At 69.0% G+C, this 56958-nt stretch carries 54 protein-coding genes, 1 tRNA gene and 1 pseudogene (1 of these 56 only partly in view); 38 read left to right on the top strand and 18 right to left on the bottom strand.

Going from position 1 to position 56958, the window contains the following annotated elements:
• Together A5730_RS24920 and A5730_RS07400 are read left to right on the top strand one after the other, a co-directional pair.
• On the top strand, positions 1–52 hold the final stretch of the coding sequence (locus tag A5730_RS24920; protein ID WP_197281000.1) for a hypothetical protein. The gene continues 107 nt to the left of window position 1, outside the view; only the last 52 of its 159 coding nucleotides appear in the window; the start codon falls outside the window, past its left edge; it ends in the stop codon at positions 50–52.
• Between the two features lie 140 nt (positions 53–192).
• Positions 193–456, top strand: a complete 264-nt coding sequence (locus tag A5730_RS07400; protein ID WP_067897667.1) for a WhiB family transcriptional regulator — start codon at positions 193–195, stop codon at positions 454–456.
• On the opposite strand, the gene A5730_RS07395 is transcribed toward A5730_RS07400, so the two are convergent.
• The 3 genes from A5730_RS07395 to A5730_RS07385 form a co-directional block, all read right to left on the bottom strand.
• Positions 453–1796: an AarF/ABC1/UbiB kinase family protein gene (locus A5730_RS07395; RefSeq protein ID WP_067897664.1), complete on the bottom strand. Its 1344-nt coding sequence runs from the start codon at positions 1794–1796 to the stop codon at positions 453–455. The two genes, A5730_RS07400 and A5730_RS07395, sit on opposite strands and share 4 nt — an antisense overlap.
• Positions 1797–1864: 68 nt before the next feature.
• Positions 1865–2710 (bottom strand): cyclodehydratase, encoded by an 846-nt coding sequence (locus A5730_RS07390; protein ID WP_067897661.1) that lies wholly within the window; start codon positions 2708–2710, stop codon positions 1865–1867.
• A gap of 471 nt (positions 2711–3181) precedes the next feature.
• Positions 3182–4555 (bottom strand): zinc-dependent metalloprotease, encoded by a 1374-nt coding sequence (locus A5730_RS07385; RefSeq protein ID WP_197506195.1) that lies wholly within the window; start codon positions 4553–4555, stop codon positions 3182–3184.
• A 77-nt stretch (positions 4556–4632) separates the two neighbouring features.
• Between A5730_RS07385 and A5730_RS07380 the strand changes: the two genes are divergently transcribed.
• Positions 4633–5655 carry a PDZ domain-containing protein gene (locus A5730_RS07380; protein WP_067897655.1) on the top strand — a complete coding sequence of 341 codons (1023 nt, stop codon included), beginning with the start codon at positions 4633–4635 and terminating at the stop codon, positions 5653–5655.
• 74 nt (positions 5656–5729) lie between these two features.
• Positions 5730–8711, top strand: a complete 2982-nt coding sequence (locus tag A5730_RS07375; protein WP_067897652.1) for a UPF0182 family protein — start codon at positions 5730–5732, stop codon at positions 8709–8711.
• A gap of 3 nt (positions 8712–8714) precedes the next feature.
• Here A5730_RS07375 and A5730_RS07370 read toward each other — a convergent pair whose 3' ends face one another.
• Complete coding sequence (locus A5730_RS07370) at positions 8715–9659, bottom strand: GlxA family transcriptional regulator (protein ID WP_067897775.1); 945 nt, start codon at positions 9657–9659, stop codon at positions 8715–8717.
• A gap of 124 nt (positions 9660–9783) precedes the next feature.
• Here A5730_RS07370 and A5730_RS07365 point away from each other — a divergent pair, with 124 nt between their 5' ends.
• The 5 genes from A5730_RS07365 to A5730_RS07345 all read left to right on the top strand — a co-directional run bounded on the left by A5730_RS07365 (position 9784) and on the right by A5730_RS07345 (position 12310).
• Entirely contained in the window at positions 9784–10434 is a 651-nt protein-coding gene (locus A5730_RS07365) for an HD domain-containing protein (protein ID WP_067897649.1), read from the top strand.
• A 19-nt stretch (positions 10435–10453) separates the two neighbouring features.
• Positions 10454–11152 (top strand): nitroreductase family protein, encoded by a 699-nt coding sequence (locus A5730_RS07360; RefSeq protein WP_067897646.1) that lies wholly within the window; start codon positions 10454–10456, stop codon positions 11150–11152.
• 20 nt (positions 11153–11172) lie between these two features.
• Positions 11173–11709, top strand: coding sequence for a cupin domain-containing protein (locus A5730_RS07355; protein ID WP_067897643.1), 537 nt, complete (start codon positions 11173–11175; stop codon positions 11707–11709).
• Positions 11710–11849: 140 nt separating this feature from the next.
• Positions 11850–11926, top strand: a tRNA-Met gene (locus A5730_RS07350).
• A 204-nt stretch (positions 11927–12130) separates the two neighbouring features.
• Positions 12131–12310 carry an ANTAR domain-containing protein gene (locus A5730_RS07345; RefSeq protein ID WP_067897640.1) on the top strand — a complete coding sequence of 60 codons (180 nt, stop codon included), beginning with the start codon at positions 12131–12133 and terminating at the stop codon, positions 12308–12310.
• Between the two features lie 19 nt (positions 12311–12329).
• Here A5730_RS07345 and A5730_RS07340 read toward each other — a convergent pair whose 3' ends face one another.
• Entirely contained in the window at positions 12330–12818 is a 489-nt protein-coding gene (locus A5730_RS07340; protein WP_067897772.1) for a glutathione peroxidase, read from the bottom strand.
• A gap of 189 nt (positions 12819–13007) precedes the next feature.
• On the opposite strand from A5730_RS07340, the gene A5730_RS07335 reads away from it, so the two are divergent.
• From A5730_RS07335 to A5730_RS07295, 9 genes are all read left to right on the top strand, one after another.
• The gene (locus tag A5730_RS07335; protein ID WP_067897637.1) at positions 13008–14300 is read left to right on the top strand and encodes an MCE family protein; all 1293 of its coding nucleotides are present in this window, start codon (positions 13008–13010) and stop codon (positions 14298–14300) included.
• A 56-nt stretch (positions 14301–14356) separates the two neighbouring features.
• The gene (locus A5730_RS07330; RefSeq protein ID WP_231994647.1) at positions 14357–15541 is read left to right on the top strand and encodes a cation:proton antiporter; all 1185 of its coding nucleotides are present in this window, start codon (positions 14357–14359) and stop codon (positions 15539–15541) included.
• 117 nt (positions 15542–15658) lie between these two features.
• Positions 15659–16657, top strand: coding sequence for an NAD(P)H nitroreductase (locus tag A5730_RS07325; RefSeq protein ID WP_067897768.1), 999 nt, complete (start codon positions 15659–15661; stop codon positions 16655–16657).
• 44 nt (positions 16658–16701) lie between these two features.
• Positions 16702–17262: a hypothetical protein gene (locus A5730_RS07320; protein ID WP_067897631.1), complete on the top strand. Its 561-nt coding sequence runs from the start codon at positions 16702–16704 to the stop codon at positions 17260–17262.
• Between the two features lie 3 nt (positions 17263–17265).
• Entirely contained in the window at positions 17266–18390 is a 1125-nt protein-coding gene (locus A5730_RS07315) for a 4Fe-4S dicluster domain-containing protein (protein WP_067897628.1), read from the top strand.
• 19 nt (positions 18391–18409) lie between these two features.
• Entirely contained in the window at positions 18410–19225 is an 816-nt protein-coding gene (locus tag A5730_RS07310) for an FAD/NAD(P)-binding protein (RefSeq protein WP_082946743.1), read from the top strand.
• Positions 19225–19983, top strand: a complete 759-nt coding sequence (locus tag A5730_RS07305; RefSeq protein WP_055402122.1) for an oxidoreductase — start codon at positions 19225–19227, stop codon at positions 19981–19983. Before A5730_RS07310 ends, A5730_RS07305 begins: the two co-directional genes overlap by 1 nt.
• Positions 19980–21272, top strand: a complete 1293-nt coding sequence (locus A5730_RS07300) for a Ni/Fe hydrogenase subunit alpha (protein ID WP_067897622.1) — start codon at positions 19980–19982, stop codon at positions 21270–21272. The genes A5730_RS07305 and A5730_RS07300 overlap by 4 nt, the downstream gene beginning before the upstream one ends.
• The gene (locus tag A5730_RS07295) at positions 21269–21769 is read left to right on the top strand and encodes a hydrogenase maturation protease (RefSeq protein ID WP_067897620.1); all 501 of its coding nucleotides are present in this window, start codon (positions 21269–21271) and stop codon (positions 21767–21769) included. The genes A5730_RS07300 and A5730_RS07295 overlap by 4 nt, the downstream gene beginning before the upstream one ends.
• Here A5730_RS07295 and A5730_RS07290 read toward each other — a convergent pair.
• The gene (locus tag A5730_RS07290; RefSeq protein ID WP_067897617.1) at positions 21720–22124 is read right to left on the bottom strand and encodes a DUF302 domain-containing protein; all 405 of its coding nucleotides are present in this window, start codon (positions 22122–22124) and stop codon (positions 21720–21722) included. The two genes, A5730_RS07295 and A5730_RS07290, sit on opposite strands and share 50 nt — an antisense overlap.
• 16 nt (positions 22125–22140) lie before the next feature.
• Positions 22141–23538, bottom strand: coding sequence for a trypsin-like peptidase domain-containing protein (locus tag A5730_RS07285; RefSeq protein WP_067897614.1), 1398 nt, complete (start codon positions 23536–23538; stop codon positions 22141–22143).
• 318 nt (positions 23539–23856) lie between these two features.
• Between A5730_RS07285 and A5730_RS07280 the strand changes: the two genes are divergently transcribed.
• From A5730_RS07280 to A5730_RS07270, 3 genes are all read left to right on the top strand, one after another.
• Positions 23857–24660, top strand: a complete 804-nt coding sequence (locus A5730_RS07280) for a sigma 54 modulation/S30EA ribosomal C-terminal domain-containing protein (RefSeq protein ID WP_067897611.1) — start codon at positions 23857–23859, stop codon at positions 24658–24660.
• 77 nt (positions 24661–24737) lie between these two features.
• Positions 24738–25382: a hypothetical protein gene (locus tag A5730_RS07275; protein ID WP_067897609.1), complete on the top strand. Its 645-nt coding sequence runs from the start codon at positions 24738–24740 to the stop codon at positions 25380–25382.
• A 67-nt stretch (positions 25383–25449) separates the two neighbouring features.
• Positions 25450–26241 (top strand): universal stress protein, encoded by a 792-nt coding sequence (locus A5730_RS07270; RefSeq protein ID WP_067897606.1) that lies wholly within the window; start codon positions 25450–25452, stop codon positions 26239–26241.
• A gap of 7 nt (positions 26242–26248) precedes the next feature.
• Here the strand turns inward: A5730_RS07270 and A5730_RS07265 are convergent, their stop codons facing one another.
• The 7 genes from A5730_RS07265 to acsA all read right to left on the bottom strand — a co-directional run bounded on the left by A5730_RS07265 (position 26249) and on the right by acsA (position 32977).
• Positions 26249–26665 carry a pyridoxamine 5'-phosphate oxidase family protein gene (locus tag A5730_RS07265; RefSeq protein ID WP_067897603.1) on the bottom strand — a complete coding sequence of 139 codons (417 nt, stop codon included), beginning with the start codon at positions 26663–26665 and terminating at the stop codon, positions 26249–26251.
• A gap of 101 nt (positions 26666–26766) precedes the next feature.
• A complete protein-coding gene (locus A5730_RS07260; RefSeq protein ID WP_082946737.1) occupies positions 26767–27747 on the bottom strand; it encodes an NAD(P)H nitroreductase in 981 nt (326 codons plus the stop codon).
• Between the two features lie 25 nt (positions 27748–27772).
• Positions 27773–28024: an acyl carrier protein gene (locus A5730_RS07255; protein WP_055402065.1), complete on the bottom strand. Its 252-nt coding sequence runs from the start codon at positions 28022–28024 to the stop codon at positions 27773–27775.
• A gap of 6 nt (positions 28025–28030) precedes the next feature.
• Positions 28031–29239, bottom strand: coding sequence for a dihydrolipoamide acetyltransferase family protein (locus A5730_RS07250; RefSeq protein WP_067897599.1), 1209 nt, complete (start codon positions 29237–29239; stop codon positions 28031–28033).
• Entirely contained in the window at positions 29236–30213 is a 978-nt protein-coding gene (locus tag A5730_RS07245; protein ID WP_067897596.1) for an alpha-ketoacid dehydrogenase subunit beta, read from the bottom strand. The genes A5730_RS07250 and A5730_RS07245 overlap by 4 nt, the downstream gene beginning before the upstream one ends.
• A complete protein-coding gene (pdhA, locus tag A5730_RS07240) occupies positions 30210–31181 on the bottom strand; it encodes a pyruvate dehydrogenase (acetyl-transferring) E1 component subunit alpha (protein WP_067897593.1) in 972 nt (323 codons plus the stop codon). Before pdhA ends, A5730_RS07245 begins: the two co-directional genes overlap by 4 nt.
• Positions 31178–32977: an acetate--CoA ligase gene (gene acsA / locus A5730_RS07235; protein WP_067897591.1), complete on the bottom strand. Its 1800-nt coding sequence runs from the start codon at positions 32975–32977 to the stop codon at positions 31178–31180. The genes pdhA and acsA overlap by 4 nt, the downstream gene beginning before the upstream one ends.
• A gap of 177 nt (positions 32978–33154) precedes the next feature.
• Between acsA and A5730_RS07230 the strand changes: the two genes are divergently transcribed.
• The 11 genes and pseudogenes from A5730_RS07230 to A5730_RS07180 all read left to right on the top strand — a co-directional run bounded on the left by A5730_RS07230 (position 33155) and on the right by A5730_RS07180 (position 41958).
• Positions 33155–34141 carry an NAD(P)H nitroreductase gene (locus A5730_RS07230; protein WP_067897588.1) on the top strand — a complete coding sequence of 329 codons (987 nt, stop codon included), beginning with the start codon at positions 33155–33157 and terminating at the stop codon, positions 34139–34141.
• A gap of 43 nt (positions 34142–34184) precedes the next feature.
• Positions 34185–34454, top strand: coding sequence for a DUF1918 domain-containing protein (locus A5730_RS07225; protein WP_067897585.1), 270 nt, complete (start codon positions 34185–34187; stop codon positions 34452–34454).
• Between the two features lie 8 nt (positions 34455–34462).
• Positions 34463–34702: a hypothetical protein gene (locus tag A5730_RS07220; RefSeq protein ID WP_055402079.1), complete on the top strand. Its 240-nt coding sequence runs from the start codon at positions 34463–34465 to the stop codon at positions 34700–34702.
• A 139-nt stretch (positions 34703–34841) separates the two neighbouring features.
• Positions 34842–35846, top strand: a complete 1005-nt coding sequence (locus A5730_RS07215) for a 1-phosphofructokinase family hexose kinase (RefSeq protein ID WP_067897582.1) — start codon at positions 34842–34844, stop codon at positions 35844–35846.
• A gap of 70 nt (positions 35847–35916) precedes the next feature.
• Positions 35917–36690 carry a universal stress protein gene (locus A5730_RS07210; RefSeq protein ID WP_067897579.1) on the top strand — a complete coding sequence of 258 codons (774 nt, stop codon included), beginning with the start codon at positions 35917–35919 and terminating at the stop codon, positions 36688–36690.
• 5 nt (positions 36691–36695) lie between these two features.
• The gene (locus tag A5730_RS07205) at positions 36696–37517 is read left to right on the top strand and encodes a universal stress protein (protein WP_067897575.1); all 822 of its coding nucleotides are present in this window, start codon (positions 36696–36698) and stop codon (positions 37515–37517) included.
• A gap of 53 nt (positions 37518–37570) precedes the next feature.
• Positions 37571–38229: pseudogene (locus A5730_RS07200) on the top strand (response regulator); the annotation flags it as partial.
• Positions 38230–38414: 185 nt separating this feature from the next.
• The gene (locus tag A5730_RS07195) at positions 38415–40064 is read left to right on the top strand and encodes a GAF domain-containing protein (RefSeq protein WP_197506203.1); all 1650 of its coding nucleotides are present in this window, start codon (positions 38415–38417) and stop codon (positions 40062–40064) included.
• 88 nt (positions 40065–40152) lie between these two features.
• On the top strand, positions 40153–40686 hold the full coding sequence (locus A5730_RS07190) for a GNAT family N-acetyltransferase (protein ID WP_197506193.1): 534 nt from the start codon (positions 40153–40155) through the stop codon (positions 40684–40686).
• A gap of 11 nt (positions 40687–40697) precedes the next feature.
• Complete coding sequence (locus A5730_RS07185; RefSeq protein ID WP_067897564.1) at positions 40698–41570, top strand: universal stress protein; 873 nt, start codon at positions 40698–40700, stop codon at positions 41568–41570.
• Positions 41571–41589: 19 nt separating this feature from the next.
• Complete coding sequence (locus A5730_RS07180) at positions 41590–41958, top strand: STAS/SEC14 domain-containing protein (RefSeq protein ID WP_067897762.1); 369 nt, start codon at positions 41590–41592, stop codon at positions 41956–41958.
• A gap of 7 nt (positions 41959–41965) precedes the next feature.
• Here A5730_RS07180 and A5730_RS07175 read toward each other — a convergent pair whose 3' ends face one another.
• Positions 41966–42772 carry a universal stress protein gene (locus A5730_RS07175; RefSeq protein ID WP_067897759.1) on the bottom strand — a complete coding sequence of 269 codons (807 nt, stop codon included), beginning with the start codon at positions 42770–42772 and terminating at the stop codon, positions 41966–41968.
• 119 nt (positions 42773–42891) lie between these two features.
• On the bottom strand, positions 42892–46566 hold the full coding sequence (gene otsB, locus A5730_RS07170) for a trehalose-phosphatase (protein ID WP_067897561.1): 3675 nt from the start codon (positions 46564–46566) through the stop codon (positions 42892–42894).
• A gap of 143 nt (positions 46567–46709) precedes the next feature.
• Here otsB and A5730_RS07165 point away from each other — a divergent pair, with 143 nt between their 5' ends.
• The 5 genes from A5730_RS07165 to A5730_RS07145 all read left to right on the top strand — a co-directional run bounded on the left by A5730_RS07165 (position 46710) and on the right by A5730_RS07145 (position 52166).
• The gene (locus A5730_RS07165; protein WP_067897558.1) at positions 46710–47597 is read left to right on the top strand and encodes a universal stress protein; all 888 of its coding nucleotides are present in this window, start codon (positions 46710–46712) and stop codon (positions 47595–47597) included.
• A 15-nt stretch (positions 47598–47612) separates the two neighbouring features.
• Positions 47613–49073 carry a bifunctional aminoglycoside phosphotransferase/ATP-binding protein gene (locus A5730_RS07160; protein ID WP_067897555.1) on the top strand — a complete coding sequence of 487 codons (1461 nt, stop codon included), beginning with the start codon at positions 47613–47615 and terminating at the stop codon, positions 49071–49073.
• A gap of 94 nt (positions 49074–49167) precedes the next feature.
• Positions 49168–50166, top strand: coding sequence for an NAD(P)H nitroreductase (locus A5730_RS07155; RefSeq protein WP_082946735.1), 999 nt, complete (start codon positions 49168–49170; stop codon positions 50164–50166).
• A 25-nt stretch (positions 50167–50191) separates the two neighbouring features.
• Complete coding sequence (locus tag A5730_RS07150; RefSeq protein ID WP_067897552.1) at positions 50192–51295, top strand: 3-oxoacyl-ACP synthase III family protein; 1104 nt, start codon at positions 50192–50194, stop codon at positions 51293–51295.
• A complete protein-coding gene (locus A5730_RS07145) occupies positions 51279–52166 on the top strand; it encodes a 3-oxoacyl-ACP synthase (protein ID WP_067897549.1) in 888 nt (295 codons plus the stop codon). The genes A5730_RS07150 and A5730_RS07145 overlap by 17 nt, the downstream gene beginning before the upstream one ends.
• 41 nt (positions 52167–52207) lie before the next feature.
• Here A5730_RS07145 and ppsA read toward each other — a convergent pair whose 3' ends face one another.
• A complete protein-coding gene (gene ppsA / locus A5730_RS07140) occupies positions 52208–54628 on the bottom strand; it encodes a phosphoenolpyruvate synthase (RefSeq protein ID WP_067897546.1) in 2421 nt (806 codons plus the stop codon).
• A gap of 244 nt (positions 54629–54872) precedes the next feature.
• Between ppsA and A5730_RS07135 the strand changes: the two genes are divergently transcribed.
• Entirely contained in the window at positions 54873–56252 is a 1380-nt protein-coding gene (locus A5730_RS07135) for a wax ester/triacylglycerol synthase family O-acyltransferase (protein ID WP_067897543.1), read from the top strand.
• Here A5730_RS07135 and A5730_RS07130 read toward each other — a convergent pair.
• Positions 56247–56870 carry a PAS and ANTAR domain-containing protein gene (locus A5730_RS07130; RefSeq protein ID WP_067897540.1) on the bottom strand — a complete coding sequence of 208 codons (624 nt, stop codon included), beginning with the start codon at positions 56868–56870 and terminating at the stop codon, positions 56247–56249. The two genes, A5730_RS07135 and A5730_RS07130, sit on opposite strands and share 6 nt — an antisense overlap.
• Positions 56871–56958 lie beyond the last annotated feature (88 nt).

Raw genomic sequence — 56958 nt, 5'->3', positions numbered from 1 at the left:
CGCCGCGACGAACGCGTCCGTGGGACTCGAGGTCCACCGAATGGCCACCTGACAGCCCGGTTTTCACCGAACGGCCACGGACCCGAAGTCAAGGATCCGTGGCCACAGTTTTTTCGGGCTCCAGCACAAGCCCGCTACCTGGTCCGGATCACCGAAAGAGGAAGCCCCGACCAGGAAGCAGGTGAGCAGGACATGTCGGCACTGACAGTCCCCAGACAACCGGTGTTGCCGTGCCACGCCGGCGATCCCGACCTCTGGTTTGCCGAGACCCCGGCCGACCTCGAGCGCGCCAAGGCGCTCTGCGCGGGCTGCCCGATCCGGCGCCAGTGCCTGGCGTCGGCGCTGGAGCGGGCCGAGCCCTGGGGGGTGTGGGGCGGCGAGATCCTCGATCGCGGCGCGATCCTGGACTTCAAGCGACCGCGCGGACGCCCCCGCAAAGACGGAGTCGCCGCCTAGATGACGGCGCTGTCGGGCTCGGCGAAGCCCGGGATCAACTCCTCGGACAGCGCCTTGATCGGCACCCGCGCGTCCAGCTGACACAGGATCGCGGCCACGGACGCGATGACGCGCATCGGGATGGCCAGCTTGGGCGGCAGGTCCATCTGCCGGGCCGTCTTGATCTGGGACACCGAACGATCGATCTGGCCGACGGTCATGCGCTGCAACCACTTACGCGTGTAGTGGAAGACGTCGACCTCGATGGGCTCGACGTACTGGCGCAGCATTTCGTCGATGTCGCGCACCGACACCTGCTGACCCTTCTGGATGAAGCCCACCTTCTCCATCGTGGGCAGCAGCAGGTCGTAATTCTTGTCGCGGGCCAGCCGGATCGTCATCCCGAGCTCGACGGGGTAGCCGCCGGGCAGCGGTGCGACGGCGCCGAAGTCGATGACGCCCATCCGGCCGTCGGGGAGCAGCATGAAGTTCCCCGGGTGGGCGTCGCCGTGCAGCATCCCCAACCGCCGGGGCGCGTCGAAGGTCAGCTCGAGCAGCCGGGTGCCGATCAGGTCGCGCTGCTCGCGGGTGCCGTCGCGGATGATCTGCGCCAGCGGCAGCCCGTCGATCCACTCCTGGACCACGACCTTGGGCGCGCTGGCGACGACGTGCGGTATCGCGAAGTGCGGGTGGCCCTCGTAGGCCTTGGCGAAGGCGCGCTGGTTGTCGGCCTCCAGCCGGTAGTCGAGCTCCATCTCGGTGCGCTCGACCAGCTCGTCGACGATGCCCTGGACGTCGGCGCCGGGCGCGAGCTGTTTGACCACGCCGACCATCCGCTGCATGGTCTTCAGGTCGGCGCGCAGCGCCTCGTCGGCGCCCGGGTATTGGATCTTGACCGCCACCGGGCGCCCGTCGGCCCAGACCGCCTTGTGCACCTGGCCGATGCTGGCCGAGGCGATGGGCTTGTCGTCGAACGAGCTGAACCGCTCCCGCCACTTGGTGCCCAGCTGGGCGTCGAGCACCCGGTGCACCTTGTTGGCGGGCAGCGGCGGGGCGTCCTTTTGCAGCTTGGTCAGCGCCTCGCGGTAGGGCTCGCCGTACTCGTCCGGGATGGCGGCCTCCATCACCGACAGGGCCTGGCCCACCTTCATCGCTCCGCCCTTGAGCTCGCCCAGGACGGTGAACAGCTGGTTGGCGGCTTTCTCCATCAGCTCGGCCTGGACTTCGTCCCGCGATTTGCCGGTCAGCCGTTTCCCGAACCCCAGCGCCGCCCGGCCGGCGAAGCCGACGGGGATGCTGGCCAGCTTCGCGTTCCGCGCCGCACGGCCGCGTTTGATGTCTGCCACGTATCCATCATCCATGACGCTCAGGCCGACTCGTGCTTGATCTTCGCAACACCGGCCTCGGGCATACAGCGCGGCGGCCCGCGTTAGCACGAGCACAGCGGGTGCCGGGTCCACTGCCGCGCCACGATGGCACCGGCGTTGAGGTCGAATTCCAGCGTGGCGTTGAGGGTTTGGGGCGGCACCGCGTCCTGCTTGCGGACGGCGGCGATCACCCGGTTCACCTGGCTGAGCGCCAGCGCGGCCGTCCCCAGCAGCGTGGCCCGGTCGGCGACGCCGACGGTTTCCCGCAGCTGCGCCGAGATGGCCGGCCACGCCGCGTCCCGGTCGCGACGATGCAGGTCGGCGCAGCCCAGGCAGCTGGTCGTGCCGGGGATGACGAGTGGGCCGACCAGCCCGACGCCGTCGCGGACGCGCACCGGCAGGTGGGGGACACCCTGGGTGTGCAGGTCGCGGACCATGCGGGGGTCGGCGATCAGGTAGTCCGACAGCACCACCAGGTCGACTGCGGCGCCGGACACGGCGGCGTGCGGTTGGCTGCTGTGGGCGATGCGGGCGCCCGAGCGGCGCAACGCCTCGACCAGCAGCTCCGACAGCGGGCCGCGGCCGTGGATCCGGATGGACGGCGCCCGCCCGCGCGGCGTCGCGCATTCCGTCGCGACCCCCGCGCCGACCAGCTGGGTGATCAGGCCCGTCAGCCCCTCGGCGTCCCGCAAGCCGCGGTCGGCGGCCCGCCGCTGCAACTCGGGCAGCGGCGTCGGGGACCGCATGGACCGCAGCAGCGCGGCCAGTTCCGCCGGGGCCAGGCCGCCCGGCGGGCGCACCAGCACGGCCCGGCGCGGATCCCAGCCGACCTGCACGGCCCCGTCGGGCCGCAGCAGCACCGGCATGGCCGGGTCCAGCGCATAGGTGGAAAGGGTGGCCGCGGGCACGGGTGCACTGTGGCACGCGGACGGTGACCGCCCAATCAGTTATCCACAGGGCCGGGGACGGCGGGCCGTCAGGGTTGTCCGGCAGATGCGGGCGGTGGCGGCGGGCACGGCTTGCCGCCGCGAATACCGATGATCGTTCCCGTGGTCGTGGTTACCGGTCCGATCGTCACGCCGCAGGGCCAGTTAGCCTGGTTGCCTGGATCGTTCGGGTCCGCGGCCGGATCAGCTTGCGCGACCCCCGCGCTGAACGCCAGAGCGACTACCGTCAGCCCCGCGGCCAAGATTGGCTGTGTCCGCATTTTCCCCACCTCAATTTGTCCGTGCGTAGCCGGCATCGCGTTCTGGCCTGGTGCACCGGGCAGACGCGAAAGCCTCAGCCAAGAATTGCCTTCGTTGCTTGTGGACGTGGGAACAGGGCGTGAACTATGCGCGAATTACGTTGGGAGGCACCTGTTTCGTCGACCGGCCCGATCAGTTATCCGCAGGGCCGGGTTCTTCGGGGTTCTCCTCGAGTTTGGCGATCGCCTCGTCGATGCCGCTGGTGTCGCCGCCGATCACCCGGTCGATGAAGCCGGCCGGCTCGTCGAGGTCCTCGGCGGCGGGCAGCAGATCGGGGTGTTGCCAAATGGCGTCGCGGGCGTCCACGCCGGCGGCCTCGGTGAGGCGCTCCCACAGCGCGGCCGCTTCGCGCATCTTGCGGGGCCGCAGCTCCAGGCCCACCAGCGTCGCGAACGTCTGCTCGGCCGGGCCGCCGGTGGCGCGGCGGCGGCGCAGCGTCTCGCTCAGCGCGGCCGCGCCCGGGATCCGGTCGCCCAGGGCCGCGGTCACCACCACCTGTACCCAGCCCTCGATCAACGCGAGCAGCGTCTCGAGGCGCTCCAGCGCCTGCGTCTGCGCCGGCGTGGCCTTGGGCTCGAAAACGCCTTGGCCCAAAAGGTTTTCGATGGCCGCCGGGTCGGACAGCGTCGCCGGGTTGAAATCGCGGGCCAGCTCCTCGATCCCGCTCATGTCGATCTGCATGCCCATCGCGTAGGCCTCCACCGCGCCCAGCAGCTGGCTCGACAGCCACGGCACGTGACTGAACAGCCGGTGGTGGGCGGCCTCGCGGGCCGCCAGGAACGTCAGGATCTCGCTGCGGGGCTGCTCGAGGCCGGCGGCGAACGACTCCACGGCGTCGGGCAGGATGGCGGCAATTCCCTTGGGCCCCAACGGGAGACCGATGTCCGTCGACGTCAGGACCTCCCGCGACAGCCGGCCGAGCGCCTGGCCCAGCTGGGAGCCGAAGGCCATCCCGCCCATCTGCGACATCATCGCCATCAGCGGGCCGGCCATGCTCTTGGCCTCCTCGGGCAACGACGACGCCCACACCGTCGAGATCTGTTGGGCCATCGGGTCACACAGCCGCTTCCAGGTCTGCAGGCTGTTGTCGACCCAGTCGGCCGGGGTCCATCCCACCGCCTTGCTGGTGCCGGCGGGCAGCGCCGTGGCGCCGTCCAGCCAGGTCTCGGCGAGGTGGACCGCGTCGGCGATCGCCGAGTTCGTCGTCGCGGGGATCGGCGCGACGAAACCGATCGAGTTCGTGGCCACCCGCCGGGCCAGTTCGTAGTTGACCGGCCCCGAGGATTGGCCCCCGCCCATCCCGGCGCCCGCGCTGGAGAACATCTGACCCAGCTGGGTGAAGATCTGTCCCAGGTCACCCATGCCGAACTCGCCGCCCATGCCGAATGCGCCGAGCGGATCGGAGCCGCCAGAGCCCGAATTGGGATCTTTCTTCCCGGGTTTGTCGGGGTCTTCCCCGGACGAGAAGCCGAAAGGCAGGTCAGCCATACCGTCAACGGTACTCACCGCGATAACGGGACGGGCGCTCTCGGGTCAGCTTGTGGCTGAATCGGGCGCGGCGGGCTCCGTCTAGTCTGATCGGCGTGAACAGGCGGATTCTGACCCTGATGGTCGCGCTGGTGCCGATCCTGGTCTTCGGCGTGTTGCTGGCGGTGGTGACCGTGCCGTTCGTGTCGCTGGGCCCCGGGCCCACCTTCGACACGCTCGGCGAGGTCGACGGCAAGCAGGTGGTGGCCATCGAGGGCGCCGCGACGCATCCGACCACCGGGCACCTCAACATGACCACGGTGTCCCAGCGGGACGAGCTGACGCTGGGCGAGGCGCTGACGCTGTGGCTTTCGGGGCAGGAACAGCTGGTACCGCGCGACCTGATCTACCCGCCCGGCAAGTCGCGCGACGAGGTCGACAAGGCCAACAACGCCGACTTCAAGGAGTCCGAGGACAGCGCCGCGTACGCCGCCCTGGGCTACCTGAAGTACCCGGCAGCGGTCACGGTCGCCAAGGTCACCGACCCGGGCCCCTCGGCGGGCAAGCTGAAGGACGGCGACGCCATCGACGCGGTCAACGGCACCCCCGTCGCCGACGTCGACCAGTTCACCGGATTGCTGAAGAGCACCAAACCCGGCCAGACGGTGACCATCGACTACCGCCGCAAGAACGAGCCGGCCGGCATCGCGCAAATTACGCTGGGCGCGAACAAGGATCGCGACTACGGCTTCCTCGGTGTCGCCGTGCTCACCGCGCCGTGGGCGCCGTTCGTCGTGGATTTCAACCTCGCCAACGTGGGCGGCCCGTCCGCCGGGCTGATGTTCAGCCTGGCGGTGGTCGACAAGCTGACCACCGGCGACCTGACCGGGTCGAAGTTCATCGCCGGGACCGGCACCATTTCCGCCGATGGGAAGGTGGGCCAGATCGGCGGCATCACGCACAAGATGGTCGCCGCGCACGCGGCGGGGGCGACCATCTTCCTGGTACCGGCCAAGAACTGCTACGAGGCGAACTCGGACAACCCGTCCGGGATGCGCCTGGTGAAGGTGGAGACGCTCGGCCAGGCGGTCGACGCGCTGCACGCGATCACGTCGGGGGGCCAGCCGCCGAGCTGCTGAAGCTCGGCCGGGATCGCACGTCGCCCGGTGCGTAGAGTTGTCACCGTCGATCAATCGAGCAGGGAGCGTAGCCAGTGGGGATGCGGCCCACCGCACGGATGCCGAAGCTGACTCGGCGTAGCCGGATTCTGATCCTGATCGCGCTGGGTGTGATCGCTTTGCTGCTCGCCGGTCCGCGGCTGATCGACGCGTACGTGGACTGGCTGTGGTTCGGCGAGCTCGGCTACCGCTCGGTGTTCACCACCGTGCTGGTCACCCGGTTCGTGGTCTTTCTGGTGGCCGGTCTGCTGGTGGGCGGCATCGTGTTCGCCGGTCTCGCGGTGGCCTACCGCACCCGCCCGGTCTTCGTGCCGAGCAACGACAACGATCCGGTCGCCCGGTACCGCGCCGTCGTGCTGTCCCGGCTGCGGCTGGTGGCCATCGGGGTGCCGGTCGCGATCGGCCTGCTGGCCGGCATCATCGCGCAAAGCTACTGGGTGCGCATCCAGCTGTTCATGCACGGCGGCGACTTCGGCATCCGGGATCCGCAGTTCGGCAAGGATCTCGGCTTCTACGCGTTCGAGCTGCCGTTCTACCGGCTGCTGCTCAGCTATTTGTTCGTGGCGGTGTTCCTGGCGTTTTTGGCCAACCTGTTGGCGCACTACATCTTTGGCGGCATCCGGCTGTCGGGGCGAACGGGCGCGCTGAGCCGTTCCGCGCGGATCCAGCTGGTCACCGTGGTGGGGCTGCTGGTGCTGCTCAAGGCGATCGCGTACTGGTTGGACCGCTACGAGTTGCTGTCCCACACGCGTGGGGGAAAGCCGTTCACCGGCGCCGGGTACACCGACATCAACGCGGTGCTGCCGGCCAAGCTGATCCTGATGGCGATCGCGCTGATCTGCGCGGCCGCGGTGTTCTCCGCTATCGTTCTGCGCGACTTGCGGATTCCGGCCATCGGCCTGGTGCTGCTGCTGCTGTCGTCGTTGATCGTGGGCGCGGGGTGGCCGCTGATCGTCGAGCAGATCAGCGTCAAACCCAATGCCGCGCAGAAGGAAAGCGAATACATCGGCCGCAGCATCACCGCGACGCGGCAGGCGTACGGCCTGACGTCGGACGTGGTCACCTATCGCACCTATGCCGGCGACACGCAGGCCACCGCGCAGCAGGTGGCCGACGACCGGGCCACCACCTCCAACATCCGGCTGCTCGACCCGACCATCGTCAGCCCGGCGTTCACCCAGTTCCAGCAGGGCAAGAACTTCTACTACTTCCCCGACCAGCTGTCCATCGACCGGTACGTGGACCGCAACGGCTCGCTGCGCGACTACGTCGTCGCGGCCCGCGAACTCAACCCCGACCGGCTGATCGAAAACCAGCGGGACTGGATCAACCGGCACAGCGTCTACACGCACGGCAACGGGTTCATCGCGTCGCCGGCCAACACGGTGCGCGGCGTAGCCAACGACCCCAACCAGAACGGCGGCTATCCCGAGTTTTTGGTCAACGTCGTCGGCGCCAACGGCAACGTGGTGTCCGACGGCCCGGCGCCGCTGGAACAGCCGCGCATCTACTACGGGCCGGTCATCTCCAGCACGTCCGCCGACTACGCGATCGTCGGGCGCAACGGCGCCGACCGCGAATACGACTACGAGACCAGCTCCGACACCAAGAACTACACCTACACCGGTCTCGGGGGAGTGCCGGTCGGGGACTGGTTGTCCCGCAGCGTGTTCGCCGCCAAGTTCGCCGAGCGAAACTTCCTGTTCTCCAACGTGATCGGCTCCAACAGCCGCATCCTGTTCAACCGCGACCCGGCCCGCCGGGTGGAGGCGGTGGCACCGTGGCTGACCACCGACAGCTCCGTGTACCCCGCGATCGTCAACAAGCGGCTGGTGTGGATCATCGACGGCTACACCACCCTGGACAACTATCCCTATTCCGAGCTGACCTCCCTGGAATCGGCCACCGCCGACTCCAACGAGGTGGCGTTCAACAAGCTGGCCCCCGACAAGCAGGTCTCCTACATCCGCAACTCGGTCAAGGCCACCGTGGACGCGTACGATGGCACCGTCACGCTGTACCAGCAGGACGAGCAGGACCCGGTGCTCAAGGCGTGGATGCAGGTCTTTCCCGGCACGGTCAAGCCGAAGAGCGACATCACCCCAGAACTCGCCGAGCACCTGCGCTACCCCGAGGACCTGTTCAAGGTGCAGCGGATGCTGTTGGCCAAGTATCACGTCAACGATCCGGTGACGTTCTTCTCCACGTCGGACTTCTGGGACGTCCCGCTGGACCCGAACCCGACGGCCAGCAGCTATCAGCCGCCCTATTACATCGTCGCGAAAAACATTGCCAAGAACGATAATTCGTCGTCGTATCAGCTGACCAGCGCGATGAACCGGTTCAAGCGTGACTACCTGGCCGCCTACATCAGCGCCAGCTCGGACCCCGCGACGTACGGCCGGATCACCGTGCTGACCATTCCCGGTCAGGTCAACGGGCCCAAGCTGGCCAACAACGCCATCACCACCGACCCGGCGGTGTCCCAGGACCTCGGCGTGATCGGGCGCGACAACCAGAACCGGATCCGGTGGGGCAACCTGCTCACCCTGCCGGTGGGCCAGGGCGGCCTGCTGTACGTCGAACCCGTCTACGCCTCGCCGGGGGCCAGCGACGCCGCCTCGTCCTACCCGCGGCTGATCCGCGTCGCGATGATGTACAACGACAAGATCGGCTACGGGCCCACCGTGCGCGACGCGCTGACCGGCCTGTTCGGTCCTGGCGCGGGCGCGGCCGCGACGGGCATCCAGCCCACCGACGCCGGCAATCCGCAGGCGCCCCCACCCGTCGTCCCGCCCCCGCCGGCCGGGCCGCCGGGATCGCCCCCGCCGACGGCGGTTCCGCCGGTGCCGGACGGATCGGTCACCCTGTCCCCGGCCAAATCGGCTGCCCTGCAGGAGATTCAGGCGGCGCTGGGCGCGGCCAAGGACGCCCAGAAGAAGGGTGATTTCGCCGGTTACGGCGCGGCCTTGCAGCGGTTGGACGACGCGATCACCAAGTACAACAACACCAAATAGCCCTCAGGCGTAGGCCGTTCGGAACCTCTCCCGATAGGCCTTCGGGCTGATGCCCAGGTGGTTGACGAACACCCGGCGCAGCGTCTCGATGCTGCCGAAGCCGGCCATGCCCGCGGTCTCGGATACCGACCGGCCGGATTCCAGTGCGCCCCGGGCGAAATCGATCCGCACCAGCTCGACGTAGCGGGCGGGGGTCATTCCGAGCTCGGACTGGAAGAGCCGGGTCAGCTGGCGCGTGCTCAGCGACGCCCGGGCCGCAAGGGATTTCACGCTGTGGTTGGCGGCCGGGTCGGCCGCGACCGCGTCGATGACCGCGCGCAGCGGCGACTCCGGTGGGGGATCGGCCTCGACCAGCACCGAGAACTGTGATTGGCCGCCCGCGCGTTTGAGGTAGACGACCAGCCATCGGGCCACGTCGCGGACCAGCTTGGTGCCGTAATCCATTTCGACCAACGCCAGCGCCAGGTCGATGCCCGACGAAATCCCGGCCGAGGTGAAGACGTCGCCGTCGCGGACGAAGATCGCGTCGGGCTCTACCGTCACGTCCCGGAAGGCCCGGGCCAACCGCCGGGCGTCGTGCCAGTGCGTGGTGGCGCGCCGGCCGCTGAGCAGGCCGGCCTGCGCCAGGATGAACGACCCGGTGCAGATGGACGCCATCCGCCGGGACCGCGCCGACAGCGCCCTGACGGCCTCGACGAGCGCGGGGTCGATCGCCCGCGCCGGCAGGTGGTCGCTGCCGGCGACCAGGATGGTATCGGCGGACTCGATCTCCGCGATGCGGTCGGTGACGCCCAACGGGGTGCCGATCGACGTCGTCACGTCCCGCCCGTCCAGCGACGCGATCCTGAGCCGGTAGTCGGCGCCGAACCGGTTGGCCTCGACGAAGACCTCACCCGCTCCGGCGACGTCTAACAGCGTCACGTCGTCGAAGACGACGATCACCACCACCCGCGTTTCGGCCACTAGGACATTGTGTCGCTTTCTGTGGAGAGGACGGCTCGAACGCCCACGCTCGGCGGGCGCGTGCGGCCGCAGACTGAGTGACACGCTCACCGGAAAAGGAGACGAGAACATGACCACCAGCTCCATCGAAAGCATCGGCGGCATCCGCATACCCGACTCGGCGCTGGTGCGCGAGGCCACCGAGTTCATTCGCGACGCCGAGGACGACCTGTTGTTCCACCACTCGCGCCGGGTGTTCCTCTTCGGCGCGCTGCGGGGCGCGCGCCGTGGCCTGCAGCCCGACCTGGAGCTCCTCTACGTCGGCGCGATGTTCCACGACCTCGGGCTCACCGAGCGCTATCGCACCTCGCCCGTCCGCTTCGAGGTCGACGGCGCCGACGCGGCTCGCGATTTCCTGACCGCGCGCGGCGTCGACAAGGCCGACGCCGACAAGGTGTGGCTCGGCATCGCCCTGCACACCACCCCGGGGGTGCCCGAGTTCATGGCGCCGGAGGTCGCGCTCCTGCAAGCCGGTGTCGAGGTCGACGTGGTCGGCATCGGCCGCGAAGACGTGGCCCCCGAGGCGCTCGCCGCGGTGACCGCCGCCCATCCGCGCCCGCAGTTCAAGCAGCGCATCCTGGCGGCGTTCAACGACGGCATGAAGCACCGCCCGCACACCACGGCCGGCACCATGAACGCCGACGTGCTGGCGCACTTCGATCCCACCTTCGAGCGTGTCGACTTCGTCGACAAGATCCTGGGCAACAGCTGGCCCGAATAACCGGAAAGGAGCGAAAGAAATGGACATTCACGAGGCGCTCTACACCACCAGGATGATGCGCCGGCTGCGGCCGGATCCGATCCCGCTGGAAACCCAGGCCCGCATCCTCGACGCGGCCGTGCGCGCCCCGAACGGGGGCAACACCCAGCGGTGGCACTTCGTGGCCGTCGATGACCGCGAACTGATCGGCAAGTTCGCCGACCTGTTCCGGCGGGCCCGCGCCATCGAGTACGAAAAGTTCAGCGCGGGAGCGGGACCCATGGTGGCGACGGCCCCCGGAGCCGACCCGGCGCAGCACGCGGAAACGATGCGCCGGATGCAGGGGTCGGGGAACTACCTGGCCGACCATTTCGAAGAGATCCCGCTGTTGCTCTTCGTCTACGCCATCGACGACCTGGGCGGCGCCAACATCTACCCGGCGATCTGGAGCGCGCTGCTCGCCGCCCGCGCCGAGGGCGTCGGCGGTGTGATGACGATGGTGCTCCGCAATTTCACCGACGAGGTCAACGAGTTGCTGGGCGTGCCCGCCGAGCAGGGCTGGAAGATGTCGGCCATGCTGACCCTCGGCTACCCGCGGGGCAAGTGGGGCGTGGCGGCCAATCGGCGCCCCGTGCACGAGGTTTCTTCCCGCAACGGCTGGGGCAAGCCATTCGGAGTCGAGGTGCCGCAGCCGCTGTGGCCGCCGCACGAAGCGGCGGACCTGGCCGCGGCGGGATGACGGGCCGAGGAGTGAGTCAGATGACCGAGCGGAACGAAATCGGCGTCACCGTGGTACCGCCCGGGGAGGGCGAATACGTTGCCCTCCCCGGTTTCGGGGCGGTGTTCAAGCTGACCAGCAAGACCAACGGGGGCGAGGTGTCCATCGTCGAGCACCCCTTCGCCGTCGGTCTCCTCACCGCGGCGCACCGGCACACCCGCGAGGACGAGCACTCGATCGTGCTGGCGGGCGAGATCGGCTTCCGCTCCGACGACAGCGAGGTGGTGCTGGGTCCCGGCGGCTACATCACCAAGCCGCGCGGGCAGATGCACGCGATGTGGAACGCGGGCAGCGAGCCTGGCCGCATCATCGAGGTGATCACCCCGGGCGGATTCGAAAACTATTTCCGCGAGCTCGGGGAGCTGCTCGTCGAGCACGCCGACGACCCGGTCGGCAAGGTCCTGCACGAGCTGCCCGAGTTCGGCGAGCTCGCCGACAAGTACGGCCTGACGTACGGGTCGCCCGTCTGGATGGACGACATCGCCCGGCGGTACGGGCTGAACCCGCCGTCGCACTGAGACTCCCGGTCGCCGAGATTGCCGCCATGGCTGTGGCCGGCCCCCGATCCACGACCATGGCGGCAATCTCGGCGCGCGAACCCCGCTGAGCCCGCGATTTGGTCGCCGTGACGCCGGTTCGGTAACCTGGCATTCACCAACGCGGGGTGGAGCAGCTCGGTAGCTCGCTGGGCTCATAACCCAGAGGTCGCAGGTTCGAATCCTGTCCCCGCTACCAACGAAACGGCCCCCGGAGATCCTCCGGGGGCCGTTTTCATGCCGCCGTAAGGCAGATTCGATGAAAGTCTGCACTTGCCGTACGCCGACAGGTCGGTGACGAACCCGCATGCCGAAAAAAGAACAGATTCGTTGTTTGACGTACGTCTAATGGGGGAACTTCGAGCTAGCCGACTTCGTAGCGTCAAAGATCCGAGGGACAGGTATGGGCGACATCATCGACCGAGCCGAAATGGTGCTGAGGCGGCGATATGAGCTCGGTGCCAGCGAGGCTCATGCGCTGCTGATCAGGGTGTCCGAGCAGCAATGCCGCTCAATCGATTCGGTTGCCCATACCGTGATCGAGCGATTGGCGCCTGTCGTCGCCGCCGAACTCAACGCGTGAGCACCAGCCGTTTTCACGCCTAGCGGGGCAGCACGGCCTCGATGGCGCTGATGACCTCGGGGGCGTCGGGCTCGGTGCGGGGCCGGAAGCGCTGGACCACCTCACCGCCGGGGGAAATGAGGAACTTTTCGAAGTTCCACTGAATGTCTCCCGCCTGCCCGGCGGAATCGGCGGCCTTCGTCAGCTCCGCGTACAGCGGGTGGCGGTCGTCGCCGTTCACGTCGGTCTTCGCCAGCAGCGGAAACGTCACCCCGTACGTCGTCGAACAGAACTCCCGGATCTCCTCGGCCGTGCCCGGTTCCTGCCCCATGAACTGGTTGCAGGGCACGCCGACGACGGTCAGGCCGCGATCGCGATAGTCCTCGGCGAGCTTTTCCAGCGCCGTGTATTGCGGAGTCAGGCCGCACTTGGAGGCCACGTTGACCACCAGCGTCGCACCGTCGGACAGTTCGGCCAGCGTGGTCGGCCGGCCGTCGAGGGTGGTGAGGGAGATGTCTTTGACAGTCACGCCGATGACGCTAACGCACTGCGCCGCCGCCAATTCTGCGAACGCCGGTTCGCACGACGCCGGCCGCCCAAGGTACATTCTGTGGACTTCGTTATTGCATGTGTGTGCAGAGCCCCGGTGGGGGAAAGTCCGCCGCAACACTGGGATGCGGCCCAGAGGTGAGGGGCGCTGTTGACGACGTCTTCCCCGGTGCAGGTGAACTCCCAGCGACTCCCGCCGTACCGGTGGATCGCCGTTGCCGTGCTGCTGATCTTGGCGATCATCTTCACCCTGGTGTACGTGCAATTCCGCGGCGGCTTCACCGCGAAGACGAAGTTGACCATGTTGGCGTCGCGGGCGGGCCTGGTGATGGACCCGGGCTCCAAGGTCACCTACAACGGCGTGGAGATCGGCCGGGTGGGCGACATCTCCGAGACGGTGCGCGACGGCAGGCCCGCCGCCAAATTCACGTTGGAGGTGTATCCGCGGTACCTGTCGCTCATCCCGTCGAACGTGAACGCCGACATCAAGGCGACCACGGTGTTCGGCGGCAAGTACGTGTCGTTGACGACGCCGAAGAACCCGTCGCCGCAGAAGCTCAACTCGCACACCGTGATCGACGCGCGGTCGGTGACCACTGAGATCAACACGCTGTTCCAGACCATCGTGTCGATCAACGAGAAGGTGGATCCGGTCAAGCTGAACCTGACGCTGAGCGCGGCCGCCCAGGCGTTGACCGGGCTGGGCGACAGATTCGGCCAGTCGGTGGTCAACGCCAATGCGATCCTCGATGACGTCAATCCGCAGATGCCGCAGGCGCGCCACGACATTCAGCAGCTGGCCGGGCTGGGCGACACCTACGCCAACGCCGCACCCGACCTGATCGATTTCCTGAACAACGCGGTGGTCACCTCGCGGACCATCAACGCGCAGCAGAAGGATTTGGACCAGGCGCTGTTGTCGGCGGCCGGGTTCGGCAACACCGGCGCCGACATCTTCAACCGGGGCGGCCCGTACCTGGCCCGCGGGGCGCAAGACCTGGTGCCCACCGCGCAGCTGCTGGACACCTACAGCCCGGCGATCTACTGCACGCTGAAGAACTATCACGACGTGGTGCCGCTGACCGGTGCCTCCGAAGGCGGTTTCAACGGCTACTCGCTGAACATGAACACCGAGGCGCTGTCCGGGCTGGGGTTGCTGGCCAACCCGGTGTCGGCGGTGGCCACCATCGCCAGCCTGGTCGGCGGGCTCGCCGGGGTGGTCGGCGGCGCGCCGAACCCGTACACCTATCCGGAGAACCTGCCGCGGGTCAACGCGCGCGGCGGGCCGGGCGGCGCCCCGGGCTGTTGGCAGCCCATCACCCGGCACCTTTGGCCCGCACCGGAATTGGTGATGGACACCGGCAACAGCATCGCGCCGTACAACCACCTCGACACCGGATCGCCGTATGCGATCGAGTACGTGTGGGGCCGACAGGTCGGGGATAACACGATCAATCCCTAGAACCGCGCCGCGAAGAATGCAGAATGTCCTCGTGCTGGCGCGCAGGGACCGCTGACGTGCCGGGGTTTGGCTTCCACACCCTGGCGCTGCTGACCGCGATCGGGTTGGCCGGCCCCTTGCTGGCCGCGCTGCCGCGGCTGCGGATTCCGGTGATCATCGGCGAGCTGATCGCCGGCCTCGTCGTCGGCCGCACCGGTTTGAACGTCGTCGACGTCACCAACCCGACGTTCCAGCTGCTCGCCAACGTGGGCTTCGCGCTGGTGATGTTCGTGGTGGGCACCCACGTCCCGGTCCGCGCCGGCGCGCTGCGCTCGTCACTACCCCAGGCGCTCGGGCGGGCGGCGCTGGCCGGCGGCGCCGCGGCGGCACTCGGTGTCGGCCTGGCGGTGGCGTTCGGCACCGGCCACGCGGCGATGTACGCGGTCCTGATGGCGTCGTCGTCGGCGGCGCTGGCGCTGCCGGTGATCGATTCCCTGCGGCTGCGGGGGCCGCAGGTGGTCGCGGTCACCGCCCAGATCGCGGTCGCGGACGCCGCCTGTATTGTCTTGCTGCCGTTGGTGATCGACCTGCATCACGCGCGCACCGCCGCGCTGGGCGCGCTGGCGGTGGCGGGCTGCGCGGCGGTGGTGTTCGTGGTGATGCGCCATTCCGACGCCAAGGGCTGGCGCCGCCGCATGCACGTCTACTCCGAAAGCCACCGGTTCGCGCTGGAATTGCGGACCAACCTCATCGTGCTGTTCGCGCTGGCCGCGCTCGCCGTCAGCACGCGCGTGTCCGTGATGCTGGCGGGCTTCGCGGTGGGCCTGGTGGTCGGGATGGTCGGCGAACCACGACGGTTGGCGCGGCAGCTGTTCGGCATCACCGAAGGGTTTTTCAGCCCGCTGTTCTTCGTCTGGCTGGGCGCCTCGCTGCAGGTGCGCGAGCTGGGCGCGCACCCGAAACTGATCCTGCTCGGCGCGGGCCTGGGCCTGGGGGCCGTGCTGGCGCACGCCGCCGGCCGACTGCTCGGCCAACCGCTGACCCTCGCGGTGCTCTCGGCCGCCCAGCTGGGTGTGCCCGTCGCCGCGGCGACCATCGGCACCGAGGAACACCTCCTGGTCGCCGGCGAGGCGTCCGCGTTGATGTTCGGCGCCTTGCTGACCATCGCGGCCGCGTCGATCGCGGGCGCGCTGGCGTCGCGCAAGCAGGTGACCAACGGCCCTTCCGCCGCCGAGCCGCCGCATGCCCAGCGGCACGACTGACGTCTAGCTGCGCGATTGGCCCAAAGTCCTTTGCGCTAGTGCCGTCGTGCCCTCGTCGGGGGCGGCGGCAATCGGCCATCGTGGATGGACGACGCAATACCGAAGGGAACCACCGCCATGAACACCCGCTTTCCGGATGCCGGCACGGTCCGGACCGTCCTGAGTCTGGCCGCGCGGGCACCTTCGGTGCACAACACGCAACCCTGGCGGTGGCGGGTCGACGCGTCGAGCCTGCACCTGTACTCCGACGAGAGCCGGCAGCTGCCCAACATCGACCCCGATGGTCGGGACCTGATGCTGAGTTGCGGTGCGGCCCTGCATCACTGCGTCGTCGCGCTCGCGGCGGTCGGGTGGCTGTCCAAGGTGACCCGGTTCCCCAATCCCGCCGACCCCAGTCACCTTGCGGCAATCGAACTTTCGCCACACCGCGCCGACTCGGTGGACATCGCGCTGGCCGCGGCGATACCGCGCCGCCGAACCGACCGGCGCTACTACAGCTCCTGGCCGGTGCCGGTCGGCGATGTCGCCCTGATGGCGGCGCGCGCCGCCCGCAGCGGGGTAACGCTGTGCCAGGTCGAAGACCTCGACAATTTGCGGGAGATCGTCGCTCAATCCGTGCGGGATCACCTGAACCAGGACTATCTCGCCGAGCTCACGGCGTGGAGCGGCCGCTACGCGTCGGTGGCCGGCGTTCCCGCGCGCAACACACCCGCACCGGACCCGACGGCGAAGATTCCGGGCCGGTTCTTCGCCGGGCCGGTGCTGCCCATGCCGGCGGAATCTTCGGCGGCCGAGGACAACGCGGTCGTCGTCGCCCTGGGCACCCGCAACGACGACCGCCTGGCCCAGCTGCGCGCCGGCGAGGCGACCAGCGTCGTGCTGCTCACCGCGACATCCCTGGGGCTGGCGAGTTGTCCGGTCACCGAACCGCTGGAAATTCCCGAAAGGCGCGCTGCGGTCCAATCCGACATCTTCGGCGACAGCAACTATCCGCAGATGCTGTTGCGGGTGGGCTGGGCGCCGATCAACGCGGACCCGTTGCCCGCGACGCCCCGGCGCGAGCTCTCCGAGTTCGTCGAGTGGATGACCGAATACGAGCACCAGGCCGCGCACTGACCCGGCGAATTCACCGAAACGATTGCGGCGTGGAGGGATACGTAATGGAGGCGTTCAGACTCGACCCTCGCTGCTGGCGGGTGGCCCGCATCTTCGGGCGTAACCCGTTGCTGCGCCGCTCCGACCGCATCGAGGCGATGGTCGTGCTGGTCGCGATCGTCGTGTCGCTGCTGGGCGTCCCTCTCGCCGGTGTGATCGGCGCGACGACCTATGGCGCGCGGGACAAGGTCTACACCCAAGAGGCGCGCGAACGGCACCGCGTCGTGGCGACCGTCGACGAGGCGCGCGCCGAGGACTTTGGTGTGACTGTCGCACAAGCGAAGTGGCCGGGCCCCAACGGCGAGCGCGGCGGGACGCTGGAACTGTCCGAGCGCGTCCAGGCCGGCGGAACCGTCGACATCTGGGTGGACGCCGGCGGCAATCCGGTGGTGCAGCCGCCCCCGACGTGGCTCGCCGCCGCCGAGGCGATCGGCGTGGCGGTGGTGGCCGCGCTGGGCGTGACGATGGCGATGGCGGCACTGGTGGCGGTCGTCCGGTACCGGCTGGATCGCGCGCGTGATGCCTTGTGGGAGCGCGACATCGAACTCCTCGCGGAGACCTCGTAAGCCATGAGCGGAAACGACGGGCAGTCCGGTGCCGCAACCTTCGGCACCGCCGGGTTGCAGCGTTTGGTCGAGGTCCTGATCGAGCGCGGGTACCGCGTCATCGGCCCGACGTTGCGGGACAACGCGATCGTGCTCGATCAACTGCAGTCGGCCGACGACCTGCCGCGCGGGTGGGGCGTCGACGTGGCTCCCGGGCACTATCGGGTGCGCGCGCGCGACGACGACGCGGCGTTCGGGCACTCGTCCGGGCCCCAGTCGTGGAAGCAGTTCCTGCACCCGCCACGGCGGCGGCTGTGGTCCGGAAGCCGCGACGGCTTCACCGAATCCGAACCGGACGAGGAGTTGCCGCGGTACGCGTTCCTCGGGGTGCGTGGGTGTGACTTGGCCGCGATCGCGACGCTCGACCGGGTCCTTGGCCGCGGCCAGTTCGCCGACAACTCCTTCGTCCGCCGGCATCAACAGATCTTCGTGATCGCGGTCAACTGCACCGAACCCGGCGGGCTGTGCTTCTGCGCCTCGATGGGCACCGGCCCCGCGGCCGGACCGGGATACGACTTGGCGCTGACCGAGCGGGTCGACGACGACGTCGTGACCTACCTGGTCGAGGTGGGCACCGAAGACGGCGCCGACGTGCTCGCCGCCGTCGCGCACCGGGCCGCCGACGTCGCGGAGATCGGCAACGCGCGTGCCGCGGTGCAGGCGGCGTCGCAGCGCATGGGCCGCCAGATGCCCGAGGTGAATCTGCGTGACCTGCTGGTCCGTTCGCGCGAGTCGCCGCAGTGGGACGAGGTCGCCAGCCGCTGCCTGACCTGTGGCAACTGCACCATGGTGTGCCCAACCTGCTTCTGCACCAGCACCGAAGACGTCAGCGATCTCACCGGTGAGCATGCCGAGCGCTGGCAGCACTGGTCGTCCTGCTTCGAGCCCGACTTCACCTACATCCACGGCGGCGGCAGCGTCCGCCAGTCCGGCGCCTCGCGGTACCGGCATTGGATCACCCACAAACTGGGCACCTGGCACGACCAGTTCGACATGTCCGGGTGCGTCGGCTGTGGGCGCTGTATCGCCTGGTGTCCCACCGGGATCGACATCACCGAGGAAATGAACAAGATGGCCCGCGATGATTGACGTGGCGGACACAGCGGTGATGGCGCCGAACCCGTACCGGGTGCGCAGCCGAACCGTCGAAAGCCCCGACTCCGCGACCCTGTGCCTGGAACCGCTCGGCCAGGTGCTGCGGGCTCCGCAACCCGGAGAGTTCATGATGCTCTACGCATTCGGCGTGGGCGAGGCGGCGATCTCCATCAGCGGCGATCCCACCGTCACCGACGGATCGATCACCCACACGATCCGCGCGGTCGGCGCGGTGAGCCGGGCGCTGCACGACGCCCAGCCGGGAAGCATCATCGGCGTCCGCGGCCCCTTCGGCACCACCTGGGGGCTCGCCGAGGCCGAGGGACGGGATTTGGTGATGGTCGCCGGGGGCGTGGGCCTGTGCCCCCTGCGCCCGGCGATACTCGGAGCGCTGGCGCAGCGGTCCCGCTACGGCAAGCTGACGCTGGTGGTGGGCGCCCGGTCGCAGGCCGACCTCGTCTTCGCAGCTCAGCTCGAAAAGTGGGCGCACGACCCGCAGATCGATCTGCACCTGATCGTCGACGCCAAGACGCCGGGCTGGCACGGCGAGGTCGGCATGGTCACCGAGCCGCTGGGGCGGCTCGCCCTGGAACCCGATCGCACCACCGCGTTCCTGTGCGGCCCGGAGCCGATGTTGCGGTTCGGCGCGGAAACTTTGCTCGCGAAAGGCATTGCGGCGCGCGACATCCGGGTGTCACTGGAGCGCAACATGCAGTGCGGGGTGGGGATATGCGGTCACTGCCAGCTGGGGCCGCTGCTGGTGTGCCGCGACGGCCCGGTGGTCGGCTTCGACGTCGCCGGTCCGCTGCTACGGGTGAAGGAGCTTTGATGAGCCGACCGACCCTGGCCGTGTGGAAGTTCGCCTCGTGCGACGGTTGCCAGCTCACCCTGCTGGACTGCGAGGACGAACTGCTCACCCTCGCCGACCAGGTGCAGATCGCCAACTTCGCCGAGGCCTCCAGCGCGGTCGTCGCCGGCCCCTACGATGTGTCGCTGGTCGAGGGCTCGGTCACCACCCGGCACGACGAGCAACGCATCCAGGAGATCCGGCAGCAATCGAAGGTGCTGGTCACCATCGGGGCGTGCGCGACGGCCGGGGGAGTGCAGGCGCTGCGCAACTTCGCCGACATCGCCGAATTCGCCTCCGTCGTCTACGCCAAGCCGGAATACGTTGACACGCTTGCGACGTCGACGCCCGCGTCCGCGCACGTCAAGGTGGACTACCAGTTGCCGGGCTGCCCGATCGACCGCGGCCAGCTGCTCGACACGCTGGCGGCCCTGCTGATCGGGCGCAAACCGCGGGTGCCGGCCAAGACGGTGTGCACCGAGTGCAAACTCCGCGGCGTGTCGTGCGTCGTTGTCGCCGAGGGGATTCCGTGCCTAGGCCCGGTCACCCACGCCGGTTGTGGGGCGCTGTGCCCCAGCCATCACCGGGGCTGTTACGGCTGCTTCGGCCCGTCGGCGGCCCCGCGGACCGCGACGTTGATTCCGTTGCTGCGCCGCGACGGCATGTCCGACGGCGACGTCGACCGGGTGTTCTCGACCTTCAACGTCGCCACCTTCGCCGCCGAACGGAGCGAGCAGTGAATTCCTCCGAGCGCACCCTCAGCGTCGGCGCGTTGACCCGCGTCGAGGGGGAGGGCGCGCTCCACGTCGCCCTGCGGGACGGGGAACTGCGCAGCGTGCAGCTCAACATCTATGAGCCGCCACGGTTTTTCGAGGCGTTCCTGCGCGGACGCGCCCACACCGAACCGCCCGACCTGACGGCGCGCGTCTGCGGCATCTGCCCGGTCGCCTATCAGGTCAGCGCCTGCAATGCCATCGAGGACGCCTGCGGGGTTCAGGTGGACGACGAGCTCGTCGCGCTGCGGCGGTTGCTCTACTGCGGCGAGTGGATCAACAGCCACGCCCTGCACATCTACCTGCTGCACGCGCCGGACTTCCTCGGCTACGACGACATCGTCGGCATGGCGCGCGACCACCGGGAGGTCGTCGAGCGGGGGCTGGCGCTGAAGAAGGCGGGCAATCGGCTGATGGAATTCGTCGGCGGCCGGGCGATCCACCCGGTCAACGTCCGCCTGGGTGGATTCTATTCCGTCCCAACGCGATCCGAATTCGCCCCGCTCCAAGAGCTGTTGCGTCGCGCGCTGGACGACGCCGTGGCGACGGTCGAGTGGGTGTCCGGATTCGAATTCCCCGATCTCGAGCTCGACCACGAGTTCCTGGCGCTCACGGCGGCGGGTCGGTATCCGATCGAGAACGGTGTCATCGCACGCAGCGCCGGTCCGGCGTTCGGCGTGGCCGAGTTCACCGACCACGTCGCGGAATCACAGCTGCCGCACTCCACCGCCCTGCACGCCACGCTCGACGGGGGTCGCTACCTGACCGGTCCGCTGGCGCGGTACTCGCTGAACGCGGACGCGCTGTCTCCGATCGCCGCTGCGGCGGCGGCCGGCGCCGGGCTGGCGGGCGAATGCCGAAACCCGTTCCGCAGCATCGTCGTGCGCGCCGTCGAAGTCGTCTACGCGCTCGAAGAGGCGCTGCGCATCATCGATGAATACCAGCGCCCGGCGCGCCCGTTCGTTCCCGTCCCCGCTCGCGCCGGCGTCGGCCACGGGGTCAGTGAGGCGCCCCGCGGCCTGCTGTACCACCAATACCGGATCGACGAGGACGGGCTGGTGTCGGCCGCAACGATGATTCCGCCGACGTCGCAGAATCAGGGGGCCATCGAGGCGGACCTGGCCCGGCTGGTCTCCGGCAACCTCGCGCTCGACGACGCCGCGCTCACCGGGTTGTGCGAACAGCTGATCCGCAGCTACGACCCGTGCATTTCGTGTTCGGCGCACTTCCTGACGCTGACGGTGGAGCGGGGATGACCGGCGACGCTGGACGGGTCGTAGTCGTCGGCCTCGGCAACCCTTACCGCCGCGACGACGGCGTCGGTGTCGCCGTCGCCACGGCTTTGCGCGACCTCGTGTGGCCGAATGTCGTTGTGAAAACCGATGTTGCGGAACCCACGGCCCTTCTCGAGGCCTGGACCGGGGCGGGGCTGGCCGTGATCGTCGACGCGGCGATCGCCACGCCCGCCAACCCGGGTCGCATCCATCGATATCAGTTGGACGAGGTGCCCGACCAGCCCGAGGGGTTGAGCTCGCACAGCGTCGATATCGGCGACACCCACGCGCTGGCTCGGGTGCTCGGGCGGGTGCCGGGCGCGGTGGTGGTCTTCGCCGTCGAGGCGGCGGACACCGGCGCCGGCGACGGGCTCACTCCGACGGTCGCGCGCGCCGTGCCGCTGGTGATCGACATGGTGGCCGCCGAGATCAATCGCTTTCGGTCAGCGACGCAATCGCGGCACGCAGGTTCTCGGTGACCTCGGCCGCGATGCTGATGAGCGCCGGCTCGCCGGTCACCTCGACCAGCAGTCCGGGATCCATCGCCTCGACGATCACCGTGCCCGGGTCGCCCGGGTCGGTGCGCACCAGCATGTTGCACGGCAGCAGCAGCCCAATCTCGCGATCCACGCTGATCGCCCGATAAGCCAGCGCCGGATCGCACGCCCCCAGGATGAGGTAGTCCTCCATCTCCACGCCGAGCTGAGCGTGCAGTTTCGCCCTGACGTCGATCTCGGTGACCACGCCAAAACCGCTCCGCGAGAGCGCCTCTCGGGTCCGGGCCACCGCGTCGTCGAACGGGGTCGCCAATCTCGTGGAGAGTTCCGCGCTCATCGCGGCGCGTGATCGGTCAAGAGATCAACCCCGTGCCCCGCGCCGCCGCCGGAACCTCGATGCGCTTGCCGCAATTCGGGCAGAACAGTTCGCTGCGATGATGTTCGGCCCCGCAATGCGCGCAGAAGTGCGGCTCGTCGGCGCCCGATTCACGGGGCATCAGGCGAAGCGGTTGAGCCTCGGGTGCCGGACCGCGCGGCCGCCGCAGCCGAAGCCCCAAGAACGTCAGTCCGGCGCCCAGGGCGATCACCGAGGCCACGCTGATCACGATGTAGGCCAACAGATTCTTCCCGCTCAGCGACGAGGCGTCCCCGTACTGCTGGCGCAGATTGACCGCGGTCGTCTTCAAATCGTCCAGCCCGGGATAGCCGGGCGACATCGCCAGCGTCTGATCGAACTCGCCGATCGCATCGGTGTAGTGACCCGCATAGAAGTCGGCGAGCCCCTTGCGATAGAACCGGTCGGCGGGTCCCAGCATCGGCTTGACGCCCTTGGCGGCCAATATCGCCGCCACGCCGTCGGCCGGGGCGATGAAGTTGAAGGGCTGGGATTCGCCGGCGGGGGCGAAGCTGTTCAGGCCGACCACCTTTCCGTTCAGCCCGATCGTCGGCCCGCCGCTCATGCCCTCGGTCATCGCGGCGTCGATCTCGTAGGCGGGGTTCGACCCGGCGATGGACTTCTTGCTGACCTTGCCGCTCTTGTAGGTGGGGTCCAGCGAAGGGCCGGTGACGTTTTGGGTGCTCTCCGGGTAGCCGACGGTGAGAACGGGCGTCCCGATGGTGACCTCGGCGTCGGTGGCCAGTTCGGACGACGGCAGGTTGCGCTTGGCGACCTTGAGCAGCGCGGCGTCGCCCTTTCCGAGGGGCCGGAAATCAACGATGTTGGCGACCATCTTGTCCGCGAGTTTCGTTCCCGTGCCGGACATCAGCGCGACGCTGACGTGGGGACCCTGGCCTGGCGAATCGCCTTCCACCCGCGCGTTCTTGCCCAGCCACTCCAAAGTGGTTGCCGGATCGCTCGACTCGGGTGCGTCCGGAAACTCGCTCCGATATTCGGTGGCGGCCCGCTTGAGGATCAGTTCCGTGGCGCTCGCCGGATCGACGCAGTGACCCGCCGTGGCCACCCACCCGTCGGGGTTGACGACGAAGGCCGTGCAGTTCCAGGTGGCCAGGAACGGCATGCTGGAGCCCCGCCCGAATTGGGACAGGATCTCGCCGCTCGGCAATCGGACCAGGCCGTAGCCCTCGCCGGCGAGATACATGATGGACGGCCGGATAAGCGCCGCCGCGCGTTCCTCGGGCTTGGCTTGCGGGCGCCCGCTATCGGCGGCCGCCATGCCCGGCGCGCCGGCCCACAGCGTGAGGACGGTCGCCGACAGCGCCAGCAACCGCCGAGCGGCCGTCAGACGAGTCACGGACGGGCCATCGACGACGGATGCCGGCGCATCGACTCAAGCAACTCAGCTTCGTATCGCCGCACCGAAATCCACGCCGGATGCGACTCGAGCACGATCACTTCCGCGCCGACGATGGATGCATTTCTGCGTCGCTGGGTTGCGGGCATTGTCGCAGTCACAACCCCATTTCAGTAGCTCGCCGGGCGGCTCGATAGGGACCGAAGTCACGACCGGTGAGGACCTCCGTTCGTTCTGGCTGCACGACCGCCGCCAACGTCCCGGTCCGGTGACCTTCGGCCCTGTCTCGCAACCGGTTCGGTGAGTAGCACTTTAGGCATGTCTGAAACGACTGAATCGGCACAGCATGTCGACGTCCAGGTCACCCTGCGTGACGAGCCGCCCTCGGCCGCCGAATACGCGCGCGGCAAGATCGGTGAACTCGCGCGGTTCGCGAGCCGACCGGTGCTGCACGCCCGCGTCAGGCTGACCAGGCACCGCGATCCGGCGGTGCGGCGGCCCGTCGTCGCGCAGGCCAATCTCGATGTCGACGGCCGGCCGGTCCGCGCCCAGGTCCAGGCCGGCACGGCGCACGAGGCGGTCGACCTCCTCGCGGCGCGGTTGCGGCGCCGGCTGGAACGCACGGCCGCACACTGGGAGGCGCGCCGCGGCGAGCGCCCGGCGCCCGGCCACGACGAATGGCGGCACGATTCCGAGCCGGCGCACCGGGGAAATTACTTCCCCCGTCCGGCAGACGAGCGCCGGGTCATCCGCCGTAAGTCGTTCACGATGGCGGCGTGCACCCTCGACGACGCCGCCCACGAAATGAACTCGCTCGACTACGACTTTCACCTGTTCACGGAGAAAGGGACGGGCATCGCAGGCGTGCTGTATCGCGCCGGGGCGACGGGCTACCGCCTTGCGTTGGCGGCCCCGGAGTTCGCCGACCGGGTGAGCGAGCACGCGCTGCCCGTGACCGTCAGCGCACAACCGCTGCCGTGCCTCACCGAGGAGGGGGCCGCCGACCGGCTTGCCCTGCTGGGCCTACCGTTCCTGTTCTTCATCGACGCCGACCACGGTTGCGCCAGCGTGCTATACCACCGCTACGACGGGCATTACGGCCTGATCACCCCGGCCGGCTAGCGCGCAGGGCACATCGGCGCGCGCACCGGGGACCAAGGACCCTCGCAGGGGTCGGGTGGCCCGCGCACACTGGCGCCATGGCCAACACGACGAAGCGGATTGCCCGGACCACCGCGCTGCTCGCCGTTCTCTACGGCGCGCGCAGGTATTACCGCAACTGGGGCGCCACCAAGGCCGAGTCGCAGATGCGCTTTCCGGGCGACCCCCTGGTGGGAGATCCGGCGGTGCAGACCACCGAAGCGGTCGACATCGACGCGACCACACCCGTCGTCTGGTCCTGGTTGCTGCGGTTGGGGCGGGATCGGGGCGAGCGGTACGACAATGCGGGGATGAAAAGCCCTGTCGGGCAAAGTGGTAGCGATACCCTGCGGGTGGGGGATGTCGTCCGCCTGGCGCCCGAGGGCTGGCTGGGGTTACCCGACGGGCTGACATTGCGTGTCGCGGAAATAGTGCCCCAAAAGTACGTCGTGCTCCATGCCATGCGGTCCGATCCGCACTGGAATGTGGTCCTGTCCTTAAACGTGCAGCCGCACTGGGAGGACCGCGTCCGACTGCTGGCGCGTGCCCGGATCGCGTTGCGCTACCCCGGCGAGGTGTTCGTCCTCGAACTGGCCAGGCCGCTGATCGCGCTCGGGACGCGCGCGTTGTTGCTCGCGATCAAGCGGCGGGCGGAGCGACTCACCCTGCTGGAGCCGGTCCGCTCCTCGGTCGAAACAAGTTGACAGTTTTGGTCTTTGGCGCGTGTGGGCCGTCGGCCCGCGCGACAGGGAACGAAGGGAGGCCCGGACGGTGAAACCAATCGTGGTGGGGATCGACGGTTCGTCTGCGGCGATCGCCGCCGCGCTATGGGCCGTCGACGAGGCGATCACCCGCGGCGCACCCCTGCGTCTCATATCCGTTGTCAAGCCGACGCACGAGTCTCCCGAAGACTACGAACGCGATCTCGCGCACGCCGAGAAGTCGCTGCAGGAAGCCGAAGCGGCGGTGGCGGCCACCGGCAAGTGTGTCGAGGTGGAAACCGACGTGCCGCGGGGGCCCGCCGGCTCGGTGCTGATCGAGGCGTCCTCCCGGGCCGAGATGATCTGCGTGGGCTGCGTCGGCATCGGACGCTACGCGCGCTCCATCGTCGGTTCGACGGCCACCGAGCTCGCGGAGAAGGCCCACTGTCCGGTCGTGGTGTTGCGGACCGGCTCCGAGCGGCCGCCGCCGGACATCAATTGGGTCATCGTCCGGATGACCGACACCCCCGGAAACGACGACGTCGTGAATTGCGCTGCGGCGGAGGCGAAGTTGCGCAGGGCTCCCATGCTGATCCTCGGCGGCCGCCCCGAGGAACTCACCGAATATGCCGACGGGAAGTTCGAGCGACGGATAACGCAGTGGCGACAGCCCTATCCGGAGGTGCGCGTCTACCCGATCGCCACGAAGCACGCCATCGCCAGCTTCCTGAACTCCAACAACGAGCGAGTGCAGCTCGCCGTCATCGGCCACGACGAGGCCGGCCAGCTCGCGCGGTTGGTCGGGCCACAGGGGCATCCGTTGTTCCGGCACCCCGAATGCTCCGTGCTCGTCGTGCGGTAGCGGTGGGTCAGTCCTCCGGCGCGCCGAACCGGAACCGGCGGCCGGTGACGATCTCGGGAATGATCCGCACGTAGTGCGATTTCTCCGACGGCGTCCAAGGCAGCACCTGCGCGCGTTCGGCTTCCTCGATGTCCTCGTTGGTGCGCAGGGAGCGCGCGACGCCCTTGATGATCACGCTCCAGCCTTCGGCGACATTGTGGTCGTCGACCTCGAACAGCACCCGGTTGTTGATCGCGGTGCTGACCAGCTTGGTGCCCTCCGCGGTGCGAAACAGCACGGTGTGGCGCTGGACGGCGTAGTTGACCGGAAAGATCTCCGGCTGCCCGCCCACACTGGTGACCAGGCGGCCCAGCGTCACGCCCGCGATCAGGTCCCAGCATTCGTTCACCGGCAGGATGGAAACCCCATCATCGATCAGCGACATCAGTCATCCCCTTCATCGGCAGCGCTCCCGTCGATGGTATTGCGGCGGCCGGCCGACAGCGTCGGCCGAAGGTCCCGCGGCCCGGGGACCAAAGGCTTTGGCTAGCGGATCTGCAGCACATCCGCCAGCGGGCGCCGGGGTGTCGCCGCCGGCAGTAGTTCCGCCGGCGGGGCGATCCCCGCGCGGATCAGCACTTGCGGCTCGCCGCGCCGGCCGGTGAGTTCGCGCACGATGTCGCGGCTTTCGTCGAGCTCGATCAGGTGCGTGAGCGGGCACGTCGCCATTCCGGCCGCCGTGCATTCCAGCAACACCGTGGACAGCACTTCGCCGCACCGCAACACGTCCAACCTGGTGTCGTCGGGCGTCGACAGCACAAGGATTTTCGCCCAATCGACGTTGATGTCGCCGCGCCGGTCGGCGTGGCTCCTGACAGGGAAGCTGCGCGCCACGTCTACCCGCCAGCTCTCCTTGTCGGACGCCAGGGCGGTCGGCGGGATCCCCTCGGCCAGTGCGAAAGACGAAGTCCACCAGTCGAGTTCGGCGTGGTAGTAGATGTCCTCGCGGCGAAGCTCCTCGGTGAGCAGCGAAGCCTCCACCAACAACGGGCGCATGTCGTCGGCGAGCACATCCAGGGTGACCAGGCCCCCGTCGAAGGCGGCGCGCAGCGTGGGCTCGAACAGCTCCCAATACGTCGGGCGTCCCAGCGGGAGCCGGTCGGTGCGGCGCTGCAGGATGGCCTCGGCGCGGCGACGCTGCGCCTCGGTGATGTCCTCCAGCGGGCTGAAGGTGACCGAGGCCAGCTGGTCGGGGTCGTCCGGGTCCGCAAACCGCTCGACCTTCGGCGCCCAGCCGGCGGCGGTCATGGCGACGCACAGGTGGTCCAGGACGGCGCCGCAGGACAGGATCACCTCTCGCCCGGAGTCGTCGGTGGCGGGTATCGCGCGGTGCCGCTCCACGAACAGGCGCAGCACGCCGTCCTCGGCCACCCAGCGCCACGGCTGGCTGTTGTGCACCGACGGGGCACGGCAGGCCAACAGCACCGCGTTTTCGAGCACGCCGATGTCGGGCGTCCTGCCCCTCATCTCAACCCCCTGTGCGATTTTCGGCTCAAACCTTGGACGCGTTGGCTTCCACGTAGCCGACCACATCGGCCAGCGTCCGCAGCGACGCGTAGTCCGATTCCGGGATGTCGACATGCAGTTTCCGGTGGATCCCACGCAGGAAGCTCAGCCAGTCCATGGAATCCAGGTCGACCTGGTCGCGCAGCAGGACGTCGTCGGCGATGTCGTCGGGATCGATTTCGGGGGCGATGGAGGTCAGCACGGACAGCACCACCGCGCGGGTGTCTTCATTGGTCATTGCGCATCACTTTTCTAGGAGGTCGGGCTGCTGGAGCAGCTCGTTGATTGCGGCGAGGAAGAGCGCGCCCCGGTGCCCGTCGCTGGCCCGGTGGTCGGCGGCCAGGGTGGCCTGCGCGGTGGTGACGACGCGGATCCCGCCGTCGATGACGCAGACCCGCTCGGCCGGCTGGCCGAAGCCGACGATCGCGACCTGCGGCGGGTAGATGACGCCGAAGACCGCATCGACGCCCTGGTCACCGAGGTTGGTGACGGTGATGGTCGGGTCCGACATCTCCGAACTCCGCAGCGAGAAGGACCGCGCCCGCGCCACCAAATCGGTGAGGTCGTCCATCAATTCGTCCAGCTTCTTCTCCGGGACGTCGTGGATCGCCGGCGCGACCAGCCCGCCGCCGCGCAGCGATATCCCGACACCGACGTGCACACCGTTGGCGGGTTCGAATCCGTCTTCGCGCCAGAACCCGTTGAACTCGGTGAACCGCTGGGCGGCGACGCCGACGGCCTTCAGCAGCAGTACGGCTGGCAGCACCCGCTCGTCGATGGATCGCTGCGCGTTGCGGGTTGTCAACCAGGACAACGACTTTTCCAGCCGGATTTCCTCGGCGAGGTAGTAGTGCGGGATCTCGCGCTTCGACCGGCTCATCGCCGCGGCGATCGACTTGCGCATCTGCGTGGCGCGGTCGGCCGCCGTCGGCTTGGTTCCCGGCTGCGCGACGGGCTTGGGCGCGGCCGGCTTGGCCGCTGCCGCGTGCTCCACATCGTTGATGGTGACCGCGCCCTGCGGGCCGGTGCCGGTCACCGCCTCGATGTCGACGGCCAGCGACTGGGCCAACCGCCGCGCGGCCGGGGACACCCAGCGGCGCCGCCCGGGGGCGGTCGGGGGGGTCCGGGGCGCCGACGGCGCCGGCGGCGGCGCGGTCGCCGGCTTGGCGGCCGCCTTGGGCGCCTGCCGGGGCTTGGGTCGCTTCTCGGCCTGCTCGCCGGGCGCCGTCAGGGTCGCCAATGTGGTTCCCACCTGGACGGTTTCGCCCACCGGCACCACGAGTTCCTCGACGATGCCCTCCTGCCAGCATTCGACTTCGACCGCGGCCTTGGTGGTCTCCACGATCGCGACGACTTGGCCGCGGGTCACCTTGTCGCCGGGCTTGACCAGCCACTCGTTGAGGGTGCCTTCGTCCATGTCCGAGCCGAGCGAGGGCATCTTGAATTCGATCATGACCCGTCTCCGAAGAGGCTCTGCACGGCGGCAACGATCTTCGGGGTTTGGGGGAGCGCGGCCTCTTCCAGGTGCTTGGCGTAGGGCATGGGCACTTCGACGCTGCACACCCGCGACACCGGCGCGTCGAGGTCGTAGAAGGCGCCCTCCATCACGCGCGCGGTGATCTCCGCGGCCAGGCTGCCGGTGTGCCAGGCCTCGTCGACCACGACCGCCCGATGGGTCTTGCGGACGGAGTCCAGGATGGTGTCCTCGTCGAGCGGTCGGAGCACGCGTAGATCGATTACCTCGCAGTCGATTCCGGCCAGCGACAGCTCGTTGGCGGCGTCCAGCGTCTTCGGCAGGCTGCCGCCGTACGTGATCAGGGTGACGTCGCCGCCCGCGCGGCGGACCGCCGCCCGCGAGATCTCGGTCGGGGTCAGAGCGTCGACATCGGTCGAGGCGTTGTAGAGCTGAACGTGCTCGAAGATCACCACCGGGTCGGGGTCGGCCAGGGCGGTCGCCAGCATGCCGTACGCGTCCTCGACGGTGGCCGGCGCCAACACCTTGATGCCCGGGATGTGGGCATACCACGGTTCGAGGCTGTGCGAATGCTGCGCGCCGAGCTGGCGCCCGGCACCCGTCGCCATGCGCACCACGATCGGCACGGAGAACTGCCCACCGGACATATGACGCAGGGCCGCAGCGGTATTGACGATCTGGTCGAGCGCCAGCAGGCTGAAGTTCACCGTCATGACTTCGACGATCGGGCGTAACCCGTTGAGCGCCGCGCCGATCCCGATGCCGACGAAGCCCAACTCCGAGAGCGGGGTGTCCCGCACACGGTCGGGACCGAATTCTTCCAGCAGGCCCTTGGAGGCCGCATACGTTCCGCCGTAGCGTCCGACGTCTTCCCCCATCACCACCACGCGCTCGTCGTCGCGCAGCGCGTCGCGCATGGCGTCGTGCACCGCGGTGCGGTAGCTGGTCTTCATCGCGCCGTCCCCGGCGTCAGCACGTCGCGTTCGAGATCCGCCACGTCCTCCCACGTTCCGGCCTCGGCGAACGCGACGGCGGCCTCGATCTCGGCGGCGGCCGCATCCTCGATATCTTGCACGTCGGCGTCGGAAAGCGTGCCGTCGCCCACGCACTTCTCGGTGAACGCCTGGATCGGGTCGCGCTCGCGCCACCGTTCGACTTCGCCCTTGTCCCGATACAGTTCGGGGTCGAACATCGAGTGCGCGCGGAATCGGTAGGTGCGGAATTCGATGAAGAACGGGCCTCCGGTGTCCCGGACGTGATCGACGCCCTCCTGCGCGGCGGTGTGGCATGCCTCGACATCCATGCCGTCGACGGCCAGCGTGGGCACCCGATAGGCGGCGGCCTTGACCGTGAGATCGGTCTGCGACTGCGCGCGATCCAGCGCGGTTCCCATCGCGTAAAGGTTGTTCTCGCAACAGAACAGCACCGGCAGGTTCCACAACGCCGCCATGTTCAGTGACTCGTGGAACGCGCCCTCGGCCACCGCGCCGTCGCCGAAGTAGCAGGCGGTCACCCGCTTCTGCTGCAGCATGGCGTCGGCCAGGGCGATGCCCACCGCCAGCGGCAGGCCGCCCGCGACTATCGCGTTTCCGCCGTAAAACCGCTTCGACGCGTCGAACAGGTGCATCGACCCGCCGCGGCCGCGCGAGCAGCCCTCCTGCTTGCCGAACATCTCGGCCATGATCGAGGTCATCGGAATGCCGCGCAGCAGCGCGTGCGCGTGCTCGCGATAGGTCGCCACCACCGCGTCATCGTGGGCCAGCGCACGCAGCGACCCCGCGGCCACCGCTTCCTCCCCGACGTAGAGATGCAGGAACCCGCGAATCTTGGCCGCGCTGTACAGTTCCGCGCACTTTTCCTCCATGCGCCGCACCCGGACCATGTCCGACAACAGCTCGTGGGCCAACTTCGTATCGGTCATGACGGCACTCCTTCTGCCTGGCGGACCGGATGTTGTTCGATGGTGGAGGTGTCGCCCTCGGGCAGGCCGAGTTCCCGCGCCTTCAGCAGGCGCCGCATGATCTTGCCGCTGCTGGTGTGCGGCAACGAATCGGCGAACTCGATCTCCTTGGGCGCCACCGTCGCCCCGAGCCGCTTGCGGGCGTGGCCCAGCAATTCGAGTCGGAGGTCTTCGTCGGCCACCACACCGTTCTTCAGCGTGACGAAGGCCTTGACCATCTCACCGACGGTCGGATCCGGTATGCCGATGACGGCGGCCTCGGCCACCGCCGGGTGATCGGTCAGCGCGCTCTCCACTTCGAACGGCCCGATCAGGTGGCCCGCGGACTTGATCACGTCGTCGGCGCGCCCGACGAACCAGAAGTAGCCGTCGGCGTCCTTCTTGGCCAGGTCTCCGCTGAGGTACAGCCCGTTCGCGAACGAGTTGCGGTATCGCTCTTCGGCGTTCAGGTAACCGCGGAACATCGACGGCCAGCCGGGCTTGAGGGCGAGCTCGCCCTCGACGCCGGGTTCGTCGATCACCTCGACGGACCCGTCGTCGCCGCGGCGCACGACGAATGCCTCCACCCCGGGCAGCGGACGGCCCATCGAGCCGGGTTTGATGTCGAACGCCGGAGTGTTGGCGATCATGATCCCGCCCGTCTCGGTCTGCCACCAGTTGTCGTGAATCGGCAAGCCCAGCACCCGCTTTCCCCACCAGACCGCTTCCGGGTTGAGGGGTTCGCCCACACTGGCGACGAAGCGAAGCCGCGGAAAGTGGTATTTCGCGGGCAGTTCCGGTCCCGACTTGATGAGCATCCGAATGGCGGTCGGCGCGGTGTACCAGACGGACACGGCCTGGTCCTGCAGGATGCGATACCACCGTTCGGCGTCGAAGTCAGCCTCGTCGACGATGGAGGTGACCCCGTGCAGCAGCGGGCTGATGATGCCGTAGGACGTGCCCGTCACCCAGCCGGGATCCGCTGTGCACCAATAGGTGTCGTCGGGGTGCAGGTCGAGCGCGTACAAGCCGGTGACGTAGTGCATCGCCACGGCGCCGTGCACGTGGATGGCGCCCTTGGGGGTGCCCGTGGTCCCGCTGGTGAAGTGCAGCAAGGCCGGGTCGTCGGCGGTGGTGGGTTCGATCGGCGGGTTTTCGTCGGCCGCGTCGACCCAGTGCCAGAAGTCGAGCGTTCCCGGCGGCACGCCGCCGCCCTGGCCGTCGTCGACCACGAAGACGTGCCGCAGCGACGTCAGCCGATCGCGGATCTTGGCGACCTTGCGCTGATAGATCGCGCGGGTGGTCACCAGGACGTCGGCCTGTCCGATGTTGATCCGGGTGGCGATCGGCTCGGGTCCGAAGGCCGAGAACAACGGCGACACCACGCTGCCGTTGCGCAGCGCGCCCAGCATCGCGATGTAGAGCTCGGGGTTGCGGCCCATCAGGGTGAACACACGATGGCCCTTGTTGATGCCCAGCGAATGCAGCGCGCTGGAGAACCGCCGGGACAGCCGGCCGAGCTCGCCATAACTGAGGTCGTGGGTGGCGATCACGCCGTCCCACGGCCGGTCGGTGACGAACCGCAGGGCCGTGCGCGTCGCGGCCGGCCCCGCCGTGTGGCGGTCGACCGCCGCGTAGGCGATGTTGCACAGGCCGGGGCCCATGCCTTCGCACAGATTCGGCACATCGGACCAGTCGAATCGGGCGCGCCCGCGCTCGTAGTCGGTGAGGTTCGGCGGAACGGAACAATCGGCGGCCGTTTTGCGGATGACATCCATAGCTGGTCCTCGGTTTGCTTGGTCGCCTTCATCGTTTGCTTCGCCACAACGGCGCAATAGAGACAAAGGTCATCATTCGGCCCACGGGCCCAATGACCCGACGCTGGGGACCAAGGACCCTGGCGCGGGCCGCCCGGATGCCCGAGGGTCCAGGTAGGAGAGGAGAGGCGACGAGCGATGACCCCGACGATGGTCGACTCGAAAGTGCTCAGCAGGGCGGTGGAGCTCGCTTGCCGGGCACCCTCGCTGCACAACAGCCAGCCGTGGCGATGGGTCGCCGCCGGACCGACCGTCGATCTGTTCAGCGATCCGCGCCGGGTGGTGCCCTCGGCCGACAACTCGGGCCGCGAGTCGATCATCAGCTGCGGCGCGGTGCTCGACCACTTCCGGGTGGCGATGGCCGCCGAGGGGTGGAGCACCCACACCGACGAGTTCCCCAACCCCAACAACCTCGACCACCTGGCGTCGGTCGACTTCGTTTCCGCCGACTACGTCGCGGCGGGCCGGCGAGACCGCGTGGCGGCGATCCTGCGCCGCAGGACCGACCGGCGCCCGTTCGGCGCACCGCCGGACTGGGCGTCGTTCGAGCCAGTGCTGCGCACCGCCGTCGACGGTGACCTGGTCAGCCTGGACGTGCTGGCCGACGACGCGCGGCCGCGCCTGGTGGAAGCCGGTCGCCTGAACGAGGCGTTGCGCCGCTACGACGACGTCTACCACCACGAATTGCGTTGGTGGACAGCGCCGGGCAGGCACGACGACGGCATCCCCGAAGCCGCGCTGGTGAACGAGGGGCAGCCCCGCACCGTCGAGGTCAACCGCCGGTTTCCCGCCGACCCGCGCGCCCGGACGAGCTCCGCCGTTCCGCCCGATCACGCGAAGGTCCTCGCCCTGTCCACGCCGGGGGATGCCCGCGCCGATGCGTTCCGTTGCGGCCAGGCGCTTTCGGCGATTCTGCTGGAGTGCACCATGGCCGGGCTGGCGACCTGCACCGTGACGCACGTGACGGAGCTGCCGGCCAGTCGCGAGATGATCCGGGAGCTCGTATCCGATGCCGAGGCGGTTCCCCAACTGCTGATCCGGGTGGGCACCGCGCCCGTCGGCAAGGGCCAGCCGGACCCGACGCCGCGCCGGCCGATAAGCGACGTCTTGGAAATGCGCGGCTGATGCGAATTCGGTTGCGAATCAGGATTTTCGAAGGGAGACCAGGATGATCGCCGACACGGGCGACTGGCTCGTCATCAAGAGCGCCACCATTGGTCGGCCCGACCTGCGCGGGCTGATCACCTCGGTGCACTCGCCGGATGGTGCACCGCCCTACCGGGTTCGGTGGCTGGCCACCGGCGATGAGACGACCGTGTTCCCCGGCCCCGACGCCATCGTCGTCACGGCCGCCGAGCAGCAGGCCGCCGACGAGCGGGCGCGGTCACGCTTTACCGCCATGCAGGCCGCCATCCGGAATCAGGCCCGAAGCGAATAAGCGGACAAATGCCTTCCACCACGGACGGATGCCCGTCGCTGACCGACGCCGACGTCGATGAGCTCGCGTACGAATTCCTGCACTCGCCCTATGCCGGCGACACTTACCTCGACTGGCGCCTGGACCAGCGCCTCGACGGCTTTCTCCGCCACCGCGGATTGGTGCGGCTCACCCAGGACGGCGACGTCTACGGCCTCATCCTCAACAGGGTGATGGCCTACATGGCCGAGCTGCGCCGCAAGAGGTGAGCCGACGAACGGCCCGCGAGCCCGGGACTTCTGTCCCTACCGCCCGCCGCGCCGGTCGGATGAACTTCTCAAAGGTCAACGAGATCGCGGCGATTCGCGCGTGATGACCAGAGCGGCCGCAAACGGGAGTCAGCGAAAAATGGAGACGCCAACCGAGTGGGGCACGGGCCGAGCGCAGATCGTGACGCTGACCATGAACCCGGCGCTCGACATCACGACCAGTGTCGGCGTCGTGCACCCGACCGACAAGCTGCGCTGCTCCGCGACTCGCTACGACCCCGGCGGAGGGGGCATCAACGTCGCCCGGATCGCGCGGGTGCTGGGCGGCTCGGTGCTGGCGGTGTTTCCTGCGGGCGGCTCGCACGGCGGCCTTGTCACGACCCTGTTGCGCGATGCCGAGGTGCCATTCCGGCGGATTCCGATCGGTGCGCAGACGCGGGAAAGCTTCACCGTCAACGAAACCAGCACCGGCCAGCAATACCGGTTCGTCCTGCCGGGGCCGGAGCTGACGGTCGGAGAGCAGGAGCAATGCCTCGAGCAACTGAGGATCGCGGCCGAATCGGCCGAGTTCGTCGTCGCGAGCGGCAGCCTGCCGCCGGGTGTGCCGGCCGATTACTACCAGCGGGTCGCCGACATCTGCGAACGACTTGGCGTGCCACTCGTTTTGGACACCTCCGGCGGTGGCTTGCAGCACATCAGCTCGGGGGTCTTCCTCCTCAAGGCGAGCGTGCGGGAACTCAGAGAATGCGTCGGCCGCCGCCTCGCCACCGAGCCCGAGCAATTCGCCGCCGCCCATGAGCTGATCGACCTCGGTCGCGCGCAAGTTGTGGTGGTGTCCCTGGGTTCGTACGGTGCGCTGCTGGCGACACGCGATGCCAGCCTTCGGTTTTCGGCCGTACCGATGGGAAGCGGGAGCGGCGTCGGCGCGGGTGACGCGATGGTCGCGGCCATGACGGTGGCCCTTGGGCGCGGATGGCCCCTGGAGAAGTCCGTTCGGTTCGGGATCGCGGCCGGTGCGGCGAAGCTGCGCACGCCCGGCACCGAGGCCTGCGAGCGCGCGGATGTGGAGAGGTTGTTCGATCTCGTCGCCGAGCCGGCGGAGGTCAGTGGCATCGGGACGAACGGCATCCCGGCTGAGGCCTAACGGCCCCTCCGCAATGGCTCGTGCACGCCATAACCTGGCAGGTAGCGATGGGTATGAGTCAGGAGCCGACATGACGGAGCTGGACGCGAAGTCGGTGGTCGTGGGCATCAACGGCTCACAAGCCGCGGTGAACGCCGCCAAATGGGCGGTCGACGAGGCGGTGAGCCGCCAGCTGCCGCTTCGCCTTGTCTACGTCATCGCCGGCCGAGGAGGAGTCTCGGCCGGGACGGCACCCGGTTCCGAATGGGAGCTGGAGCGCGCCGAAATGGCGCTGTCGCAAGCCGAGTGCGCCCTGCAGCGCGCCGAGAAGCCCGTCGAGGTCGACGCGGTGATCCTGTCCGGGGATCCCGCGCAGGTGCTGGTCGGCCAGTCTGAGGACGCCGCCCTGGTCTGCGTCGGCACGGCGAGGCGGGGATGGGCCTCCGACGGGTTGCTGGGCCCGACCGCCGCCGGCCTGGTGGCGCACGCGCACTGCCCGGTCGCCGTCATCCGCACCAATCCCGACGGGTCGCCGACGGAGCTCGGTGTGATCGCCGTCGTGCTCAACGACGAGCCCGACAACGACGAGGTGGTGCACCACGCCATGGAGGAAGGGCGGCGCCGCCACGCCATCGTGCGGCAGATCGATCGGCGCCTGAACAGCTGGGTCCGCCGTTACCCGGACGTCCACGTCCAGACCGTCGCCGCGGGGACGGGCCTGAAATCCAGCGGAACATCTTCTAGCGCAATCGAATTGGCGGTTGTGGGCAGCGCCGACGCCGACGAGATGTTCGGGCTGGCCACCCCGAATTGCCATCCGATTGTGGGCTACCCCGACTGCTCGGTGCTCGTGGTGCGCCACTGAGACCGATGACCGAGCCAGCCAGCACCAAGTCGATCATCGCCGGCATCGATGGTTCCAAAGGGGCGATCCGCGCGGCGCTGTGGGCGGTCGACGAGGCGGTGAATCGTGACGTTCCGCTGCGCCTCCTCTACGCGGCCGATCCGGGCGACAGCCGGTACACCGCGGAGACGGCGGTCCGCCAGGCGGTTACGGCCATTCACGCCGCCGGCAAGCCGGTGCACATCGAGAGCGGGATCGTCCAGGGACCCGCGATCGGGTCGCTGATCCGCTCGTCGGCGTCGGCGGCCATGGTCTGCGTGGGGGCCGTCGGGCTGCGCCACTTCCAGCCGGGACGCGTCGGCTCCACCGCCGCGGCGCTGGCCACCTCGGCCCACTGCCCGGTGGCGATCGTCCGCGGCCGCGACGATCACTCCCGGCGGCCAGGGGAAAAGGCGGTCGTGGAGATCGACGGGGCCCCCGACGCCCTGCTGAGCGCCGCCATCGACGAGGCCCTGATCCGGGGCGCCCCGTTGCATGCGGTCATCGCGCGGCGAACACCCCCGACCGAGCACGGCGCGGGGGTCAGCGAGGCCGACCGCCGCGCTCTCGCCGACCTCGATCGCCGGCTGGCCCGGTGGAAGCGGCGCCATCCGGAGCTGCGGGTGGAATCGGTGGCGGTGCACGCCGGGCTGCTGGAGTACCTGGCCGGCCTGCGCGCGCCGGTGGGCCTGGTGATCGTCGGCGCCGGCAATCGCCAGCGCGTGGCCGAGTTGGTCGGACCGACCGGCAGCTCGGTGATGCAGGACGCCAACTGTTCGCTGCTGGTCGTGAATCGGCAACATATGTGACTGCCACGTGTGGGATATTGGGCCGAGGCGCGACCGGCAGGAGGATTTCGTAGATGGTCAAGGTTTTCCTCGTCGACGACCATGAAGTCGTCCGGCGCGGCCTCGCCGACCTGCTCGCATCGGACCCCGAATTGGAGATCGTCGGCGAGGCGGGCTCCGTGTCCGAGGCGAAGGCCCGGATCCCGGCCCTGCAACCCGACGTCGCGGTCCTCGACGTGCGGCTTCCGGACGGCAACGGCATCGAGCTGTGCCGGGACCTGGTGTCCGATCACCCCGACCTGCGCTGCCTGATGCTCACGTCGTTCACCTCCGACGAGGCGATGCTGGAGGCCATTCTGGCCGGCGCCAGCGGCTACGTGGTCAAGGACATCAAGGGCATGGAGCTGGCCCACGCCATCAAGGAGGTGGGCGCCGGGAAGTCCCTGCTGGACAACCGGGCCGCGGCCGCGCTGATGGCGAAGCTGCGCGGGGCGGCCGAACGCGAAGACCCGCTGTCCGGCCTCACCGAACAGGAGCGGACGCTGCTTGGGCTGCTCAGCGAGGGCCTGACCAACCGGCAGATTGCCGCCCGGATGTTCCTCGCCGAGAAAACGGTCAAGAATTACGTGTCGCGGCTGCTGGCCAAGCTCGGTATGGAGCGCCGAACCCAGGCGGCGGTGTTCGCGTCGAAGCTGGATCAGCAGGCCGGCCACCCGCAGCCCCCGACGGCCCCGCCGCGCGATTAGCTATGAGTCCTGCCGGCGTCGGCAATCATTCGCTTTGGTGCTTGACAGATTGCGACTACGCTGATCCTGCCATCTGACATTGAGCAAAAGTGTCGCGGAGGTCTTCGGAATGACGAGCGACGATAGCGGCTCGGCATTCGCCGGACTCGGCCAGCGCGGTTTGGTCGGCAGGATGCACCAGCAGCTCGACGAGATGCTGGCCGCCCGCGACCAGATGGAGCAGTTGCTGCGGGTGATCGTCGAGATCGGCGCGGGCCTCGACCTGGACGCGACGCTGCACCGGATCATCATGGCGGCCAGGAAGTTGACCTCCGCCCCCTACGGCGCGCTGGCCATCCGCGACCCCGAGGGCAACCTGCTGTCGTTCGTCCACGAGGGAATGGACGCCGAGACGGTGTCGCGCATCGGGCACCTGCCGGTGGGCAAGGGCCTGCTGAGTTTGTCGATGCTGGACACGCCGGCCCTGCGGATGGACGATATGACCGCCCATCCGGCCGCCGTCGGCTTCCCCGAGCACCACCCGCCCATGCGGGCCTTTCTCGCGGTGCCGATCACCATCCGAGACACCGTGTTCGGCAACCTCTATCTCACCCACGTCGACCCGGAGCGGTTGTTCTCCGAGTCCGACGAGGTCGCCGCCCGCGCGCTGGCGTTCGCCGCCGCGGTCGCCATCGACAACGCCCAGATGTTTGAACGCGAGCGGACGGCCGTGACGTGGATGGAGGCCAGCCGCGAAATCACCACCGCGCTGCTGTCAAACGCCGAGCCGCATAGGCGGCCGTTGCAGCTGATCGCCGAACGCGCCCGCGTCCTGACCGGCGCCGAGCAGGCCATCGTCCTGGTGCCGGCCGATCCCGACCTGCCCGACGACGAGGTCGACACGCTGGTGGTCTCGGCGGCGGTCGGCGTGCACGCCGCCGAGGTGGTGGGACAGCGGGTGCCCGTGGACGCTTCCACCAGCGGCACCGTCTTCCGCTCCGGCGAACCGCTGATCACCGAGACCCTGCAGTATCCGATCCAGGCGTTCACCGACGTGGGGCAGCGCCCGGCCATCCTGATGCCGCTGCGCGCCCGCGACGAGGTCGTCGGCGTGATCGCCATCGCCCGCGGCGCCGACCAGCCGCCCTTCGACGAGAGCTACCTCGACCTGGTCAGCGACTTCGCGACGCACGCCGCGATCGCGCTGGTGCTCGCGTCGGCCCGCGACGACGCGCGCCAGGTGACCATCCTGGCCGAGCGGGAACGCATCGCGCACGACCTGCACGACCACGTCATCCAGCGGCTTTTCGCCGCCGGCATGGATTTGCAGGGGACGCTCGCGCGGGCGCGCTCCCCGGAGGTCGCCGACCGGCTCAACCGCACGCTCGACGACCTGCAGACCATCATCGAGGAGATCCGCACGACGATCTTCCAGCTGAAATCCCCGCCGGGTAAGAACGCCGACTTCCGGCATCGGATCCAGCACGTGGTCGCCGACCTGACCGAGAGCCGTGACGTCGTGACCACCGTCCGCATGCATGGGCCGATGACCGCCGTCGGCGGCGAGCTCGCCGACCACGCCGAGGCGGTGACCACGGAGGCCGTCAGCAACGCCCTGCGGCATTCCGGCGCGTCGCGGCTGACCGTCGAGATCAGCGTCGCGGACATGTTCGTCCTGGACATCGTCGACAACGGCTCCGGCATACCGGCGGACAACACGCGCAGCAGCGGCCTGGGCAACATGACGCGCCGCGCCGAACAACTGGGCGGCGCGTGCGAGATCACCGGTCCGCCCGAGGGCGGCACCCGGGTGCACTGGGTCGCCCCGCTCATCGACCAGTAGCGGCCCCACGCAGCGGGACCAATGGGGGCGGCCAAGGGGCCTAACGGCCCTGGCCCGATCGCGTCGCCCCGCAATAACGTCGAGCAGCGTGGGTGATCGCACGGTGGACGTCGCCGGTACGGCTCGGCTGCTCGACGGACGCTCGGTGGCGTTGCGCCCGCTCACGGTCGCCGACGCCGACGCCGTGCTGGCGCTCCATCAGCACCTGTCCGACCATGACCGGTATTTCCGCTTCTTCACCATGCAGCTCTCGCCGCTGCACGACCTGGTTGCCCGGCTGACCGAGCCCGCGGACGGGCTGTACGCGCTCGGAGCCTTCGACGCCGACCGGCTGATCGGCGTGGCCCACTGCGTGGTTGTCGACGACCCGACGGCCGCCGAGGTCGCAATCGTGGTTGCCCACGAAGACCATTCGGTGGGGGTGGGCACCGCCCTGCTCAAGCACCTGGCCCCCATCGCCCGAGCCCACGGCGTCGAACGCTTCGTCGCGGACGTCCTCGGCGAGAACCACCTGATGCTCACGGTCTTCTTCGATCTCGGCTGGCGGTGCAGGCCGGTCGATTACGGGGCGATTCGCCACCTGGAGATCGAGCTACCCGGATCCGACGAGGCGTCAGCGTAGAGGAGCGAACAATGACCAACAGCCCCAAGAAGTTCGGAGTGCTGGTGTGTGTCGACGGCTCGGCCGCATCCGATGCCGCCGTCGCGTGGGCAACGCGTGAGGCGATCATGCACGACCTGCCGATCACCCTCATGCACGCCGTGCCGCCCGTCGTGGTCGGCTGGCCGGTGGGCCAGCTGTATGCCGACATGCCCGACTGGCAGCGCGAGGGCGCCGAGCACGTCATGGGCCAGGCCCGAAAGACGCTGAGCGCCAGCGTCGGCGACGCCAAACTCCCCGAAATACGCACCGAGACGGTGTATTCGGCCATCGTCCCGGCGTTGATCGAGGCCTCCAGGGACGCGTGGATGCTCGTCACCGGCAGCCAGGGGCTGGGCGCCGTGGGCCGCCTGCTGTTGGGCTCGGTGGCCACTGGGATCGTGCACCACGCGCACTGCCCGGTCGCGGTGATCCACTCCGAGGTGACCCCGGACGCCGGTGCGCCCGTGGTGCTGGGCATCGACGGATCGCCCGCGTCCGAAGCGGCGACCGCCCTGGCGTTCGACGAGGCGTCGCGGCGGGGAGTGGGGTTGGTGGCGCTGCACGTGTGGAGCGATGTGGGGGTGTTCCCCATCCTGGGCATGGACTGGCACGACCGCGAGAAGGAGGCGCAAGAGATCCTCGCCGAACGCCTGGCCGGCTGGCAGGAGCGCCATCCCGAGGTGCACGTCGAACGGAAACTGTTCTGCGACAAGCCCTCCGAATGGTTGCTGAAGGAATCCGAACGCGCTCAGCTGGTGGTGGTCGGCAGCCGCGGCCGCGGCGGATTCCCCGGGATGCTGCTCGGCTCGGTGAGTTCGGCGGTGGCGCAGTCGGCCCGCGTGCCCGTGGTGGTTGTCCGTTGAGAAGAAGGAGGCTAATCAATTGATCGAATTGCTGCCGGACATGCCGGAGAAGGTGATCGGCATCCGCGTCTCGGGGCGGCTGCGCGGCGACGAGCTGCGTGACTTCAAGCCCGAGATCGAGCGGGTGCTAGAGACGGGCGAGGTCCGGATCGTCGAGGTGATCGCGCCCGATTACGAGGGATTCGGCCCGGGTGGATTCCTCGAGGATCTCAAGCTGGGCCTCGGCACCGTCCTGCCGCACCATTCGGCGTTCAAACGGATCGCCGTGGTCTCCGACAAGGACTGGGTCGCCCACGTCCTGCACGCCGTGGCGTGGATGGTGCCCGGCGAGTTCGCGGTGTTCTCACTCGACGACCTTGACCGCGCCACCCAGTGGGCGGCCGGGTAGTCCGCCGTCAGTCGCGCACGACGAGCACGGAACACCCCGGGCGGCCGCCCGAGTGCGTGGTAACCGGCCCGATCATGCGGGCGACCTTGTCCGCGTCCTCGGTGCCCACCACCGCCAGTTGCACGGGTTCCAGTGTGCGCGAGAGAAATTCGGCGGCCCCGCGCCGCGCCGAGACGGGCTGAACGTGCACCTCGCCATGCCGCGACGCCCATGGGCCGAGTCGATGGTTCAGCTGGCCGTACGGGATCTCCCCGAGGCCCCATCGCCAGACCCCCATCGCCAGGATGGACGCGCCACGAAGGCGCGCCTCGCGGAAGCCGTGCTCGAGCACCGCATCGTTGGCCGGCGATTCCTCGACCGCGACGGCGACGTACCCGCCATCCGGCTGCGCGGCGGCGCGGCCGCTGCGAATGATCGCCACCGGGCAGTGCGCATTGTGCGCCACGGTGTCGGCGGTCGAGCCGAGCACCTTGCGTGCCACCCAGCCCATCCCCACCGACCCGAGGCAAACCATTGCGGCGTTTTGCGATTCGTCGATCAATACCGCCTCGGATGAGCCGCGCACGATGTCGGATTCGACGTCGACCCGCTCGCCCGTTGCCCGAACCGCCGCATCGGCGGCGCGCAACGACGCCTGGGCGTATTCGATGTCCAGGCTGTCATCGTCGCCATCCCGGTGGGGGATGGCATGGATGAGCCGAAGCGGGATGTTGCGGCTGACGGCCTCGGCGGCGGCCCACTTGGCCGCTTTGATCGCGGCTTCCGAGCCGTCGATACCCACCACGATCCGCTGCGACGCCTGCGGATTGTCCATCGCGTCCTCCTGCTTACCGCCCACCGGGCACCGGGCCCCTCACCGGTCAACGCTATGGGGACACGGCCGGCTGAAGCAGGGCCCTTGGACCCCGGTTGGCTAGCGTTGGTCACCTGAGCTCAGGCGACCTCGACCGCGCGCCCGGGCAGCAGGTCCTGCACCCGGCCGCGGCACTCCACCACGATCGACGCGCTGTTCCCCGCCTCGGAGGTCAGCTCGGCCGCCCGCCCGCTGACCCGAAGGTGCAGGCGCTGGCCGCGATACACGAACGGGAACTCGATGGGATCCAACCCTTTTGGCCATTGCGGGCTCAGGATCAGCCGATCGTCACGGGTTTCCAGTCCGGTGAAACACCGCTGCAGCAGGTCGATGCTGCCGGCCATCGCGGCCAAGTGGATGCCTTCGGCGGTGGTGCCGCCCTGGATGTCGACGATGTCGGAGGCGAGGACCTGCACGAAGTACTTCATGGCGTGATGCCGGTTGGCGCGGGTGAGCACCCAGGAGTGGACGAGCGCGCTCAGCGTCGATCCCTCCGAAGTGCGCGCCAGGTAATAGTCCACGGTCTCCGGGATGCGCTCGGGCGCGAAGCGGTAGCCGAGCCGGCCGAACACGGCCAGCAACTCGTCCGAGGACAGCAAGTAGAACAGCATCAGCACGTCGGCCTGCTTGGACGCCCGGTAATTGTTCACGCTGTCGTTCTCGGCCTCCAGGATGCGGTCGAGCCGCTGGATGTTCCCGTACCGCCGCCGGTATTCGTCCCAATCCAACTCCGCCAGTTGGGCATAGCCCTCGAACTGGCTGATCACGTTGTCGTGGAAGGGCACGAACATGCGCCGCGTCACGTGATCCCACCGGCGCAGCTCCTCGCTCTTGAGATCGATCTTTCCGACGAGGTCGAGGCGGTCGCGCAGCGGAAGCAGGTCCAACGCATCCATCGCCCGCAGGATGGTCCAGACCGCCATGACATTGGTGTAGGCGTTGTTGTCTATCCCGTCGTATTCCTTGCCGGGGTAGCCCGAATGGAACTCGTCCGGGCCGATGATGCCCGTGATCGTGTAGCGGCCCCGGGCTTCGTCAAAGCTGGCCAGCCCCACCCAGAATCGCGCGATCTCGACGAGCATCTCGGCGCCGTAGTCGACCAGGAACTGCCTGTCGCCGGTGACCTGGTAGTGCTGCCACGCGTTGTAGGCGATGGCCAGGCCGACGTGATGGGCGCGGGCGCTGGCGTCGGGATTCCACCGGCCGGACTTCGGATTGAGGTGCAGTTCCTGGCTCACCTCGGTTCCGTCGCTGCCCGACTGCCAGGGATACATGGCGCCGAGATAGCCGGCCCTGCGCGCCGCGCGACGGGCCTCGGGTAGCCGCCGATAACGGTAAAGCAGCAGCGAGCGCGCCACATTGGGCATCCGCACGGACAGCACCGGTGAGACGAACAGCGAGTCCCAGAAGACGTGTCCGCGGTAGGCCTCGCCGTGCAGGCCCCGGGCGGGGACGCCGGCGTCGAGTTCGGCGGTGTGCGGGGAGAGCGTCTGCAGCAGGTGCACCAAGTGCAACCGCAGGATGCGCAGCGCGTCCGGGCCGTCGGTCAGGCCGATGGCGCATTGCTCCCACAACAGGTCCCAGGCGCGGGCATGCTGTCGATGCAGCTCGGCGTACCGGCCGGCGGCGTCGAGGTGCTGCTGGGCTGCGCTCGCCGGCTCCGAGATCGCGCTGTCCCTGCCGGTGAAGATGGTGGCGACCTTCTCGCAGGTGACCGATTGCCCGGCGACCAGCGCCACCTCGATGTCGTGGCCGCCGCGGTCGGGCTCTCGCACGAATTGGTAACGCGCGACGGCCCGTTCGTCGTCACACCACACGGTGCTGCGGGCGGCCACCGCGATGGCGATGCGTGACTGCGACGTCTCGGTGCGCAGGATCACCGACTCGGCCCCGTACTCGTCGATCCCCGGTGCTGCGAGGTGGGTGCTGGACAGCGACTGGTAGCGCTCCACCATCGTGTTGCGCACGCCGCCGTCGACCAGCGACCGGAATTCGACTGTGCCCGACCAGTTCTGGGCACCGATCGTGGTTTGCATCGCGAAGACGTGCGGCTGGCGCATCGACGCGAACCGTTGCTGCGTGAGGGTCGTGATCTGGCCCGCGGCGTCGGAGAATCGCAGGGTGCGGGTCAAGGTGGCGTGCCGCAGGTCGAAAGTTTGCCGATAGAACAGCAATTCGACGTCGTCGATGTCGAACCAGGCGCCGCCGTTGATCCGGAAGGTCAGCGACAGCCAGTTGGGCAGGTTGACCAGGCTTTCGTTCTGCACGGTCCGCCCGGCGATCCGATCGGTCAGCGTGTTGTAGATGCCGGCCGCGTAGGTGCCGGGGTAGTGCGCCTCGCCCGCCGTCGTCTCGGGGGCGCAGCCGCGGGTGGCGGCGTAGCCGTTGCCCACGGTGCACAGCGTTTCACGCAGCCGTTCGTACTTCGGGTCGTAGCCCTCGTACACCAGTTCCCACGGATCGTTGGGCGCGCACGCCGCCTCGTGCAGATCGTCGGCCAGCCGCCGGACGAAATCGCACACCGCGGACGGATCCGCCAGGCTGAGCAGGGCGGCGGAGGGACGATCGCCGTCCTCGGTGTGCCGCAGCGCAATTCCCACGCCGTCGAATTGGACCGCGTCGAACGCGTCTTCGTCGGTGAGGTCGTCGCCGACGTAGATCGGCAACACGGCGTCGCCGCCCGTTTGCTCGATCGTCTCCAGGATCCAGTTGAGCGTCCTGCCCTTGTCCCACTCGATGCTCGGTCGAAGCTCGATGACTCTGCGGCCCGCCGTGACCCGCAGGCATTGGGACCGCCCGACTTTGCGTGCCGTCGCCACGACCCGGTCGACGTGTTCTGGGTCCGCGTTGCGATAGTGGACCGCGACGGCAAACCGCTTGTGCTCCACCCGAACCCCGGGCACATCGCCGAGCAGCTCGGCCAGCTCGCCGGCCGCCCGGGTCAGTGCGTCGGTGGCATCGATGGCGGCGGCGTTGTCGTGGTGGGTCCCGTCGGGTGCGATGAGTTCGAAGCCGTGGCTGCCCGCGTACCAGAGCCCGTCGAGCCGCACGCGGTCGCGAAGATCGGCCAGATCGCGGCCGCTAATCACCGCGACGGGGCATTCCGCGGCCAGCGCGCGCAGCGCTTCGAGCGCGCCGTCCACCAGGGTGGCGGATTCCGGCTGGGCGACGATCTCGGACAGTGTGCCGTCGAAGTCGAGGAACACCGCGGGTCGTCGGCTCGCCACCAGCTCCTTGAGCTGGCCGTAGACACCCATCGCGTCGGCGATGGTCGACAGCGGGGCGCCCCCGCGCCGCACCGAGATCTCCGGAAGGTCGGCGACGATTCTGTCCGCGCCGTAGGCCAGCATCCCGTCGGCCCCGCCGTTGCGCTCCAGGCCGATGACGAGGCCGAAGCCGCCGTCCCGCCCCGCGGTCAGCCCCGCCTCGCCGGTGTCGATGAGGACGCAGCGCACCGGACGCACGCCCAGGCGCGCCGCCGACATCACCACATCGGGCCGCTCCGCGCCGTCCGCCGAGCCGACGGCGACGTCGACGAGGTAGTCAATTCCCGCCTCCCGCAACAGGTGCGCGCAGTCCCCGCTCGCGGAATAGACGGCGGTGGCGACGCCGACCTCGCGCAGCCGCCGCAGAAAGGCGGCGGTCGAGTCGCGCGCCTCGACGGGGCCCGTCGCCGGCTGCGCCACCAAACAGTCGAGGCCCAGGATCACCGCGTCGTGGTATCGCCTGTCGACGCTCACCGGCCATTCGGTCATTTCTCTGACGATGTTCCAGTGCCCGGCACCCGTCAAGGCCCACCGCCCCACGGAGGCCTCATGGCCATGCGGTTGGGGACTAAAGCCTCATGATCGACGGGCGTTCGCGCCATAGCGTTTTGGGGGAGGAGAGGGAGAACACCATGTCCGCACTAGCCAACCGGCACGGCATCGTCGTCGGAATCGACGGATCGCCGGCCTCGAACGCCGCCGTGTGTTGGGCGGCGCGTGACGCGGCGATGCGACACGTACCGCTGACCGTGGTCCACGTGGTGAACGCCGCCGTGCCGATGTATCCGGCCCTTCCGCTGTCGACGGGCGTGGCGGTGTGGCAGGAAGAGCAGGGCCGGCAGGTCCTCGAAGAGGCGGTCAAGATCGCCGAAGAGGCGGTCACGACGGACCGCAAGGTCGACGTCCGCAGCGAGCTCCGGTGTGCACCCCCGGTGCCGACCCTGGTCGAGATGTCCAAAGAGGCCGAGATGGTCGTCGTCGGCAGCAACGGGCGCGGGGCGCTGGGCAGGCTGCTGCTGGGGTCGGTGAGCAGCAGCGTGGTCCGCGGCGCACGCTCCCCGGTCGCCATCATCCGCGACGAGGACCCGCTCATGGAGCATCCCCAGCAAGCCCCGGTGCTCGTCGGCATCGACGGGTCCCCGGCCTCGGAGGTGGCGGTGGGCGTCGCGTTCGACGAAGCGTCGCGCAGGGGCGTCGAGTTGACCGCGCTGCACGCGTGGAGCGACGTCGACGTCTTCGAACTCCCCGGGGTTGACTGGTCGGCGGTGAAGGGCGAGGCCGAGCGGAGCCTGGCCGAACAACTGGCCGGCTGGCAGGAACGCTATCCCGACGTCACCGTGAACCGGGTCGTCGTCGCCGACCGGCCGGCGCGTCAGCTCGTCGAGCAGTCGGAATCCGCCCAACTCGTCGTCGTGGGCAGCCACGGCCGGGGCGGCCTGTCGGGTGTGCTGCTGGGTTCGGTCAGCAACGCCGTCGTCCACTCGGTCCGCATGCCCGTCATCGTGGCCCGGCCGTCGTAGGGCCACGCCGCCGCCGTGCCGTTCCTCGATCTGCACGAAACCCACACTGGCGTCGTCATTCTCGCCGGCGACCGCGCCTACAAAGCCAAGAAGCCGGTGCTGACCGACTTTCTCGACTTCCGCGCGCCGCAGCAGCGCGAGCACGCCTGCCGCCGGGAGGTCGAGCTCAACAGCCGGCTGTCGCCGGACAGTTACCTCGGGGTGGCGCATCTGTCCGATCCGGCCGGCGGGCCGCCCGAGCCGGTCATCGTCATGCGGCGTTACCGCGACGAAGAGCGGCTGGCGGCCATGGCATTTCGCGGTCCGGGCCAGTCCGTCCGGGACGCGCTGGACGCGATCGCCGGCGTGTTGGCCCGGTTTCACCGCCGCGCCCAGCGGGGCCCGGTGATCAGCGCCCAGGGCGAGGCGGAAGCGATCGAACGCCGCTGGCGCGACAACCTTTCCGAACTCCGGCGCTATGCGGACGCCTCGACACCGGGCGTCTCCGCCGAAGCCGTGCCGCGGATCGAGCACCTGGCCGCCGAGTTCATCACCGGTCGAGCGGCGCTGTTCAAGAGCCGCGTCGAGGCCGGGTGCATCGTGGACGGCCACGGCGACCTGCTCGCCGACGACATCTTCTGGGTGGACGGGAAACCGGCGCTGCTCGACTGCCTGGAGTTCGACGACCAACTTCGCTACGTGGACGGCATCGACGACGCGGCCTTCCTGGCAATGGATCTCGAGTTCCTGGGCCGCAAAGACCTCGCGGTGCATTTCCTCGAGCGCTACGCGCAACATTCCGGCGACACGGCGCCGTCGTCGTTGCGCGAGTTCTACATCGCGTATCGCGCCGTGGTCAGGGCGAAGGTGGATTGCGTTCGACAGTCACAGGGAAAGACCGCGGCGGCCGAGGACGCCGCCCGCCACCTCGCCATCGCGACGGCCCACCTGCAAACCGGCACGGTTCGCCTGGCCCTCGTGGGCGGCAACCCGGGCACCGGGAAGTCCACCGTGGCGCGCGGACTGGCCGAATCGTTTGACGCGCAGCTTATTTCCACCGACGACGTGCGCCGGGAGCTTCGAGACTCGGGGGCCATTGCCGGCGCGCCCGGTGTGCTGAACGCCGGGCTCTACAGCCCCGACCAGGTAGCGGTCGTCTATGAGACTGCCCTCCGCCGCGCGCGGCAGTTGCTGGGCGAGGGGCACTCGGTGATCCTCGACGGCACCTGGCGCGATCCGCGCACGCGCGAGTCGGCCCACCGGCTGGCCACCGAGACGCATTCGGCGCTGGTGGAATTCGTGTGCGCGGCGACGGCCGACGTTGCGGCCGAGCGGATCAAGACCAGGCCCGCGGGCAATTCGGAGGTGACCCCGGAGATCGCCGCCGCCCTGGCCGCCGGGCACGCCGACTGGAACGGTGCGCACCGGATCGACACCTCCCGCAGACCCGACCTCGTCGCTCGCGAGGCGCGCGACCTCTGGACGCACGCGACGTAACCGCCGCAGGTCCCAACGTCCCGGCCGTCGGGGACCAACGGCCCTGCCTGCACCCGCCGCATGGGGCATACAGTTTGGCTCACCTATCGACGAAATGGTGACGATGGACGCGAAAGTGCCGACCGAGCAGGTCATCCGGGACGCGGTGACGCTCGCGTGCCGCGCGCCGTCGCTGCACAACAGCCAGCCCTGGCGATGGGTGGCCGACGGCGCGAGGCTGCACCTATGGGCCGACCCGCACCACGCGATGCAGGCCACCGACCACACCGGTCGGGAGCTGATCCTGAGCTGTGGCGCCGTTCTCGACCACCTACGGGTCGCCATGGCCGCCGCGGGCTGGGAAAGCGTCACCGAACGATTTCCCACCGAGGGCAGACCGGATCACCTCGCGAGTGTGGGCTTTCTGCCCGTGGCGAACGTGACGGCGCAATGCCGGCTGCGGGCGGAGGCGATCCTGCGCCGCCGCACCGACCGGCTGCCCCTGGGCGCACCGACCGCGTGGCCCACGCTGTATTCGGCCCTGAGCGCCGCGGTGACCCCTCACGACGTGTCGCTGGACGTGGTCGACGACGACGAGCGGCCGAGACTGGCCGAGGCGTCGCGGCTCACCGAGCAGCTGCGCCGAACCGATACCTCCTATTTGACCGAATTACGTTGGTGGACTTCGCCCTTCGAAGCGAACGCCGACCGCGTGCCGGAAAGCGCCCTGCTGTCGAGCTCCGAGGCCGCGCGCGTCGACATCGCCCGTGCGTTCCCGCCGGCGGGCGGGGGCCGCCGACGCGCCGCGATCGAGGTGGACCACTCCAAGATCGTGGTCCTGTCCACCCGTCACGACGATGCGCCGGTCGAAGTGCTGCGCTGCGGTGAGGCGCTGTCGGCGGTGCTACTCGAATGCACCCTGGCCGGCATGGCCACCTGCACGCTGACGCACATGACGGAAATGTCGCTGAGCCGCGACATCATCAGGCAGGTCACCGGCGGCTCCGGCCAGCCGCAGCTGCTGATCCGGGTCGGCCGGTCACCGGCCAAGGACCCACACCCGCAACCCACCGCCCGGCGTCCGGTGACCGAAGTCCTCGAGATGCGTCGGTGACCCACATGCCAAGGAGATGCCATCGATGACTCGGCACTGGCTCGTGATGGAAGCAACCGGGAAGGGCGGTGCGGCCCCCTTCGTCGCGCGAGTCGCGGCCGCGGGCCGGCATCTGCCCGGGACTCACCTGAGCACCGACGAGCTGATGGCGTCCACGCGCCACCGCACCCACATCGACCTGGAACGGCTGACCGGGATCCGCGAACGCCGGGTGTCGGTGGGCGACGAGGATTCCTACACCCTGGCCAGCTCGGCGGCGCTGAACTGCCTGGCCACCGCCCAGCAGGATCCGGCGGCGCTGGACGTGGTGATCAGTTGCAGCATCACCAAGTTCCGCGACGGGCTGACCCAGTGGCTCGAGCCGACCATGAGCAGCGCCGTGGCGCGCGGGATCGGGGCGGTGAACGCGATGACGTTCGACGTGTCCAACGCGTGCGCCGGAATGCTCACGGGCGTAACGATTCTGAACAACTGGATCCGCCAGGGCGTCGTCGAGCGCGGGCTCGTCGTCAGCGGCGAGTACATCTCGCAGCTGTCCAACAATGCGGCACGGCACATCCGCAACATCATGAGTAAGGAGCTGGCCTGCCTGACCCTGGGCGACGCCGGCGCCGCGCTGCTGCTGGAGCGGGCGCCGGCCGGTTCGGCCGGTATCGCCCTGGCGGGCTTCACCACCGTCGCGGACTACAGCCGGCTGTGCCTGGCGTATCCGCAGGGGGACGACCCGGGCGCGCGGATGTTCACCAACTCCCGCGCCATCCAGAAGGCCGCAATCGCCGACACTCCGCTGCTGTTGAGCGAAGTGCTTGACACCGTGGGGCTTTCGATCCACGACATCGACCACGTCATCACCCACCAGACGTCCGCGCGCGCCATCCGCAAGGGAATGGCAAGGATGTCGGAGGTGTTCGGCGACAGCCCGCGCCACGACGCGGTGATCACCGTCGACCGCTACGGCAACACCGCCTCCACGACGCACACGGTGGCGCTCGTCGAGGAACTCGAGGCCGGGCGGATCAGGCCAGGGGAACGAATCGCGTTGCTGGCGTTGGCCTCCGGGCTGGAAATCGGCGTGGTCTTGTTGACCCTGGACGAGGATGTGGTGAGCCGCTATGGGCACGGTGATTGATCGGATCGACGTCTCGCATCCGCGGCTGCGGGGGCGCCACAGCGCGTTGCACCTGGCCGTCGTCGCCGCCAAGGACTGCCTGAAGCGGGCCGGATGCGAGGCTAAGGACCTCGACCTCGTGGTCAACGCGGGCATTTACCGCGACCGCAACCTCGGTGAGCCGGCGCTCGCCGCGCTGATCCAGGACGACATCGGCGCCAACCCGGAGGACCCGCATGCCGGCGCCCACGGCACGTTCTCCTTCGACATCGCCAACGGCACGTGCGGGCTGCTGACCGCGCTGCAAATCGTCGACGGGTTCATGCGCAGCCGCGCGATCCGGCGCGCGCTGGTAGTCGCCAGCGACGCCGACCCCGGGCACGGCATGAGCGAGCACTTCCCGTTCTCGGCCGCCGGCGCGGCGATACTGTGCGGTTGGTCCGACGACGACTACGGCCTCAGCCGGGTCTCCTGGGTGAACGACCCGAGTGAAATCGGCGACGAAACCTTCAGCGCCACGGTGGGTTTCGCCGATTCCCGCAACGTCCTGCGCTTTTCGGAGTCGGCGGCGATGGACGAGCGGTTGGCCGCGGCGGCCGGTCGGGCGGTGTCGGCGTGCCTTTCCGAGCAGGCGGTGCTGCTGTCCGACGTCGACGCGATCGTCGCCGCCCCCGCCCGGCCCGGGTACCGCACCGCGCTTGCCGCCCGGCTGGGCTTGCCGGTCGAGCAGATCGGCGTCGCTGACGGCGAACGCATGCACACCACCGCCCTGGCCGCCGCGTTCGGGCAGCGGGCCGAGGGGTTGCCGGCGGGCGCGCGGGTCCTGTTCGTCGCGGCCGGGGCCGACGTCGTCGCCGGCGCCGCCCTCTATCGCCAGCCGCCGCGCGGATGACGGCTCGAGCGTCACGCCAGCGTGACGCTCGAGCTCCACCGTCACGCTGGCGTGACGCTCGGCAGTTGCACCGCGCGCTCGAGGTCCAGGACCTGCCGGGTGGTCTTGACCACCACGTCGGGGTTCAGGCTGATCGAGTCGATGCCGCAGCGCACCAGGAACTCGGCCATATCGGGGTAGTCCGACGGCGCCTGACCGCACAACCCGGAGTGAATCCCGTTGCGGCGGCAGCCCTCAACGGCCAGGCGGATCATCTCCTTGACTCCCTCGTCGCGTTCGTCGTAGTCGAAGGCCACGATCTCGCTGTCCCGGTCGACGCCGAGGGTCAGCTGGGTGAGGTCGTTGGACCCGATGGAGAACCCGTCGAAGCGCTTGGCGAACTCGTCGATGAGGATGACGTTGTTGGGGATCTCGCACATCGCGTAGACCTTGAGCCCGTTCTCCCCGCGGCGCAGGCCGTGTTTGGCCATCTCCGCCAGGACCAGGTCCGCCTCGGCCACCCGGCGCACGAACGGCACCATCAGCACGACGTTGGTCAGCCCCATCTGTTCGCGCACCCGCTTCATCGCCCGGCACTCCAGCGCGAAACCCTCGGCGTAGGCCGGGTGCGCATAGCGCGAGGCGCCGCGGAAGCCGATCATCGGGTTGCTCTCGGCCGCCTCGAAGCCGCTGCCGCCGACCAGGCTGGCGTATTCGTTGGTCTTGAAGTCCGACATCCGCACGACGACGGGCTTGGGCCAGAAGGCGGCGGCGATGGTGCCGATCCCTTCCGATAGGCGCTCCACGAAGAAATCGGCGCCGTCGGAATAGGCGTACGTCAGCGTTTCGATGGTCCGCCGGGCCTCGGCGTCGTCCACCCGGTCGGGGTGGAGCAGGGCCAGCGGGTGCACCCGGATGTACTCGTTGATGATGAACTCCATCCGGGCCAGGCCCACGCCGTCGTTCGGCAAGAACGACGTCTTGAACGCCAGATCCGGGTTGCCGAGGTTGAGCATGATCTCGGTCTGCGGGCGCTCCTGGTCGGACACCTCGGTGTGCTCGACGCGAAAACCCAACTCGCCGCGGTAGACCCGCCCCGTGTCACCCTCCACGCACGACACCGTGACGAGCTCGCCGTCGGGCACGCTCGTGGTGGCGTCACCCGCGCCGACGACCGCGGGGATGCCGAGCTCGCGGGCAATGATCGCCGCGTGGCAGGTGCGCCCGCCGCGGTTGGTCACGATGGCCGCGGCGATCTTCATGATGGGTTCCCAGTCGGGCGTGGTGATGTCGGCGACCAGCACGTCGCCGGGCTGGAACTCCGACAGCTTCCCGAGGTTGTCCATCCGCCGAGCGATGCCCGTGGCGACCTTCTCGCCGACCGAGCGGCCCTCGGCGAGGACCTCCTTGCGCTCGGCGCCCTTGCCCTCGAGCACGTAGCTTTCGATCGTCGTCTGGCTGCGCCGCGAGGCCGCGGTTTCGGGGCGCGCCTGGACGATGTAGAGCCGCCCGTCGAGACCGTCCTTGGCCCATTCGATGTCCATCGGCCGCCCGTAGTGGGCCTCGATGGCGCAGGCGTAGCCGGCCAGCTCGAGCACGTCGTCGTCGGTGACGCAGAACCGGGCCCGGTCGGCCTTCGGGGTGGGGATGTTGCGGACGGTGTTCTTGGTCTCGCCCTCGACGTAGATCATCTTGACGGCCTTGTCCCCGATCAGCCGGCGCAGCACCGCCCGGTGGCCGGCCCGATACGTCGGCTTGTGGACGTAGAACTCGTCGGGGTCGACGGCGCCCTGCACCACGTTCTCGCCGAGCCCGTAGGCGCCGGTGATGAATACGACGTCGTGGAAGCCGGATTCGGTGTCCAGGGTGAACATCACCCCCGACGAGGCGAGGTCGGAGCGCACCATCTTCATGACGCCGATCGACAGCGCCACCTTGAAGTGGTCGAAGTCCTGGTCGATCCGATAGTGGATGGCCCGGTCGGTGAACAGGCTCGCGAAACACCGGCGGCAGGCGTCCAGCAGGCTCTCGGTGCCCTTGATGTTGAGGAAGGTCTCCTGCTGGCCGGCGAAGCTGGCGGTCGGCAGGTCTTCGGCGGTCGCCGAGCTGCGCACGGCCAGGCTGACGTCTTCGCCGTATTCCTCCTGAAGCTGCCGGTAGGCGGCCGTGATCTCGGCGGCCAGTTCCGGGGGAAGCCCTGCGCCGTAGACGATTTCGCGGGCCCGCTTGCCCTTGCGCGCCAACGCGGCGACGTCGTCGGGGTCCAGGTCGTCGAGCGCGGCGTGCAACGCGTCCCAGGCGCCGGCGCTGTCCAGTACGTGCCGGTAGGCCTCGGCGGTGATCGCGAACCCATGCGGGACCCGAACGCCCTGTCCGGTCAGCTTCTGGAACATCTCGCCCAGCGAGGCGTTCTTGCCGCCGACCAGCGGGACGTCGGAGATGCCGATCTCTTCGAAGAAGCGGACGTAGGTGAAATCGCTCATGGTGTTCTTCCTCCGGTGGGTGGCCTCAATACGCTTCGTCGGTGCGGCAGCAGAGGTGGGTCGGGCGGCGTTCGCGGATCGGGCCCGGGTCGGCGGCGAAAGCATCTGGCCCGCTGCTCAATTGCTGGCCCGTCACCCTCCTCACGCTATGCGCCAAGCCGCGGGGCCACAGCCGCCGTTTGGCCTCAGTAGTTGAGGACTTACGGCCCTGCCAGCAGCGCTTTTCGGCGCGGAAAGTGGCATCGTGGAGCAATTGACCGCCCTGGACGCCGGCTTCCTCGAGGTCGAGGACTCCGACCCGCATGTCAGCCTGGCGGTGGGCGGCGTCTCGATCGTGGCGGGGCCCGCGCCCACGTACCAGGAATTCGCCGCCTCGTTCGCCGAACGGGTCGCGACGATTCCGCGCTGCCGGCAGGTCCTGCGGACCCATCCGCTGGACCTGCGGCCACCGGACTGGGTGGACGACCCGCACTTCGACCTCGCGCGTCACCTGCACCGCATCGCGGTGCCGCAACCCGGCGGCGACGCCGAGCTTTTCGAGGTGATCGCGTCGTTGATGGAGCGCCGGCTCGACCGCGAGCGCCCGCTATGGGAGTGCTGGATCATCGAGGGTCTCAGCGAGGGCCGGTGGGCGGTGCTGACCAAGATCCACCACTGCATCGCCGACGGCATCGCGACGACGCAGCTGTTGGCGAAGTTCAGCGACGACGGTGACCGCGACACCTTCGCCTCCGACGTCGGCGCCGGCAAGAAGCCGGCCCCGGAGCAGGGGGTGTTCAAACTCAGCCTCAACCCGCTGAGTTGGGTGAGCGGAATCGGCCGGGGCGCTCTCGGTGCGATGACCGCGGCCGAACACGCGGCGATCGGAGCCGCCGAGCTGGCGGCCGGCCTGCTGCACCCCGCCCCGGAATCGTCGTTGAACGGACCGGTTACCACCATGCGGCGGTACAGCGCGGCCCGAGCCCGATTGGCCGACATGCACAAGGTCGCCCGCGCGTTCGGGGTCACGCTGAATGACGTTGCGCTGGCGGCGATCACCAGCAGCTACCGCGAGGTCTTGCTCGCGCGCGGGGAACACCCCGGCCACGAATCGCTGCGCACGCTGGTTCCCGTCTCCGTTCGCGCGGTGGACCATTTCAATGTCGCAGGCAACCGGGTCTCGGCGATGCTGCCGCTACTGCCCGTCGACGAGGCGGACCCGGTGCGGCAGCTGAAGCTGGTGCACGACCGGCTCTCCCACGCCAAGTCCAGCGGTCAGAGCGAGGGCGGCAGCGCGATGGTGGTCGCGGCCAAACGCACCCCATTTGCCCTGTCCGCGTGGGCCATTCGCTTGCTCTCGCGGTTGCCCCAACGGGCGGTGGTCGCGTTGGCCACCAACGTTCCGGGCCCACGGAGTAGGCAGCGGTTGATGGGCCGTCCGGTGCTGGAGCTGCTGCCGATCCCGCCGATCGCCCTGCAGGTGCGCACCGGCGTCGCGATGCTCAGCTACTCGGACACATTCGTCTTCGGCATCACCGCCGACTACGACACCGCGCCCGACATCGACGCGCTCGCCGCAGGAATCGAGAAGGGCATGGCGCAGCTGGTGGCGGCCGCCGCTACCCGGCGGCGCAAGTCGTCATGATGTGACGCGCTGATGCGCTGTCATCAGCAGATGGTCGAACTCGGCTCGGGACTCGAGGCGCACGCCGGCGCGGCGAAAGTCTTCGGCGATCTGCTCGGCGAGCGGCCGCAGTTTGATATTCGCTTCCTGGGAAAGCCATTTCAGTAGTTCGAAGGCGGCCGTGTCGTTGATGCCGTAAACCAGCATCAGCATGCCCTTGGCCTGTTCGATGCCGGCCCGGTTCTCGTTGATCTGGGTGAGCCTGGCGCTGACGAGTTCCTCGTTGGTCTGTCCCGGCGCGGGTGTGACGTCGATGTAGAACCCGTGGGTGCCGACCACGTCGCCGTCGTCGTCGAAGAACCGGTCACCCACCACCACGACGTGGCGCACGTTGCCGCCGGTGTCGACGATCCGGTGGCGCGTGCTGAACGCCTGGCGGGTGTTCACGATCTGCTCGATGGTGGCAGCGACCTGCCCGCGATCGTCCGGATGCTTGTGCGAGAGCACCAGTTCGGTGGTGGGGGTCACGGTGCCCGGCTCGTACCCGTGCATCCGCTGCACCTGTTCCGACCACTCCCAGCGTTGATCGGTGAAGTGGAACCGGAACCAGCCGGCCGGTTGCGCGGACCCGCCGGCCAACGCCCGTTCGACGTCGGCCGTTTGGACGCTTTCTCGTCGATCGACGAGAAAGCCTCGCTGCGCGAGGTCATCAACGCCTGATCGGCCG

The organism is Mycobacterium sp. ACS4054 (assembly GCF_001667275.1).
Lineage (GTDB): Bacteria > Actinomycetota > Actinomycetes > Mycobacteriales > Mycobacteriaceae > Mycobacterium.
This window is presented reverse-complemented; position numbering and strand designations above follow the sequence as displayed.

Excerpts from the sequence above, each read along its gene's own strand:
- A5730_RS07400 (WP_067897667.1), top strand. The coding sequence starts at position 193 with ATGTCGGCACTGACAGTCCCCAGACAACCGGTGTTGCCGTGCCACGCC.
- A5730_RS07395 (WP_067897664.1), bottom strand. The coding sequence starts at position 1,796 with ATGGATGATGGATACGTGGCAGACATCAAACGCGGCCGTGCGGCGCGG.
- A5730_RS07365 (WP_067897649.1), top strand. The coding sequence starts at position 9,784 with ATGACCACCAGCTCCATCGAAAGCATCGGCGGCATCCGCATACCCGAC.
- A5730_RS07360 (WP_067897646.1), top strand. The coding sequence starts at position 10,454 with ATGGACATTCACGAGGCGCTCTACACCACCAGGATGATGCGCCGGCTG.
- A5730_RS07355 (WP_067897643.1), top strand. The coding sequence starts at position 11,173 with ATGACCGAGCGGAACGAAATCGGCGTCACCGTGGTACCGCCCGGGGAG.
- A5730_RS07345 (WP_067897640.1), top strand. The coding sequence starts at position 12,131 with ATGGGCGACATCATCGACCGAGCCGAAATGGTGCTGAGGCGGCGATAT.
- A5730_RS07325 (WP_067897768.1), top strand. The coding sequence starts at position 15,659 with ATGAACACCCGCTTTCCGGATGCCGGCACGGTCCGGACCGTCCTGAGT.
- A5730_RS07320 (WP_067897631.1), top strand. The coding sequence starts at position 16,702 with ATGGAGGCGTTCAGACTCGACCCTCGCTGCTGGCGGGTGGCCCGCATC.
- A5730_RS07315 (WP_067897628.1), top strand. The coding sequence starts at position 17,266 with ATGAGCGGAAACGACGGGCAGTCCGGTGCCGCAACCTTCGGCACCGCC.
- A5730_RS07310 (WP_082946743.1), top strand. The coding sequence starts at position 18,410 with ATGGCGCCGAACCCGTACCGGGTGCGCAGCCGAACCGTCGAAAGCCCC.
- A5730_RS07305 (WP_055402122.1), top strand. The coding sequence starts at position 19,225 with ATGAGCCGACCGACCCTGGCCGTGTGGAAGTTCGCCTCGTGCGACGGT.
- A5730_RS07295 (WP_067897620.1), top strand. The coding sequence starts at position 21,269 with ATGACCGGCGACGCTGGACGGGTCGTAGTCGTCGGCCTCGGCAACCCT.
- A5730_RS07290 (WP_067897617.1), bottom strand. The coding sequence starts at position 22,124 with ATGAGCGCGGAACTCTCCACGAGATTGGCGACCCCGTTCGACGACGCG.
- A5730_RS07280 (WP_067897611.1), top strand. The coding sequence starts at position 23,857 with ATGTCTGAAACGACTGAATCGGCACAGCATGTCGACGTCCAGGTCACC.
- A5730_RS07275 (WP_067897609.1), top strand. The coding sequence starts at position 24,738 with ATGGCCAACACGACGAAGCGGATTGCCCGGACCACCGCGCTGCTCGCC.
- A5730_RS07265 (WP_067897603.1), bottom strand. The coding sequence starts at position 26,665 with ATGTCGCTGATCGATGATGGGGTTTCCATCCTGCCGGTGAACGAATGC.
- A5730_RS07260 (WP_082946737.1), bottom strand. The coding sequence starts at position 27,747 with ATGAGGGGCAGGACGCCCGACATCGGCGTGCTCGAAAACGCGGTGCTG.
- A5730_RS07255 (WP_055402065.1), bottom strand. The coding sequence starts at position 28,024 with ATGACCAATGAAGACACCCGCGCGGTGGTGCTGTCCGTGCTGACCTCC.
- A5730_RS07250 (WP_067897599.1), bottom strand. The coding sequence starts at position 29,239 with ATGATCGAATTCAAGATGCCCTCGCTCGGCTCGGACATGGACGAAGGC.
- A5730_RS07245 (WP_067897596.1), bottom strand. The coding sequence starts at position 30,213 with ATGAAGACCAGCTACCGCACCGCGGTGCACGACGCCATGCGCGACGCG.
- pdhA (WP_067897593.1), bottom strand. The coding sequence starts at position 31,181 with ATGACCGATACGAAGTTGGCCCACGAGCTGTTGTCGGACATGGTCCGG.
- acsA (WP_067897591.1), bottom strand. The coding sequence starts at position 32,977 with ATGGATGTCATCCGCAAAACGGCCGCCGATTGTTCCGTTCCGCCGAAC.
- A5730_RS07230 (WP_067897588.1), top strand. The coding sequence starts at position 33,155 with ATGACCCCGACGATGGTCGACTCGAAAGTGCTCAGCAGGGCGGTGGAG.
- A5730_RS07225 (WP_067897585.1), top strand. The coding sequence starts at position 34,185 with ATGATCGCCGACACGGGCGACTGGCTCGTCATCAAGAGCGCCACCATT.
- A5730_RS07220 (WP_055402079.1), top strand. The coding sequence starts at position 34,463 with ATGCCTTCCACCACGGACGGATGCCCGTCGCTGACCGACGCCGACGTC.
- A5730_RS07215 (WP_067897582.1), top strand. The coding sequence starts at position 34,842 with ATGGAGACGCCAACCGAGTGGGGCACGGGCCGAGCGCAGATCGTGACG.
- A5730_RS07210 (WP_067897579.1), top strand. The coding sequence starts at position 35,917 with ATGACGGAGCTGGACGCGAAGTCGGTGGTCGTGGGCATCAACGGCTCA.
- A5730_RS07205 (WP_067897575.1), top strand. The coding sequence starts at position 36,696 with ATGACCGAGCCAGCCAGCACCAAGTCGATCATCGCCGGCATCGATGGT.
- A5730_RS07195 (WP_197506203.1), top strand. The coding sequence starts at position 38,415 with ATGCACCAGCAGCTCGACGAGATGCTGGCCGCCCGCGACCAGATGGAG.
- A5730_RS07185 (WP_067897564.1), top strand. The coding sequence starts at position 40,698 with ATGACCAACAGCCCCAAGAAGTTCGGAGTGCTGGTGTGTGTCGACGGC.
- A5730_RS07175 (WP_067897759.1), bottom strand. The coding sequence starts at position 42,772 with ATGGACAATCCGCAGGCGTCGCAGCGGATCGTGGTGGGTATCGACGGC.
- otsB (WP_067897561.1), bottom strand. The coding sequence starts at position 46,566 with ATGACCGAATGGCCGGTGAGCGTCGACAGGCGATACCACGACGCGGTG.
- A5730_RS07165 (WP_067897558.1), top strand. The coding sequence starts at position 46,710 with ATGTCCGCACTAGCCAACCGGCACGGCATCGTCGTCGGAATCGACGGA.
- A5730_RS07155 (WP_082946735.1), top strand. The coding sequence starts at position 49,168 with ATGGTGACGATGGACGCGAAAGTGCCGACCGAGCAGGTCATCCGGGAC.
- A5730_RS07150 (WP_067897552.1), top strand. The coding sequence starts at position 50,192 with ATGACTCGGCACTGGCTCGTGATGGAAGCAACCGGGAAGGGCGGTGCG.
- A5730_RS07145 (WP_067897549.1), top strand. The coding sequence starts at position 51,279 with ATGGGCACGGTGATTGATCGGATCGACGTCTCGCATCCGCGGCTGCGG.
- ppsA (WP_067897546.1), bottom strand. The coding sequence starts at position 54,628 with ATGAGCGATTTCACCTACGTCCGCTTCTTCGAAGAGATCGGCATCTCC.